Below are 57,671 nucleotides of genomic sequence, written 5' to 3' on the forward strand. Positions count from 1 at the left end.
ACCGGGCCGGTAACTTGCACATGGGTATCGCGCCACGGCGCCAACGGCGGTTTTTTGCCCAGGTATTCATCGCCTACATTGTGCCCACCGACAAACCCGGTGACACCGTCCACCACCACGATCTTGCGATGGTTGCGGAAGTTGACCTGGAAACGATTGAGCCAACCGCTGCGGGTGGCGAATGCCTTGACCTGCACCCCGGCGTCGCGCAGCGATTGCACGTACTGATGGGGTAGGGCATGGCTGCCGATGCGGTCGTACATGACGTAGATGCCCACGCCTTGGGCAGCCTTTTCCTTCAACAGCGCCTGTAACTGGCGACCGAGTTCATCGTCATGAATGATGAAGAACTGGAACAGCACGGCGGTTTTGGCACTGCGAATGGCGTCGAAGATTGCACTGAAAGTGGCCTCGCCGTTGATCAACAAGCGCACTTCATTGTTTGCCAGGCACGGCATGCGGCCCAGCTTGGGCATGGCGCGCAACGACGCGTAGGCACTGGAGTTGCGCGCGGCGAGAGCCTCCTCGACCCATGGGCGCCAGTTCAGCTCGGTGATCGCGGTGTGCATCTCCTGGTTGGCCTGGCGGCGCGCCTGGATATACGCGTCGAAGGTGCTGCGGCCAAAGATCAGGTAGGGGATCAGGGTGAGATAGGGCATGAACATCAGTGACAGGGCCCAGGCGATCGAGCCTTGGGCGGTCCTGACGGTCAGCACCGCGTGGATCGCGGCGAGAGTCCCGAGAAAGTGCAGCGTGGCGATGAAGTAGGCGAGCAGGTGCGGGCCAAAGAAATCCATGGACGACGGTACTCCAGACAATCCAATGCCTAACAGACCATGAACGGCTGCGAATGTCGCTATTTTATTTGCCGTGCAACACTGGCACTTTTGCGGCGTCTAACGCCCACAATTGCCCAGGAGTTACCCGATGAATGCTCGTCTGCTTGGTTTGGCCATGGTTGTTGGTTTGTCGTTGCCGCTGGCAGCGCAGGCGCAGATGCTGGCGCCGGGCTTGTGGGAATTGACCACCAGCAACATGAAAGTCGATAACCAGGACCTGCCGGACCTGTCGCTGATCCTCGGTCAGCTCAAGCAACAGATGACCCCCGAACAGCGCGCCATGCTGGAAAAACAAGGCATCACCATGGCCGGCAAAGGCGTGCAGGTGTGCCTCACCCCGGCACAAGTCGCCTCTGATTCGATCCCCCTGACCGACCCGCAATCGGGCTGCAAACAGGAAGTGACCGACAAGACCGGCAATCAGTGGAAATTCCGTTTCAGTTGCCCGAAAGCCCAGGGCACCGGCGTCGCTACCTTCCAGAGCCAGAAAGAATTCACCACCACCGTCAACGGCACCTTCAATGCCACCGGCGTTCAGCAGAAGGGCAGCCTGGATACCCACGCCCAGTGGCTGGGCACCGATTGCGGCACGGTCAAGCCTCGCGCTTAACGCAGAAAGTACAGCGGTAAACCCTGACAGCTGTCGACCACCTGGCCGTTGTGCCAGGCCAGGTGGCCGGAGACCAGGGTGGTGCTCACGCTGTGGCGAAAGCTGCGTTCGGCGAACGGCGTCCAGCCGCAGCGGGCAAGAATCGGCTCATGCCTGACCGGCTTTCCCTCGGGCTCCGGTTTGATCAGCACCAGGTCGGCCCAATACCCTTCGCGCAGGTAACCCCGGTCGGGGATGGCAAACAGGTCGGCGACACGGTGGCTGGTCTTGGCCACCAGGGTGGTCAGGGGCAGCAGCCCATCGGCCACCAACTCCAACAACGCCGGCAGCGCGTGTTGCACCAGGGGCAGACCCGCGGGCGCTTCACGATACCCCAGCTGTTTTTGCGCCCAGGTATGCGGCGCATGGTCAGTGCCTATTACATCCAGACGATCACTCAGCAAGGCCAGGCGCAGGGCGTCGCGGTCGGCGCGGGTCTTGATCGCCGGGTTGCATTTGATCTGGTGGCCGAGGCGGTGATAGTCGTGGTCATCGAACAGCAGGTGATGCACGCAGACCTCAGCAGTAATGCGTTTTTGTGCCAGGGGTTTGTCTTCGAACAATGCCAACTCGCGGGCGCTGGTCAGGTGCAGTACATGCAGGCGCGTGCCGTGACGCTTGGCCAATTCCACCGCGAAGGAGGATGAGCGATAGCAGGCTTCGGCATCGCGGATCAGCGGGTGGGCGACGGCGGGGATCCTGTCACCAAAGCGCTCACGCATGCGCTGCTCGTTGGCTTGGATGCTCGGCGTGTGTTCGCAGTGGGCCAGCAGAATGGTCGGCACTTCGGCAAACAGCCGTTCCAGGATCCGTGGGTCGTCCACCAGCATATTGCCGGTGGAGGCACCCATGAATACTTTGACCCCGGCCACTTCGCGCGGGTCGAGGGCGGCGACGGTGTCGAGGTTGTCGTTGCTGACCCCGAAGTGAAAGCCGTAGTTGGCCACCGAGTGCAGGGCCGCGCGGCGCTTTTTATCGGCCAGGGCTTCCAGGTTCAGCGTGGCCGGGTTGGTGTTGGGCATGTCCATGACGCTGGTGATGCCGCCGGCTACCGCTGCACGGGACTCGCTGTAGAAGCTGCCCTTGTCCGGCGCGCCGGGGTCGCGAAAGTGCACCTGGTCGTCAATCATGCCCGGCAGCAACCACTGGCCTTGGGCGTCGATGGACACGGGCGCGGCGTTCCCGCCGATGCTGCTGGCGATCTTTTCGATACGGCCATTGGCGACCAGCACGTCGGCGTCGAATTCCTCGCCTTCGTTCACCAGGCGGGCGTTGCGGATCAGCAGGCGGCTCATGGCTCAGAACTCGTTTTGCAGGGCTTTGTAACCGCGCACCAGGTCGACGTTGGTACGTGCCACGTCTTCGGAAAACTCCGAGGCGCTGACACTCACCGGCGGGAATTGCGACAGGTCGGTATTCGGCCCGATGCGGGTGGTGGAGGGCACGTAGAAGGCGGCGGGCAAATCACGGCCGTCGACCACCGAGTTATGGCGTACCACGCAGCCATCGCCGACGGCGCAATTGAACAGCACGCTGTTGAAACCGATGAACACCCGGTCGCCGACGGTGCAGGGGCCGTGGACGATGGAGCGGTGGGCGATGGATGTGAATTCGCCGATGGTCACGGCGGCGCCGGACTTGGAGTGGATGACCACGCCGTCCTGGATGTTGGAATTGGCGCCGATGGTGATCGGGTCCATGGCGCCGCCGGCGTCGACTTCGTCGGCGCGGATCACGGCGTAGGGGCCGACAAACACGTTCTCGCCGATGATGACTTTGCCGCAGATGATCGCGGTCTTGTCGACGTAGGCCGATTCGGCAATCACCGGCAGATCGCCGGAAGGGTTCTTGCGGATCATGCAACTGGCTCCGTAATGATGTGAACGTAGGCGCCGTCGATGGCGTTGTAGAAACAGGTGGGGCGGCCGGTGTGGCAGGCCGGGCCTTGTTGGTCGACGATCAGCAGTACCGCGTCGCCGTCACAATCCAGGCGCGCTTCCACCAACTGTTGCCAGTGACCGGAGCGTTCGCCTTTGCGCCACAGCTGTCGGCGCGAGCGCGACCAATAGCAGACCTGCCCGGTAGCCAGTGTTTCGTTGAGGGCCTGGCGATTCATCCAGGCCAGCATCAGCACTTCGCCGCTGCCGTGTTGCTGGGCGATGGCGGCGATCAGGCCGTCGCTGTTCCACGGCAGGGCGTCGAGCACGGCGGCGAGTGGAAAGCGGCTGCCGACGGCAGCCCCTTCCAGTTCGAGCATGCTCAGGGTCACGGCTTGCTCAACGCTGCGCACAGGGTGTTGAGGTTGTACTCGAACAGCCCGGTGAAGGTGCTCGCCGGCCCTTCTGCGGCCAGGGCGTCGGAGTACAGCGTGCCGCCAATCTGCGCACCGCTTTCATCGGCGATCTGTTTGAGCAGGCGCGAGTCCTTGATGTTTTCCATGAACACGGCCTTGACCTTGTCCTTGCGAATCTGGGTGATCAGCGCGGCGACTTCGGCGGCCGAAGGTTCACGTTCGGTGGACAGGCCTTGCGGCGCCAGGAACTGGATGCCATAGGCCTGGCCCAGGTAACCGAAGGCGTCATGGGAGGTGACGATGCGACGGTTACCCGGTGGCAGCGCGCCGAACTTGGTCTTGGCTTCGGCCAGCAGGCGGTAGATTTCTTTCAGGTAGGCCTGGCTGTTGCGCAGGTAGTCGGCCTTGTTGGCCGGGTCGGCAGCCACCAGCGCCTTGGTGATGTTGTTCACATAGATTTCGGCGTTGGCCAGGTTGTGCCAGGCGTGCGGGTCGGGGATGGTATCGCCGTCTTCCTCCATGGTGTGGGAGATCACACCTTTGCTGGCGGTGACCACCGTGGCCTTGGTTTCGGTGCTGGTCACCAGGCGGTCCAGCCACGGCTCGAAGCCCAGGCCGTTCTTGATGATCAGCTTGGCCTTGAGCAGCGCCTTGGCGTCGTCCGGGGTTGGCTCGTAGGTATGGGCATCGGCGTCGGGGCCGACCATGTTGCTGATCTGGATGTGATCGCCACCGATCTGGTGGGTGATGTCATCGAGAATACTGAAGCTGGTAACCACCTGGAGTTTGTCGGCGGCCTGGGCCATCGACAACGGCAGCAGCAGACTGAACAGCACGAGTAGAGCGCGCATCGGGAAACACCTCATTGGGATGTAAGCAAAGGCGGGCGGCGCAGCAAGCCGTGCACCGGACCGAAGACCACGGACAGCAGGTACCCGCCGCCAGCCACCAGCACAATCGCCGGGCCGCTGGGCAGCGAGAAGTAGAACGACAGCAACAAACCCAACCACACCGACAGGCATCCCAGCACCGCCGATACCGCGATCAACACCGGCAGGCGCCGGCTCCAGAAGCGTGAAGCGATGGCCGGCAACATCATCAAACCCACCACCATCAAGGCGCCGATGGCCTGGAAGCCAATCACCAGGTTCAGGACCACCAGGGTCAGGAACAAGCCGTGGGCCAGGGGGCCAAGGCGGCTGACGGTTTGCAGGAACAGCGGGTCGAGGGTGTCCAGCAGCAGCGGTTTGTAGATCAGCGCCATGGCGATCAGGCTGAACCCGGAGACCCAGAGCATGCCGGTCAGGGTGGTTTCGTCGACGGCCAGGGCAGAGCCGAACAGCAGGTGCAGCAGGTCCAGGCGCTTGCCGGCCAGACCCAGGATCAACACGCCGGCGGCGAGGGATATGGGGTAGATAGCGGCGAGGCTGGCATCTTCGCGCAGGCCGGTGCGGCGCGTGATCCACGCCGACAGGCCGGCCATGCCCAGGCCCGCGCCCAGGCCGCCGATGGTCAGCGCGGGCAGGCTCAAGCCTGCGAACCAGAAGCCCAGGGCGGCGCCGGGCAATATGCCGTGGGCGACGGCGTCACCGATCAGGCTCATGCGGCGCAGGATCAGAAATACGCCGAGCGGAGCGGTGCTGCAGGCGAGCACCAGCCCGCCGATCAGGGCGCGACGCATGAAGACGAAGTCGAGGAAGGGCGTCCACAGATGGGCGGCGAAGTGCATCAGGCCACCTGCATGTGCGGCTGCGGGCGGATCAACTCTTTGCTGGAACCGAACACGCAGCCGCTGCTTTTGATTTGCACTACTTGCTGGGTGTGATGGCGTACGGAGGCGAGGTCATGGCACACCACCACCAACGTTCGGCCTTCGGCGTGCCAGGCGTGGATGTGGTTCCAGCACAGCGCCTGGCCTTCTTCGTCCAGAGCGGCATGGGGCTCGTCAAGCAGTAACACTGGCGACTCGGCAAGGCTCATGCGAGCGAGCAATGCGCGTTGTAGTTGGCCGCCTGACAACGCCATCAGCGGGCGCTGTTCCAGACCACTGAGGCACCAGTCTTCCAGCACTTTTTGCAGGTGCTCGCTTCTTTGCTGCGGGGTGAGGCGCGTGCCCCAGAAGCCGGCGGCGACCAGTTCTTGCAGGCTGATGGGGAACTGGCGGTCAAGGTGCTGTTGCTGGGGCAGGAACGACAGGCCACCTCGGCGTGGAACATCCACGGTCACTTTGCCCGCCAACGGTTTTTGCAGGCCGGCGATGACTTTAAGCAGGCTGCTTTTACCGCAGCCGTTGGGGCCGATCACGCCGGTGAGGCTGCCTTTTTCCAGGGTGAAATCCACGGCGGGAGTGAGCGGTTGGCCGGGGGCGCCCCAGCGTAAAGCGGTGCAGGTGATCATGCAGGGTTTCTCGTCCAGCGGCTTTCAGCCACGGCATCGTGCGCGTGCAGGCTTTCGGCGTGGATCACTTTGAGGTGGAAGGCTTTGACCGCATCCGAGCGTTTCAAGGCGAGGTTAAGGCGGCGGGCGGCGTCTTCGCAGAACATCAGGTTCTGCCCGTTGGCCAGGGCGAAGGCTTGTTCGTCCGCGCGTTTTACGGCGGTTTGTACGGCGGTGCCAAGGGCGGCTTCGGCAGCGTTGATCAGCTCGGTCAGCGCCAGATGCTCGCCTTGCAGGTGCACGTGCAACTGCGCGCTGCTGCGCTGGCTGTGGGGCGTGGCGACGATACCGGTGGCGCTGCCGAGCCAGGTCAGCACGTCTTCATGCTGCAACGGCGTGTTGCCGAAGTCTTGGAGAAATTGCTGCTGAATCAACTGCCTGGCGAGGGCAGCGGAACAGGGGCAGGTTGAAGAATAGGTAACGTCAATTTTTAGTTCCACGTGGAACATCTGGTTTTCCAGGCGCGCCTCGATGCTCACCGGGTAGCCCTTCCAGCCGGCCAATGGGCTGACCAGTGCTGGGCGTTTCAGCAGTAAATTCGTGTGCAGACGCAGGTAGGCGTTCTTAGATAAATCTTCATGACTGTCGAGAAACCGCTGCAGTACATTGCGCAGAAGTGCAGGCGTAACGGGCTGCTGTTCGAGCATCTCCAGTGCCAGGTACAGGCGTGACATATGAATGCCACGGGCGGTGCCATCGTCCAGGCTGACGCCGGCATCGGCGCTGGCGCTCAGGCGTTGGCCATCAATGAGGATCGGCAGGGCGATGCCACACATGCCCACCCAATCGAGTGGTAAGGCTTGGCGTGAAGCCTGCGCGGCAATATCCGGCAGAGTCAGCGCATTCATAAGCAGGTCCATCGTTGGAAATAATTCGACATGTTATAGTATAGCAATAGAGTCGACGATGAATTTTCTGCCCCGGCCTTTTTTCACTCATGTGGAGTACGGACACTCCTTTATTTGCGGTATTTGTCATGCACAGACGTCAGCTCCTCAACCTGCTCCTGGCCAGCCCTTTGTTTGCTTTGCCGTTCGCCGCCCACGCGACCCAGATCCGCAATGCACGCCTGTGGCGCTCGGACGATAAGCTGCGCCTGGTGTTCGACCTTAGCGGCCCAGTGCAATACAAGACCTTCTCCCTGACTGCCCCGGAGCGCCTGATCATCGACCTGAGCGGCGCCGGTCTCAGTGGTGACTTTTCTCAACTTGAGCTGAAGAACAGCGGGATCACCTCGATTCGCTCGGGGCATTTCGGCAAGGCGGATACGCGCATCGTGCTCGACCTGGCCGCGCCGATGCAGCTCAACAGCTTTGTATTGCCGCCTCAGGACGGGCAGGGCCATCGCCTGGTGCTGGACCTCACCAGCGCCACCCGTGCACCGCGTCAAATCGCGGCTGAAGCCGTGCCCCTGGCGGCCCCGGTGGACAAGGCGCACCCCAGGCGCGACATCATTGTGGTGGTCGACCCCGGCCACGGCGGCAAAGACCCCGGTGCTGTCGGGTCCAAGGGCCAGCGCGAAAAAGACGTGGTGTTGTCTATCGCCCAACTGCTGGCCAAGCGCCTGAAACGCGAAAAGGGTTTTGACGTGAAACTGGTGCGTAACGACGACTTCTTTGTGCCGCTGCGCAAGCGTGTGGACATCGCCCGTCAGCACAAGGCCGATATGTTCATCTCGGTGCATGCCGATGCCGCGCCACGGCTCACGGCCTCGGGCGCCTCGGTGTATGCGCTGTCGGAGGGCGGCGCGACCTCGGCCACGGCGCGCTTTATGGCCCAGCGCGAAAACGGCGCGGATTTGCTGGGCGCCACCACGTTGCTCAATCTCAAGGATAAGGACCCGATGCTGGCCGGGGTGATTCTTGATATGTCGATGAACGCCACCATCGCTTCCAGCCTGCAACTGGGCAGCTCGGTGTTGGGGAGCCTGCAAAGCATCACCAGCCTGCATCAGAAGCGTGTGGAACAGGCGGGGTTCGCGGTGCTCAAGTCACCGGACGTACCGTCGATCCTGGTGGAGACCGGGTTTATCTCCAATGCCCAGGACGCCCAGCGCCTGGTGACGGCGCGCCATCAACAAGCGGTTGCGGATGGCTTGTTCGAAGGCCTGAAAAAATACTTCCAGAAGAACCCGCCGATGAACAGCTATATGGCCTGGGTTCAGGAACAGAAGAATGCTCAGGCCTAACAGCCGGTAATTCGGCTGCACGTGAATTTGGCAGTGGCGCCTCCGGAGCTGGAAAACCGGTTGATCGTGGTCCAACCCACCCGCCGCGTGTAGCCGACCCATGCCTCTCCATCCGACGCCAAACCGGTAAAGAACGTCAGTTGCCCGTAGCGGCTGTTGGTTTGTGCCCAATAACGTTTCCCGATCACCTCGAAACCGCGCAGATACGTGGTGGTGCCCACCGTCGCTACGCTGTAGGCATTGCCTAGCGGGTCCACACAGGCCAACAGATTGGCGCTGCGCGTGCACTTGGCCAGCAAGCTTGGCGCTTGGGCGCAGGCAGGCCCTGCGACTGCCAGTAACAGGGCGCACACCAGGTATTTCATAGGGTGTCTCGGGCTGGGAAGTGTTCAAGCATTGCGCCCTTCGTCGTAACGAGCAAGGGGGATTGGCTTATTTGTATTGTTATACTATAACATAAAAGCACAGCCTGACCCGTGAACCGCTCCCCATGACTGAACAAGACCTGCTGGCCCAACCGCCCGCCGACTACATGAATGAAGCCCAGCAGGGCTTTTTCCGCGAACTGCTGCTGACTCAGCGCCATGAACTGCAAGCGCGCATCGAGGGCGAATTCCTGATGCTGCGCGAGCAGGAGCCCAACAGCGACCCGGCCGATGTGGGCAGCGCCGAAGAACAGCGCCAGTGGCAACTGCGCTTGCTGGAGCGGGAAAAGAAGCTGCTCGACAAGATCGACGACGCCCTCGAACTGCTGGCCCGTGGCGAGTACGGCTGGTGCCGCGAAACCGGTGAGCCCATCGGCCTGCAACGCCTGCTGCTGCGTCCCACCGCCACCCTGTGTATCGAAGCCAAAGAACGTCAAGAGCTGCGCGAACGCCATAAACGGGCGATTTGACCGGCCAACCCTGATGAGGATTACCTGATGCCCAATCGTCTCCCCGTTACCGTGTTGTCCGGCTTTCTCGGCGCCGGTAAAAGCACGCTGCTCAACTACGTCCTGCGCAACCGCGAAAACCTGCGCGTGGCGGTGATCGTCAATGACATGAGCGAAATCAACATCGACGGCAGCGAGGTGCAGCGTGACGTCACTCTCAACCGTTCCGAAGAGAAACTGGTGGAGATGAGTAACGGCTGTATCTGCTGCACCTTGCGTGAAGACTTGCTCGAAGAAGTCGGAAAACTCGCCAAGGAAGGTCGCTTCGATTACCTGCTGATCGAGTCCACCGGTATCTCCGAGCCGTTGCCGGTGGCTGAAACCTTCACCTTCCGTGATGAAAACGAACAAAGCCTGGCCGATATCGCGCGCCTGGACACCATGGTCACCGTGGTCGACGGCATGAACTTCCTGCTCGACTACCAGGCCGCCGAAAGCCTCGCCTCACGGGGCGAAACCCTCGGTGAGGAAGACGAACGCTCGATCACCGACCTGTTGATCGAGCAGATCGAATTCGCCGATGTGATCCTGATCAGCAAGATCGACCTGATCAGCAGCCATGAGCGCGAGGAACTGATGGCGATCCTTGAACGCCTCAACGCCCAGGCGGAAATCATCCCGATGGTCATGGGCGAGGTGCCGCTGCACAAGATCCTCAACACCGGCCGCTTCGACTTCGAACGTGCCGCGCAGGCGCCGGGCTGGTTGCAGGAGCTGCGGGGTGAACATGTACCGGAAACCGAAGAGTACGGTATCGCCTCCACGGCCTACCGCGCGCGTCGGCCCTTCCACCCGCAACGCTTCTTCGACTTTATCGACCGGCCTTGGGTCAACGGCAAATTGCTGCGTTCCAAGGGCTTTTTCTGGCTGGCCAGCAAGCACCAGGATGCGGGTAGTTGGTCCCAGGCCGGTGGCTTGATGCGCCACGGGTTTGCCGGACGCTGGTGGCGCTTTGTGCCAAAAAGCCAATGGCCCCAGGACGAAGAAAGCGTCGCCGCCATCATGGGCAACTGGCAGCTCAGTACCGGCGACTGCCGTCAGGAACTGGTGTTTATCGGACAAAACATCGACTTCGCGCGGATGCGTGCCGAGTTGGACGCGTGCTTGCTCACCGATGAAGAACTGGCCCTGGGTGTCGAAGGTTGGCGCCTGCTGGCTGATCCGTTTGGTCCCTGGTATGAAGAGGCCGCCTGATGCTGGCACCGCTTATCCCCTTGCGCCCGGTGGTGCGCCAGACCTGTGGTGAAACCCCGCTGGCGCTGTCCGATATTCTCGAAGACGGCGTGAACCTGGCGCTGTGGCAGCGCCAATTGCCGTTGCATATCGCCGAGTTCGGCGCCTTGCTGGTGGCGCTCAATGAGCCGTTGGCCGAGTCCTTGGTGATCGAACTCAACAGCGAAGACGCCGAGCCGAACCTGTGCGGTCTGGCGTCCAGCTGCCGCGATCTTGAAGGCTACGAAGGTTTTATCGCCGATGTGTCTTGGCTGGTCAGCGCCTTTGCTTGCCTGCTCGGCGCCAAGCGCATCGGTGTGCGCCTGCGGCTGCTGGATAAAGCCATGTGCCCGCGTTTCCACGTCGACCATGTGCCGGTGCGGCTGATCACCACCTATGCCGGCATCGGCAGCCAGTGGTTGCGCGAAGGGGTGATGGACCGGCGCAAGCTCAGCCAACCGGACGCTGAACCCCGTGAGCGCATCGAACAGATCCGGTGCGGTGAAGTGGCCCTGCTCAAAGGCACCAAATGGCATGGCAACGAAGATCACGGCCTGATCCATCGCTCCCCGGCGTTGAAAGCGAATGAGCGCCGATTGATTCTGACGCTGGATTGGCTCGCGTAACCGCGTAGGATCAAACGCTCTACACGGTCCGAACGATGGCACTCATGCTGCAGAACATTCCCACCCATGTGATTGCCGGGCCCTTGGGCGCCGGCAAGACCAGCCTGATCAAGCACCTGCTCTCCCAACGCCCGGCCAACGAGCGCTGGGCGGTGTTGATCAACGAGTTCGGCCAGATCGGCCTGGACGCTGCACTGCTGACCCTGGATGACGACGGCATTGCCCTCGGCGAAGTTGCCGGTGGCTGCCTCTGTTGTGTGAATGGCGCACCGTTCCAGGTAGGCCTGGGCCGGCTGCTGCGTAAGGCCAAGCCGGATCGTTTGTTTATCGAACCCTCGGGCCTGGGCCATCCTGCACAGTTGCTCAAGCAGTTGCGCGAAGCGCCGTGGCAGCAGGTGCTTGCGGTTCAGCCCTGTGTACTGGTGCTGGACGCCCAGGCGCTGGCGGCGGGCAAACCCTTGCCGCCGGCGCAGCAGGAAGCGTTGGCCAGTGCCGGGCTGTTGGTGTTGAACAAGGATGAGGGGTTGGATGCTGCGCAACGCGAGGCCGTCGAACGACAGCTACCCGATCGCGATATTTATTGGACCCAACAGGCGCACGTGCCGCTCGGCAAACTGCCAGGCTTGAATGCGCAGGCTGAAGCGGCTGTGGATAACTTCGCAGTGCCCAAGGGGTTGGCTCAATTTCCGGCTATCTGGAGCGATCCAGCAGTGCCGATCTGCCTGAGCCAGGCCCAGGAGGGCGGTTGGAGTATCGGTTGGCGCTGGCACCCGAGCCAGCAATTCGATTCCGAGCGTCTGCACCTGTGGCTGACAGCGCTTGAGTGGCGCCGCGCCAAACTGGTTATCCACAGCCGTGATGGATGGATCTCGGCCAACGCGGTGGATAACAGCCCGCTTGCCTGGCAACCCAGCGAATGGCGTCGCGACTCACGTATCGAACTGATCTTCAGTGCACCCCAGGACGTAGCCGCATTGCAGGCCGCACTGGCTGCCTGCCGTTACTGACGGTTCTTGGTGGCGTGGTCCTGGCGCCATTGGCTCAGCTCGATCACATTGGCGCTGGGCAGCGCTTCCTTGACCTCGAACGGGTAGGGCGCCAGTTCGATCTGCGCGCTGTGGGCGCCGAATTGTGTGATGGTCCCGCTGTGACGGGTCTCGCCCGTGACGGTGAACTCGAAATTGTAGATACGCGCCAGACGCCGCCGACCGTTGGCATCCTTCACAAAACCGATGCGCTTCAACGCCACGGCGCCGTCGAGCAATTCGATATCGAGCTTGGCGCAATGCTGCTTGACCCGCGCCAACGCCCGCTCTCGCAGGCCGTGGTTGTGCCATACCCAGGCGGCGCCGGTCGCCAGCAGCATCAACACGAAGATGTTTCCCAGGGTCAGCATGCGAAAAACTCCAACAAAGTGAGAGCAGCTTAACTGTGTCGTCGGTCTGTCGTACAGGCTGCGTTTAGTCGCATACTGCGCGGCCAGAATTTCAATGGCTTTACGGAAATCTCCTGCATGAAACGCACACCTCATCTGCTTGCGATCCAGTCTCATGTGGTCTTTGGCCACGCCGGAAACAGCGCCGCCGTGTTCCCCATGCAGCGGGTCGGGGTGAACGTCTGGCCGCTGAACACGGTGCAGTTCTCCAACCATACCCAGTATGGTCAGTGGGCGGGCGAAGTGTTGGCGCCGCAGCAGATTCCTGCTCTGGTGGAAGGCATTGCCGCCATCGGCGAGCTGGGCAACTGCGATGCGATCCTGTCTGGCTACCTGGGCAGTGCGGATCAGGGCCGCGCGATTCTTACCGGTGTGGCGCGCATCAAGGCCATCAACCCCAAGGCCCTGTACCTGTGCGACCCGGTGATGGGTCACCCGGAAAAAGGCTGCATCGTGCCGCAGGACGTCAGCGATTTCCTGCTGGATGAAGCGGCGGCCATGGCCGATTTCCTGTGCCCCAACCAACTGGAGCTGGACAGCTTTGCCGGGCGCAAGCCGCAATCGCTGTTCGACTGCCTGGGCATGGCCAAGGCATTGCTGGCCCGTGGCCCGAAGGCGGTGCTGGTCAAGCACCTGGATTACCCGGGCAAGTTGCCGGATGGTTTCGAGATGCTGCTGGTAACCGCCGAGGGCAGCTGGCACCTGCGTCGGCCGCTGCTGGCGTTCCCGCGCCAGCCGGTGGGCGTGGGCGACCTGACGTCGGGGTTGTTCCTGGCGCGGGTGCTGTTGGGCGACAGCCTGTTGGCGGCTTTTGAGTTCACGGCCGCGGCGGTGCACGAAGTGCTGCTGGAAACCCAGGCCTGCGCCAGTTATGAACTGGAACTGGTCCGCGCCCAGGACCGCATCGCTCATCCTCGCGTACGTTTCGAGGCGACGCCGATCAGCCTGTAAGTACACAGAACCCAATGTGGGAGGGGGGGCAAACCTCCCACATTTTTTGGTTGGAATTACAGCGCGTCAGCCTTGATTTCCTGGTAGCGCTTCTCAAGCTCCTGGCGGATCTGTCGGCGCTGCTGGGCTTGCACGAACCGGCGCTTGTCTTCGCTGTTGTGCGGTTGCAGCGGCGGTACGGCAGCGGGTTTGCGCTGGTCGTCCACGGCCACCATGGTGAAGAAGCAGCTGTTGGTATGACGTACCGAGCGCTCGCGGATGTTCTCGGTCACCACCTTGATGCCCACTTCCATCGACGTATTGCCGGTGTAGTTGACCGAGGCAAGGAATGTCACCAGCTCGCCGACATGGATCGGTTCGCGAAAAATCACCTGATCCACCGACAGCGTCACCACATAGCGACCGGCATAACGGCTCGCACAGGCGTAGGCCACTTCGTCGAGGTACTTGAGCAAGGTGCCGCCGTGGACATTGCCTGAGAAGTTGGCCATGTCAGGGGTCATCAATACCGTCATCGACAGCTGGGCGTTTCCGGGTTCCATAGCACACTCACGGGTTGTAGGCATTGGTTGGGGGGCACCTCTGCGGGTGCTGGGATCTTTGCAGCGCCATCCCTTACGGGACGCCGGTGGGCGGCTTGCCGTCACGCGTTCACCGATCTGTTTCCATATATTGCACCGGCTTTCCGGCGGAAGTCGCGGTGTTAACCTTCAAAAGCCCATCTCAGGGCATTTCTTACGATCAAGGCAGACTTTTCCTTCCGCATTTTGCGATTTTTCAAAGGCGCGTGCGGAAGTGGGAAAAGCGCCAGTACCCTCAAGGAGCCCCTCGCCATGCACGCCATCAGCTTTATCCAGGACTTGGCCGTGATCATGCTGGTGGCAGGGGTGGTCACCGTCCTGTTTCACCGCCTCAAGCAACCCGTAGTGCTGGGGTACATCGTCGCCGGCTTCATCATTGGCCCGCACACCCCGCCGTTCGGACTGATCCACGACGAAGACACCATCAAGACCCTCGCCGAGCTGGGGGTGATCTTCCTGATGTTCTGCCTGGGCCTGGAGTTCAGCCTGCGCAAGCTGTTCAAGGTGGGGGCCACGGCGTTTATCGCGGCCTTCCTGGAAATCATCCTGATGATCTGGATCGGCTACGAGATTGGCCGCTGGTTCGACTGGAACACCATGGACTCGCTGTTCCTCGGCGCGATCCTGGCGATTTCCTCCACCACCATCATCGTGAAGGCACTCAATGACCTGAAGATGAAAAACCAGCGCTTCGCCCAACTTATTTTTGGCGTGCTGATTGTGGAAGACATCCTCGGCATCGGCATCATCGCCTTGCTCTCGAGCATCGCCGTCAGCGGCACGGTGAGTTCCGGCGAGGTGTTCTCCACGGTCGGCAAGCTCTCGCTGTTCATGATCGTCGCGTTGGTCATCGGTATTTTGCTGGTGCCGCGCCTGCTGGCCTACGTGGCCAAGTTCGAGAGCAACGAAATGCTGCTGATCACCGTACTGGGCCTGTGTTTCGGTTTCTGCCTGCTGGTGGTCAAACTGGAGTACAGCATGGTGCTGGGGGCGTTTCTGATCGGCGCGATCATGGCCGAATCCCGGCAATTGGTTAAGATCGAGCGCCTGATCGAGCCGGTTCGCGACATGTTCAGCGCGATCTTCTTCGTGGCGATCGGCTTGATGATCGACCCGCAGATCCTCCTGCAATACGCCTGGCCGATCGCGGTGATCACCGTGGCCGTGGTGCTGGGCAAGATGCTGTCCTGCGGCCTGGGAGCCTTTATCGCCGGCAATGACGGCCGTACCTCACTGCGCGTAGGCATGGGGCTGTCACAAATTGGCGAGTTTTCCTTCATTATCGCCGCGCTGGGCATGACCTTGCAGGTGACCAGCGACTTCCTGTATCCGGTGGCGGTGGCCGTTTCGGCGATCACTACGCTGCTCACGCCGTACCTGATTCGCGGCGCCGACCCTTTGTCATTGAAGATCGCCGCCGTGATGCCCAAGCGCCTGAGCCGGGTGTTCGGCATGTACGGCGAATGGTTGCGCAGTATTCAGCCGCAAGGCGAGGGCGCAATGCTGGCGTCGATGATCCGCAAGATCATCCTGCAGGTGGGCGTTAACCTGGCGCTGGTGATCGCGATTTTCTTCGCCGGAAGCTTTTTCGCGGTGCGCATTGGTGGGTATCTGGAAGGTTGGATCAGTGATCCAAGCTGGCAGAAGGCGTTGATCTGGGGTGGGGCATTGCTGTTGTCGCTGCCGTTCCTGATTGCGGCGTACCGCAAGCTCAAGGCGCTGTCGATGTTGCTGGCGGAGATGAGCGTGAAGCCGGAAATGGCCGGGCGACATACCCAGCGTGTGCGACGGGTGATTGCGGAGCTGATCCCGATTTTGTCGCTGCTGGTGATCTTTGTGCTATTGGCAGCCTTGTCGGCCAGTATTCTGCCGACCAACAAGTTGCTGGTGCTGATTGCCGTGGTCACGGCGGCGGTGGCGGCCGTGCTCTGGCGATGGTTCATCCGTGTACATACGCGGATGCAGGTCGCCTTGCTGGAGACGCTGGATAACCATAAGGATACGCCGGAGCACTAGTGGGGGCCGCTACGCGGCCCGGCGCGGGACAAGCCCGCTCACCACCGCAAGCCCGTTCGCCACGGGGGTCAGGTCTCAGCTTTCCAGCCAGACGTCCCGCGCCCAGTGCCACACCGATTCCCAGGTCTCTTCGGTGATGAGTTCTTCTTCGCCGGACCACAGCACCACGGTGCCGTCTTCTTCGACGCAGTAGTAATCGTCACCGTCCTGGCAGATCGGGATCATGCTGCGGTCAACACCGGCATCCCAGGCGTTGGCAGCCACGTCCGGCAGGTAGGTGTGGGATTGCGGGTCGGTGACGGTCACCGGCTCCAGGCTGCCGTACACCACATCGCTGACGGTCAGCAGGAATTCACGAAAGACAAACGGGATGTCGATGAACAGCTGTTCCTCGATTTCCACCAGTTGATCTTCGTCAGGCAACTCCAGAGGAACCGGAACCGGTTCATTGGCTTCACGCAATTGTTCGATGATTTCTTCCACGGCCGGGATCCTCTTGCTGATGGCGCGGTTTATAGGGGCGTTTTATACAGTAGCTCGCCATAAGTGCAACCGTGAAATAGAAAACCCCGGACAGGTCCGGGGTTTTTTACAGCTTGCTCAAGCGCGTGGGTATCAGCCGTTCTGGCGGATACCGGCGACCAGCCATGGCTGGTTGTCGCCTTGGGCACGTTCCATGTTCCAGCTTTCGCTGAACACTTCACCCTGGTCGAAACGCGAAGTCTTCGACACGCCACTGAAGGTCAACGTTGCGATGGTCTTGTCGGCGCGATCATCCACACCTTCCAGTTGCACGTGCAGGTCGTCGATATAGGTCGACTGGAAGCCGTCGCCCAGGTCGGCGCGTTCGCGCTTGAGGAACTCCAGCAGTTGTGGGGTCACGAACTCGGAGATCTTGTCCATTTCGTTGGCGTCCCAGTGCTGCTGCAGGGACTGGAAGTGGCTGCGGGCCGCTTCGACGAAACGCTCTTCGTTGAACCACGCCGGTGCGTTGATCACCGGGCGGGCTGCGGCAGGCGCTGCCGAACCACCGAAGATCGAACCCATGGCTGGCTTCTGCTCGAACACTTCACGCTGCATCGGCGCGCCGGCCGGAGCCATGTGCTCCTGCTGCTTGCGGCGACGGGCGGCGATGAAACGGAAGACCAGGAAGGCGATGACCGCCATGATCAGGATGTCGAAGATCTGCATGCCCTGGAAGCCGCCACCCATGAACATGGAAGCGAGCAGGCCACCGGCCGCGATACCGGCCAGAGGGCCCAACCAGCGCGAAGCACCGCCGGCCTTGGCAGCGGCGCCGGCAGCACCGGCTGCGCCTGCGGTAGCGGCAGCACCGCCGGCACCGGCGGATGGAGCCATTTGGCTGGTCTGGTGAGTCGGCGCCGCGCCCGAGCTTTTGCCGCCACCGAAGCGTTTGGCGTTGGCGTCGAGGCTCATCGTCAGGCCGATGCACAACGCCATGGCGATGCTAAGAAAACGTTTCATAAAGGGAATTCCCATTTGTGGATTGCACGCGCGCCATGTTGCACAGGTGTAGTGACAGTGGCTAGCGACATAATGTTTCGGGCTTTTGCGTAAGACCGAATCAGAATGGTCTGTAGGACGTATTACAGATATTGGCCCGCGCTCGTTAAAAACAAGGGCGGGCCAATAACCTTCATGTTGGCAAATGTTTCAGACAGCTTCGAGCTTCGCGTAGCCCATCATCAGCCATTTGCTGCCTTCGGCGAAGTTCACCTGTACCCGAGCCTGGGCACCGGCGCCTTCGAAGTTGAGGATCACGCCTTCGCCGAAGATCGCATGCCTGACCTGCTGGCCCAGGCTGAATGGGGTTTCCGGAATCTCGGAACCGGCGAACATGCTGCCGGAGTTCTGCTGCTGGCCCCCGCCGAACGGACGGCTGACGCTGTTGGACAGGCGCACTTCCTGGATCAGTCCCTTCGGCACTTCACGTACGAAGCGCGACACCTTGTTGTAGGTCTCGCTGCCGTACAGGCGTCGGGTCTCGGCGTAGGTCATCACTAGGTTCTGCATGGCGCGGGTGATGCCCACATAGGCCAGGCGGCGTTCCTCTTCAAGGCGGCCGGGCTCTTCCAGGCTCATCTTGTGGGGGAACAGGCCTTCTTCCATGCCCACCAGGAACACATACGGAAACTCCAGGCCCTTGGCGCTGTGCAAGGTCATCAACTGGATGCTGTCTTCATGCTCATCGGCCTGGGTGTCGCCGGCTTCCAGGGACGCATGGCCGAGGAAGGCGGCGAGCGGGGTCAGCTCTTCGTCTTCCTCGGTGTTTTCGAATGCGCGGGCGGCGCTGACCAGTTCCTCGAGGTTTTCTACCCGGGCCTGGCCTTTCTCGCCTTTTTCCGCTTCGTGATAGGCAATCAGCCCGGATTGCTCGATCACCGTCTGAGTCATCAAGTGCAGGGGCATTTCCGAACACTTGGCCGCGAGGTTCTCGATCAACTCGACAAACACCCCCAGCGCCCCGGCAGCACGCCCCGTCAGGCCTTTATTGGCGATGAGCAGGCGCATGGACTCCCACATCGACACATCGGCATGGCGCGCGTGGTCGCGAATCGCCTCGACGGTTTTCTCGCCGATGCCACGGGCCGGGATATTGATCACCCGCTCCAGTGCCGCGTCGTTGCCACGGCCTTCGAGCAAACGCAGGTAAGCCATGGCGTTCTTGATTTCTGCACGCTCGAAGAAGCGCTGGCCGCCATAAATGCGGTACGGGATGCGCTCGCGCAGCAAGGCTTCTTCCAGCACCCGCGATTGGGCGTTGGAACGGTACAGAATCGCGATATCGCTACGGGCAAGGCCGGTTTTCAGCGCGCTTTCGATGGTTTCCACTACGTAGCGCGCTTCATCGTGCTCGTTGAACGCGGCATACAGGTTGATCGCCTCGCCTTCGCCGCCGTCGGTCCACAGCTCTTTGCCCAGGCGCCCCGTGTTGTTGGCGATCAAGGCGTTGGCGGCCTTGAGGATGCCGGCGGTGGAGCGGTAGTTCTGCTCCAGGCGGATGGTGACCGCGTCCGGGAAATCCTCGGAATACTGGTAGATGTTCTCGATTTTCGCGCCACGCCAGCCGTAGATCGACTGGTCGTCGTCGCCCACCACCATCAGGCTGTCGCCGCCCTTGGCCAGCAGACGCAACCAGGCGTACTGCACGGCGTTGGTGTCCTGGAACTCGTCCACCAGAATGTGACGGAAGCGTTTCTGGTAATGGGCCAGCAAACCCGGATTGTCGCGCCACAGGTCGAGGGCGCGCAGCAGCAGCTCGGAGAAGTCGATGACGCCGGCGCGTGCGCAGGCGGCCTCGTAGGCTTCATAAATGCTGCGCATGGTGGCCAGGAACAAATCGCCGCTGGCCTGGATGTGCTGCGGGCGCAGGCCTTCGTCTTTCTGGCCGTTGATAAACCACTGGGCCTGGCGTGCCGGCCAGCGCTGTTCGTCGAGACCCAGCTCGCGGATCACGCGCTTGACCAGGCGTTGCTGGTCATCGCTGTCGAGGATCTGGAAGGTCTGGGCCAGGCCCGCTTCCTGCCAGTGTGCCCGCAACAGGCGGTGCGCCAGGCCGTGGAAGGTGCCCACCCACATACCGGCCGGGCTGATGCCCATCAACTGCTCGATGCGGTGGCGCATCTCGGCAGCGGCCTTGTTGGTGAAAGTCACCGACAGGATCGAATGCGGGGACGCGTTCTCGACCTGGATCAACCAGGCGATACGGTGCACCAGCACTCGGGTTTTACCGGAGCCAGCACCGGCCAGGACCAACTGACGGCCAACGGGGGCCGCTACGGCCTGGCGTTGGGCATCGTTGAGGGAGTTCAGCAAAAGAGAGAGATCATCGCGCATCGACGCATTCTATGGGCCTGAGGGGGCTCGGGCAAATCCCAATGCCGGGTGGTCGACGCAAAACGTCTCGCGTGGTCCCGGCCGGGCAAACATTCTGGCAGGGCTGATGACCGGTAAGTCATGGGCCACAGCCCGCGCCGGGCCTCGCTCAAAGGGTCTGGCCCCGAGGTTTGCGGCTGTTCACAGGGTGACTTTTATGATCTGGAGCAGTTTGGCCCAAGCGCTTGCTTGTGTATGCTCCGTCGACGTTTCGGGCTCACCATTATAAGAACACTGCCTATGACTCTCAGCACCGACCTGCTCGGCCCCTCGGCGGCGCCCGCGCAGGTTATCCGCAAACATTACGCTACCGAGATGGCGGTCGAGCGCACACGCCTGCTCTATCAGGGCTCGTTGCTGCCCACCTTATTAATGCTCGTCAACGGCCTGGTCTGCGCCTGGCTGCTGTGGAACCCCAGGCAATACCTGCTCGACAGCGTCTGGCTGGTGTGGCTGCTGGCCCTGGTGGCGATGCGTGTGATCCAGGTGGCGGCCTTTGATTCGGCCATGCCCAGCCGCCAGGCCCAACCGATCTGGCGGCGTATGTTCATGCTCGGCTCGGCGGTCAGTGGCCTGACCCTGGCCACCGCAGCCATTGCCCTGGTGCCGGTGGACAGCTTTCTGCAGCAGGCCTGGGTGTTCGGCCTGATCGGGGCGGCGACGCTGTCAGCCAGCGTTGCCTACGCCGTGAGCTTTCCGGCGTTCCTGTCCTTTGCCTTGCCGTGCCTGGTGCCGGCCATAACCTATCTGTTCTGGAATGGCGCCCCGCAGCAACAGGGCTGGGGTGTGCTCGGCCTGATCCTGCTGGCCTCCCTGAGCGTGGTGGCGTGGCAGGTCAACCGCCTGATCCAGCGTGGGCTGTTGCGGCGCTTCCAGAACCAGGCATTGATCGAGCATCTGCAGCAGGCACAGCAGCGCAGCGAGCAACTGAATCAGGATCTTGTGCGCGAAGTCGAGCAGCGGCGTCAGGTCGAGCAGGAGTTGCGTGAGGCGCAAATCGGCCTGCAGGACCGCGTGGCGCAACGCAGCCAGGAACTGGACGCCGCCAGCCTGGCCCTGAATAAAAGCGAGGCGCGCCTGGCCATGGCCCTGCAAGCCAGTGAGCTGGGCCTGTGGGACTGGAACCTGCAAACCGATGAGGTTCACCACACCCAGCTCAAAGAGCTGTTCGGCCTCGAGCCCGAGTACGTCACGGCCATGCTCGGCCACCTCAAGCCGCGCCTGCACCCCGACGACCTGCCGCTGCTCAAGCGGGCGCTGGTGGAGCACCTTAAAGGGCGCACTGAGGATTACCAGGTGGAATACCGCGTGCGCCATGGCGATGGCCACTGGGTGTGGATCGAAGACCGCGGTCGCGCCGTGGAGCGTGCACCCAGCGGGCGAGTGATTCGAATGCTCGGCACCCGCCGCGACATCAGCGCCGGCAAAGCCCTGGAAGAGCAGCAGCGGTTGGCCTCGACCGTATTCGAGGCAGCCAGCGAAGGCATCGTCATCCTTGACCCGGACTACGCGCTGATCGCGGTCAACCAGGCTTTCAGCCGTGTCACCGGGTTTGAAATCGACGATATGCTCGGTCGCAATGTCGTCGAGCTGCCCAGCAGCCGCGATGCCCGGCGCCACTTCCCGGTCATCCGCCAAGCCTTGCTCAGCCATGGCACCTGGCAGGGTGAGCTGGTGGAAACACGCAAGAACGGCGAGTTGTACCCGCAGTGGCTGCAACTGAACGTAGTGCGCGATGTTCGGGGAAAGGTCAGCCATATCGTGGGCTTCTTCGCCGATCTGTCAGCGCGGCGCGAATCCGAGGAGCGCATGCGCTACCTCACCCACTACGATGAGTTGACCGGCCTGGCCAACCGCTCGCTGTTCCGCGAACGGCTGCGCGAGGCCCATCAGCGTGTACGCCAGGGCGGGCGCAGCCTGGCGTTGCTGCATATCAACCTCGACCGCTTCAAGTTGCTCAATGACAGCCTGGGCCATGAAGTGGCCGACCAGTTGCTGCAAAAGATGGCCCGTCGGTTGATCAATGCCTTGCCCGAGGCCGACACCATTGCGCGTTTGTCCGGCGATGAGTTCGCCGTGCTGTTCGACGCCTACGGCAACCTGTCGAGCCTGGCACGGGTGGCCACGCGGCTGCTGGCCAAGCTGCGGGTACCGGTGACGGTAGAAGGGCATGAGTTGGTGGTGAGTGCGTCGATGGGCATCAGCCTGTTGCCGGATAACGCGCGGGAAATTTCTGCGCTGGTCAGTCAATCGAACATGGCCATGCAGCACGCCAAGCACCTGGGCGGCAATAACTTCCAGTTCTACACCGACAGCCTGCAAGCCAGCACCCTGGAGCGTTTGCAGCTGGAAAACCATCTGCGCAAAGCCATCGATGAGCGTCAGCTCACGGTGTTCTACCAGCCGAAACTGTGCCTGGCCACGGGCAAGCTTGACGCTGCCGAAGCGCTGATCCGCTGGGAGCATCCGCAGTGGGGCATGGTGCCGCCAGGCGACTTTATCGGCCTGGCCGAAGAAACGGGCCTGATCGTACCGCTGGGCGAATTCGTGCTGCGCCAGGCGTGCTGGCAGGCCTGTGAGTGGCAGCGCCAGGGGCTGCCACCGATCCGCGTGTCGGTGAATCTCTCGGTGCACCAGTTGCGCCAGGGCAAGCTGGTCAGCCTGGTGCGCCAGGTATTGGAAGAGACCGGCCTGGACCCGCAATACCTCGAACTGGAACTGACCGAGAGCCAGTTGCTCGACAGTGTTGAACACATCATTGCGACCTTCCAGCAACTGCGCGACCTGGGCGTGAAGCTGGCGATCGACGACTTTGGCACCGGCTATTCATCCCTCAGTTACCTCAAGCGCATCCCTGTGGATTACGTAAAGATCGACCAGACCTTTATCCGCGGCCTCGGCCAGGGACGGGAAGACGCCGCCATTACCCGAGCGATCATTGCGATGGCTCACGGTCTGGCGCTCAAGGTGGTGGCCGAAGGCGTGGAAGATCAGCAGCAGCTGGATTTCCTGCGTACAGAACGATGCGATGAGGTGCAGGGCTACCTGATCAGTCGGCCGATGGAGGCCGAAGGGCTGGCAGATTTGTTACGCAACAATGCAGATTTTCCCTGAAGACAGTCCGCACGCCCCTATGGCTACAAGGCAGCTGCCCGCTGATTCAAAGGGCATCAGGGCGATTTAGTGATGCATCGGGCGGGCAAAACGGCAATTCTTGTAGTATAACTACAAGCTTGCTACATCCCTGGCCCTGCCAATAACAAGAGTCCTGCCCTTTGAACCTGTTGCAACATATCGCCCAGTCGCGCCACCTGTTACGCAAATCGGAACTCAAGGTTGCCGATCACGTGCTGCTTGACCCTGCGGCCGTGATGCACAGTTCCATGGCCGACCTGGCCCACAGCGTGGGCATCAGCGAGCCGACCATCGTGCGCTTCTGCCGCGCCATCGGTTGCTCCGGGTTCCAGGACTTGAAGCTCAAGCTGGCCCAGAGCCTGGCCGCCGGCGCGAGCTTCGGCCAGTTTGCGATCCACGAAGACGATTCCGTCGCCGACTACAGCCTGAAAATCTTCGACACCACCTTGCACACGCTCATGGAGGTGCGCGAGAAGCTTGACCCGGTAGAGCTGCAAAAGGCCGTGACCGCCATGTCCCAGGCCCAGCGCGTCGAGTTCTACGGGTTCGGTGCTTCCGGCGCCGTGGCTGCCGATGCCCAGCACAAGTTCTTCCGCCTGCTGCTCACCGCCGCGGCCTATAGCGACCCGCACATGCAGGCGATGTCGGCGGTGACCTTGAAGCCGACCGACGTGGCGATCTGCATTTCCCAGTCGGGCCGCTCCAAAGACCTGCTGATCACCGCCAACCTGGTGCGTGAAAGCGGCGCGACATTGATTACCTTGTGCCCGAGCCAGACGCCGTTGGCGGAGCTGTCCACGGTCAACCTGGCGATCGATGTGCACGAAGACACCGAGATCTACACCCCGCTGACGTCGCGTATCGCGCACCTGGTGGTGATCGACGTGCTGGCGATGGGCGTGGCCATGGCGCGGGGCCCGAGCCTGGTCAACCACCTCAAGAGCGTGAAGCGCAGCTTGCGCAGCCTGCGGTTGTCGCCCAAGTCCGTCAAAGCCCTCGACGACTGATCCAAGGTTGCAGGGGTTCCAAATGTGGGAGGGGGCTTGCTCCCGATAGCGGTGGGTCAGTCACCAGATACATTGACTGTCTCACTGCCATCGGGGGCAAGCCCCCTCCCACATTTGCATCTTCTGTGTGCCCACAATCTTCATCAGGCTGTCATCGCCCCGTCATCCCCCAAGGCCATCCTGAACTCCCGTACTCGCATTGGGAGACTCCAAATGGCCCGGCCCTACGAAGACAGCAACAGCTCCGTCAAGACCCGTCGTCAACAGGAAGACCAGCGCCGCATGGCGTTCCGTCGCGCAATCGAAGACCGCTGCGACCAGCGCCAGCTGCAGCAGAGCATCAGTGACTACCCGGAACTCCACTGGCAGGCACCCGCGGCTGCCCAGCGAAACGTTCAGCCAACGCGCTGATCTGCACCCGTTCGCTGCGGATAAAGCCCAGGAACGCATGGGCCACGGGTGACAGGCGCTTGGCCTTGGCCTGCACCAGGCACCAGCTGCGGTACAGCGGCAGTTCTTCCACCGGCAGCTCCTTGAGCCCGCCGGTGGCCAGTTCCATGTTGACCGCATGGCGCGTCAGCAAGGCCACGCCCAGGCCGGCGCATACGCATTCACGTTGCGCCTCGGCGGAGGCCACTTCCACCGTCTGGGTGAAGTGCACGCGTTTCTCCTTGAAATACTCCTCGCAGGCCAGTCGCGTGCCGGAGCCTGGTTCGCGCAGCAACAGCGTGTAGGGTTCCAGGTCCTGCAAACGCAACGGCCCTTGCAGGCTCAAAGGATGATCGGGTGGCGCCACGGCCACGATCGGATTGTTGAGGAACGGCAGGAATTCCAGGCCCATGTCCTGGGGCACCATGGACATGATCACCAGGTCATCACGGTTGTCGGAGAGGCGGCGGATCACCTGGGCGCGGTTGACTACGGTCAGGTGCAGTTGCACCTCGGGATGCTGGCGTTTGAACGCGGCAAACAGGTGCGGCACGAAGTACTTGGCGCTGGATTCAATCGCGAGCTTCAGCTGGCCTTGCAACGAGCCTTGCATGTCCGACAGCTGCATATCGAGGTTTTCCAGGCGCCCGAAAATATCCCGGCTGGCCCGTTGCAGGGCTTCGGCCGCCTCGGTCATGTAGAGCTTTTTGCCGACATAATCGAACAGCGGCTGGCCGACCAGCTCTTCGAGCTGGCGAATTTGCAGGCTCACGGCCGGTTGGGTGAGAGACATTTCCTCGGCCGCGCGGCTGTAAGAGCGCAAATCGCACACTTCATTGAAGATCTGCAATTGACGCAATGTCATACGCATCAGTGACTTACGCATTAATCAAATCCTCTCGCCCCAGGTCGACCGGCCAACTATAAGTCTTTACTTATGAGCGACCCAATAATTATTGATTTTTGTTAATCCCTCCACGGGCTTAGTGTGTGGCTGCGACTGGCTTGAAACATTTAGTCACGCGCCGACCCGGCTCCAGCGGGTCGAAGAACGCAGCAATCGGCTCAAGGGAATTTCCAAGTGATAAAAAAGATCCTGATCGCCAACCGTGGTGAAATTGCCGTACGAATCGTGCGTGCCTGCGCCGAGATGGGCATTCGCTCGGTCGCGGTTTACTCGGACGCCGACCGCCACGCGTTGCACGTCAAGCGTGCCGACGAAGCCCACAGCATTGGTGCCGAGCCGCTGGCCGGCTACCTGAACCCGCGCAAGCTGGTGAACCTGGCGGTGGAAACCGGTTGCGATGCGCTGCACCCCGGCTACGGCTTCCTGTCGGAAAACGCCGAGCTGGCAGACATCTGCGCCGAACGTGGAATCAAATTCATCGGCCCTTCGGCTGAAGTGATTCGCCGCATGGGCGACAAGACCGAAGCCCGCCGCAGCATGATCAAGGCCGGTGTGCCGGTCACGCCCGGCACCGAAGGCAACGTCGCCGACATCACCGAGGCCCTCACCGAAGGCGACCGCATTGGTTACCCGGTGATGCTCAAGGCCACCTCCGGTGGTGGCGGTCGCGGTATCCGCCGTTGCAACAGCCGTGAAGAACTCGAACAAGCCTTCCCCCGCGTGATCTCCGAAGCCACCAAGGCGTTTGGTTCGGCGGAAGTGTTCCTGGAAAAATGCATCGTCAATCCCAAGCACATCGAGGCGCAGATCCTCGGTGACAGCTTCGGCAACGTGGTGCATCTGTTCGAGCGCGACTGTTCGATCCAGCGCCGTAACCAGAAGCTCATCGAAATTGCCCCGAGCCCGCAGCTCACTCCGGAACAGCGCGCCTACATCGGCGACCTGTCGGTGCGCGCGGCCAAGGCCGTGGGCTACGAGAACGCCGGCACCGTGGAGTTCCTGCTCGCCGAGGGCGAGGTGTACTTCATGGAGATGAACACCCGGGTGCAGGTGGAACACACCATCACCGAAGAAATCACCGGGATCGACATTGTCCGCGAGCAGATCCGCATCGCCTCGGGCCTGCCGTTGTCGGTGAAACAGGAAGACATCCAGCACCGTGGCTTTGCGTTGCAGTTCCGCATCAACGCCGAAGACCCGAAGAACAACTTCCTTCCAAGCTTCGGCAAGATCACCCGTTACTACGCGCCCGGCGGCCCCGGCGTGCGTACCGACACGGCGATCTACACCGGCTACACCATCCCGCCGTTCTACGACTCCATGTGCCTGAAGCTGGTGGTCTGGGCGTTGACCTGGGAAGAAGCCATGGACCGCGGCCTGCGTGCCCTGGACGACATGCGCCTGCAAGGCGTGAAGACCACGGCCGCCTACTACCAGGAAATCCTGCGTAACCCGGAATTCCGCAGCGGCCAGTTCAACACCAGTTTTGTGGAAAGCCACCCTGAGCTGACCAACTACTCGATCAAGCGCAAACCCGAAGAGCTGGCCCTGGCCATCGCCGCCGCCATCGCCGCCCACGCAGGCCTGTGAGGAACATTCCAATGACTAAAAAAATCTTCGTAACCGACACCATCCTGCGCGACGCCCACCAATCGTTGCTGGCGACCCGCATGCGCACCGACGACATGCTGCCGATCTGCGACAAGCTCGATAAAGTCGGCTACTGGTCCCTGGAAGTCTGGGGCGGCGCGACCTTCGACGCCTGCGTACGCTTCCTCAAGGAAGATCCGTGGGAGCGCCTGCGCAAACTGCGCGCCGCGTTGCCTAACACGCGCCTGCAAATGCTCCTGCGCGGCCAGAACCTGCTGGGCTACCGCCATTACAGCGACGATGTGGTCAAGGCCTTCGTGGCCAAGGCTGCCGTCAACGGTATCGACGTATTCCGCATCTTCGACGCCATGAACGACGTGCGTAACCTGCGCGTGGCCATCGAAGCGGTAAAAGCCGCCGGCAAACACGCCCAGGGCACCATCGCCTACACCACCAGCCCGGTGCACACCGTCGAGGCCTTCGTGGCCCAGGCCAAGCAGCTGGAGTCCATGGGGTGCGACTCGATCGCGATCAAGGACATGGCCGGCCTGCTGACCCCATACGCCACCGGTGAACTGGTCAAGGCACTGAAAGCCGAGCAGAGCCTGCCGATTTTTATCCACTCCCATGACACCGCCGGTTTGGCTGCGATGTGCCAACTCAAGGCGATCGAAAACGGTGCCGACCATATCGACACTGCGATCTCCAGCTTCGCCTGGGGCACCAGCCACCCGGGCACCGAGTCTATGGTCGCCGCCCTTAAAGGCAGCGAATTCGATACCGGTCTCGACCTGGAGCTGCTGCAAGAGATCGGCCTGTACTTCTATGCCGTGCGCAAGAAGTACCACCAGTTCGAAAGCGAATTCACCGCCGTCGACACCCGTGTGCAAGTCAACCAGGTGCCGGGCGGGATGATTTCCAACCTGGCCAACCAGTTGAAAGAGCAGGGCGCTCTGAACCGCATGAGCGAAGTGCTGGCTGAAATTCCACGGGTGCGTGAAGACCTCGGCTTCCCGCCGCTGGTGACTCCGACTTCGCAGATCGTCGGCACCCAGGCGTTCTTCAACGTGCTGGCCGGTGAGCGCTACAAGACCATCACCAACGAAGTGAAGCTGTACCTGCAAGGCGGCTATGGCAAGGCGCCGGGCACGGTGAACGAGAAGTTGCGTCGCCAGGCCATCGGCAGCGAAGAAGTGATCGATGTGCGCCCGGCCGATCTGCTCAAGCCGGAGATGACCAAGCTGCGCGGCGAAATCGGCGCACTGGCCAAGTCCGAAGAAGACGTGCTGACCTACGCCATGTTCCCGGACATCGGGCGCAAGTTCCTCGAGGAACGCGACGCCGGCACCCTGACGCCTGAGGTGCTGCTGCCTATCCCTGAAGCCGGTGGCGTGGCCCGTGCCGGTGGCGAAGGCGTGCCGACCGAGTTCGTCATCGACGTGCACGGCGAAAGCTACCGCGTGGACATCACCGGTGTCGGTGTGAAAGCCGAAGGCAAGCGCCATTTCTACCTGTCCATCGATGGCATGCCGGAAGAAGTGGTGTTCGAACCGCTCAACGAATTCGTCGGCGGCGGCAGCAGCAAGCGCAAGCAGGCCAGCGAGCCGGGACATGTCAGCACGGCGATGCCGGGCAATATCGTCGATGTGCTGGTCAAGGAAGGCGACGTGGTCAAGGCCGGCCAGGCCGTGCTGATCACCGAAGCGATGAAGATGGAAACCGAAGTGCAGGCTGCGATTGCCGGCAAGGTGACCGCCGTTCACGTGGCCAAAGGCGACCGGGTGAACCCTGGCGAAATCCTGATTGAAATCGAAGGCTGATCCAGCCTTCGACACTACCGTTTAATCCTCGGGGGGGCAGGTGCTCCCCTTTTTTTTGCCGATTTTTTAATGGTCAGCGGAGGGTGCGGCGCTCTGCTTGCGCTTGAAGCCGACAAAAATACCCTCAGGTTTGTAGAGCAGTTCAGGTTCCAGGGTGGTCAGGTTGCTGGTAACGGCGCTGAATGTTCCCTTGATGGATGCCGCATCCGCGATACGTAGCTGGCGCGTGAGCAGTGCTTCACTTTCCGGCTGTACATCAAGTTTCAGGGTGGCGTTATCCAGCGTTAACGTATTGCCGACTTTCAGCGTGGAGTGGGCTTGGTCCGCGCCCACTTTGAACGCCATGGTCGATCCTGGTTTGAGGTGCAGATCCTTCCTGATCCGGGTCCGTGGTGTATTTTCAGGATCGAGCAGCAGAGTACCCCCGACATTAAGGGAGTCGACGGTGCCGCCGGAATAGCTGCCGCCCGCATCAATATCCAGGGTCCCCTTGATAACGCTGCGGTTGGTCAAGGCAGCATCGCCGTACACCGTGCCGTGCCGATTGTCGTGCAGTGCACCGGTCAGTTCCCAGGCGCCCTTGCCGACCCACAGGTGTTGCATTCGGGTCGCACCTTCGAACGTGCCGCCTTTGGCGTCATCGAGAACCACTTGGTTGGTACCGCTGCCGCCATCGACTTCGCCTTTGAAGCGGCTGCCATTTTTGACAACCAACAGGTCGTCACCGCCGCCCATGTCCAGGGCGACTCCATTGCCACCTGCAATCAGGCCATGGTTGATCACCTCATCGGCTTTTTCTCCCTTCAGGGCCACACCCGTGCCGGATTGGGCCGTGATGCTTCCTCGATTCTCCAGCCAGACAGAGGTAAGCCCGGAGCTGCTCAGGCCATGATCCGGTGAATTGATGTGCACGTCCGGGCTGTTGACGATGTCGACGGCTTTGATGATGTGTGACTTATCAAGGTTGGACGGGGTTTGGGTGAGGTGGGCGATCTCGTCGAGATTCATCCCGTCGCGTCGCGGGGAGTTAGGCGTGGTGATGACTTTGACAATATTGGTGTCGAGCTGACCATTTGAGGCCTGGCGGGCGGGGTGCCCGAACGAACGCGGAGTGGTTGGCGGCGCGGTGTGGGGCTCGGGTGCTGCGGCGGGCGGAGTGGCAGCCTCGGCCAAGGCGTTGGCGCTTTGTGCGAAGAGTGCACCAAGGGGAGGGAAAAACGAGAGTGTCGATATCATGATTTCCGGCCTCTTTTGTATAGGAGACCGGAGTGTAGCCAGCAGAAAGTGGTGCTTAATGTCAGCCTTCAATACCCGCGTGAGTGTGAAGGTTCTTCCGTTTCTGTATTAAAACGCGCTTTGCCATTGGCCCATTAGTCCATGGTTGCGGCTGTTGTCGCCCACTTCGGCGGTGTACGCGATGCCCAGGGTCTGGTGCTCCGAAAGACGCATGTCCAGCCCCGTGCGCAAGGCCAGATTATCTCGGTCCAGCGAGGTACCGCCGATGCTGAACGCGCTGTTGAAGTCCTCGCGGGTTTCCCTGGCAAAGGATTGGCGTACGCGGCTGTTGGTGTCGCCATACAAGTGTTTCCAATGGACGCTCAGGTGCGGCTTGAGGGTGATCCGGTCGGCCACTGCGATGTCGCGGCTCAAGCGCAGGCCGAAGGTGCTGCTGAGGTTTTGCTGGGTTTGGGTGCCCACGTTCAACGCGCTATGGCCACCTTTCTCGGAGAAGCGGTCACGGTGATACCGCTGGAAGCCGATTCCGGCAAACGGTTCGGCATGCAAGCCGTCGGTGACGAACCGATGGCCCAGTTCGGCGAATGCGTTCTGGCTCTGGGCCTTGTACTTGCCCGTGAGGCGTTCGCGGTAATCGATGAAGTCGAAGTCCACATTGCGCGTGTTCTGCCCGGAATGGCTGCTGTACAGCGCGCCCAGGCGTAAAGCCCATGGACCGTCCTGGCGCACCGCATAGGCGCCCAGGTGCCAGTTGTCCACTTCACCGTTGAAATGCCGGGCACTCAGGTCGCTGCCAGACTTGCCGCCCACCACGCCGACCCGCCAGGCGTCATCGATTGCTCCATCTGCACCCAGCAACAGGCCCTGGCTGCTTTGTTTCAAGCCGGCGCTGCCGTGTTGGGCATCGAGGGCACCGCTGCTGGCCAGGCCTTGGACCCAGACACGCCCGTCCTCACTGGTGTGGTTATCCAATTGGCGTATGGCTGTCAGCAGGCTGGCGTGCAAGCGTTTCATGCTGTTTTGCGTGGCCGTGCCCAGGTTGGCGTTCTGGCTGCCGGCCAATTGCTCCAGCAGCGTACCCAAGCGACCTGGCTCCAGGCTGCTCAAGTACCGCCCGTAGTTTTCAAGCTGGTACTTTTCCCAGTCCCTCAACTCCTCCGATGCCAGCGCGGCATCCACTGCCGAGTCCAGCACGCGGGCAACGCTCAGGCCGTTACGACTGTTGGCTCGGTCGATGAAATAGAAGTCTTCGGGGGTGGGAGTGGCGGGGTCGACATGAGTTTTCTGGTGATGTTTCGCAATCTGTTCGAACCACTCGCTGTCGGGTTCCATGTCGTCGCGGGCCTGTGCGTACTGAGCGCAGGTGGTCCCCAGTGCGAGGGTGATGGCGAGTACGAGTTGTTTCTGAATGAGTGGCATGTAAACCCACCTCCTGATGTATGAGGCGGGGAATTTAGCGGGGCACCCAGGGGATAACTGTCAGGCCAAGCACCGCGTGTTTGCGGGAGATGTCTCTAGTCCGATGCGATAAAAATTCAGTTCGATTGGCGCAGTAGGCCTGAGGGCGATAGTGACTTCAATGGCCTCACTCTCGCCTCGCATACCCCTTGCCATAGTGCCGCTCCATGCGTGCCTGGATCAGTTCCAGGCCGAGGGACATCACCCAGTAAATGATCGCAGCGGTGGTGAGCATTTCGATGTAGCGATAACTGGAGCGTCCGTAGGATTGCGCCAGGAACATCACTTCCCACACGCCCATCACCGAGATCAGCGACGAGTCCTTGAGCATGGAGATGAACTGGTTGGTCGCCGGCGGGATGATAGTGCGCATGGCCTGGGGCAGGGTGACGTGCCAGAAGATCGCACGGTCGCGCATGCCCAGGGCCAATGCGGCTTCCCGTTGTCCATGAGGGACGCCCAGGATGCCGGCGCGGAAGATCTCGCTCAGGTACGCGCCGTAGTTCAGCGACAGCGCGATGATCCCCGCGACGATGGCGCCCGGTACCAGGCCCAGCTGTGGCAGGCCCAGATAGATCAGCAGGATCTGGATCAGCAACGGCGTGCCACGGAAAAACGACGCGTAGAAGCTGGCGATACCAAAGGCCACTGCACTTTTGGACAAGCGCCCGAGCGCGGTGATAAAGCCCAGCACCGACGAGGCGGCAATCGAACACAGGCACAGGAACAGCGTCAGCGCTGCGCCTTGCAGGAAGCCATTGGGTGCCAGGTGCAGGCCAACCAGGTTGGGCAGCTTGTCGAGAATGATCGAGAACTTCAGGTCAAAGCTCAGGAAGAAACTGGCAAACAGGGCGCACAGCGCCGCCCAGGTCAGGTAAAGCCGCGTGCGAAAGCCCAGCAGGGCGCGCGCAGGTTGTGGGGGAACACTCATTGGCTGATATCGGCACCGATCCATTTTTGCGACAGTTTGCTCAGGGTACCGTCCTGTTTCAACTGGGCAAACACCTCACGCACCTTGGCGTCCCACTGGGCGTCGCCTTTTTCGATGGCCACCGAGTTGGGTTCGGCGTACAGCGCTGCGCCGGCGAGTTTGAAGCGTTTGTCCTGGTCCAGGCGCGGTTGCGCAGTGACCAGGTTGGTCAGGATCGCATCCAGGCGTACTCCGGCACCCAGGCCGAGGTCCTGGAAGGCCACGTTATCGGTGTCGTACGGGGCGATCTGCACGTTCTCGAACGGGTATTGCAACTGGGTGTCCTCGGCGCCTTCGATCACCAGGTTCTTGTTCAGGTAACTCTCGTAGCTGGAGGCGCTGGTGAGGCCGACTTTCTTGCCGCTCAGGTCCTTGGCGCCGTGGATGCTGTCATCCTTGGCATTGACCACGATCACGGCAGGGGAGGCGTAATACTCCACCGGGAAGTCGAAGACTTCGGCGCGGGCCTTGCTCGGGGTCATGGAGCAAATGCAGATGTCATAGCGCCCGCTCCAGCGGCCGGCGGCGATCACGTCCCACGAAGGCGTTTCCAGGCGCAGTTTCACACCGAGTTTTTGCGCGACAGCCTTGGCCACATCGACATCGAAGCCGTCGAGCTGGTTTTGCTCGTTGAGGAACGAGAACGGCGGGTAGCTTTCCATCAGCACGCCCACCAGTTCCTTTTTCTTCTCAACCCGATCAAGGGTCGCGCCGCCAAAGGCTTGGGTGGAGGCAGCCAGTATCGTCAGGCCCAGGGCCAATAGCGGTTTAAGTTTCAAAATGGGTACCTGAATAAAAAAGAGTTGTTATGAACCGAATTGAACGTATTAAATAGTTATAAGAACGACTCTCATAGTGAGTTATTTTCATAAGCTTATGAGTAAAAAGCATATGGCCGCAGGGAACACAGTAATTCTGGATGGCGGCATGGGCCGTGAACTGCAACGCCGCGGTGCGCCGTTCCGGCAGCCGGAGTGGTCGGCGCTGGCGTTGAGCGAAGCGCCGCAGGCGGTGGAGGCCGTGCATGCGGCCTATATCGACAGTGGTGCCAATGTGATCACCAGCAACAGCTATGCGGTGGTGCCGTTCCATATCGGCGAGGCGCGCTTTGCTGCCGAAGGCCAGGCCCTGGCGGCGCTGGCGGGTGAATTGGCCAGACGGGCGGTGCAGGCTTCGGGCAAGGCCGTGCGTGTGGCCGGCTCGTTGCCGCCGCTGTTTGGTTCGTATCGCCCCGATCTGTTCGAGCCGCAGCGCGTGTCTGAGCTGTTGACGCCACTGGTGCAGGGCCTGGCACCCCATGTCGACCTGTGGCTGGCGGAGACCCAGAGCTCAATCGTCGAAGCGCGGGCTATTCATGCGGGCCTGCCGAAGGATGGCAAGCCGTTCTGGCTGTCTTTCACCTTGAAAGACGAAGACACCGACGAAGTACCGCGCCTGCGTTCCGGCGAACCGGTTGCGGACGCGGCCGAAGCGGCAGCGCAATTGGGCGTCCAAGTGCTGCTGTTCAATTGCAGCCAGCCGGAAGTGATCGGCGCGGCGATCGATGCCGCACGCCAAACCTTCGAACGGTTGGGCGTGGCGATTCAGATCGGTGCCTATGCCAATGCCTTCCCGCCCCAGCCCAAGGAAGCCACGGCCAACGACGGCCTGGACCCCTTGCGCGAGGATCTCGACCCACCGGGCTACCTGCAGTGGGCGGCGGACTGGAAAAAGCGCGGTGCCAGCCACTTGGGCGGGTGCTGCGGGATCGGGCCGGAGCATATTGCGGTGCTGGCCCGGAAGCTGGGGTAAGCCTTAAAGCGCCTGGCGGCGACACTCCGCCAGGCCCTTCAACTGCCCGGAACCTGCCTGGTTCGCCTCCGACAACCACGCCTCAAACCCCGCACCCACCGTCGGCCATTCCGAATCCAAAATCGAATACCACGCCGTATCGCGGTTCTGCCCCTTCACCACCATATGCTGGCGGAACACCCCCTCAAAACTGAACCCCAACCGCTCCGCCGCATATTTGGAGCGGGCGTTGCCGTTGTTGCACTTCCACTCCAGGCGGCGGTAGCCCTGTTCGAACGCGTATTTGGCCAAGAGGTACACCGCCTCGGTGCTTTTGGGTGAGCGCTGCATCGGCGCGCCGAAGGTGACATGGCCGATTTCGATACGGCCCTGGGCCGGGACGATGGACATCAGGCTGAGGATGCCCTGCACCTGGCCGGACGCACGGTCGACCACGCTGAAGAAATACGGGTCGCTGTTCGCCGCATGGTTGTTCAACCACGCATCAAACGCGGCGCGATCGGCAAACGGGCCGTAAGGCAGGTAATCCCACAACTTGGGGTCGGCGCCGGGGCCTTCGAGGGCTTGCCACAGCTGGTCGGCGTGGCGGGCCGGGTCGAGTTTTTCCAGGCGGATAAAGCGCCCTTCAAGCAGTTGCGCGGTAGGCGCCGGGACGCCCTTCCAGTCGGCGAGGGAAGTGGACATGCTGCGCTCCTTAAAGACCTTTGCGAAATTGAATGAAGCCAGGGCGTTCGGCGATGCGCTCGTAGAGCTGGATCGCGGTGGTGTTGGTCTCGTGGGTCAGCCAGTGCACCTTGCAACAGCCGTCGGCCTTGGCAGTGGCGTAGACGAACTCGATCAGTTTACGGCCGACACCGGTGCCGCGCTGGGCCGGGTCCACCAGCAGGTCCTGCAGGTAGCAGGAGTTCTCGATGCTCCAGTTGGAACGATGGTAGATGAAGTTGACCATGCCCACCGCCTTGCCATCCTGCCAGGCCAGCGCGGAGTGGGTCGGCTCATGGGCATCGATCAGGCGCTGCCAGGTGCTGTGGCTGACGGCGTCCGGCAGTTCGGTGTTGTAGAACGTCAAGTACGCCTGCCACAGCGGCAGCCAGGCGGCGTGGTCGGTTGCGGTGACCGGGCGGATCTCGATCTGGCTCATTCTGAAACTCCTTGGGGAATAAAGCGCGCGAGGGTCTGGTCGCGTATATCGGCGCTGGCGGCCAGGCCGTCGCGCACGCCGGCGATGTCCGCCGCGCTGCGGTTCTGGCTGAGTTTGCGTTTGCCGATCAGGCGCTCGATCGGCAGGCTGAAGCCGACGATGGCCTTGAGCATGCCGTCAATGTAATCAGCCGGGGCGTCGCTGACTTTCCAGGGCTGGGCGCGGTTGCCCTCGTGGCGGTCGGTGAGGGCGCTGACCACGCCGAGCAGGCGCTCGGCATCGGTAAACACCTGGGCCTTGCCATAGGCATGCACCGCGATGTAATTCCAGGTGGGCACCACTTTGCCGTGCTCAGCTTTGGCCGGGTAAAACCCCGGGCTGACATAGGCCTCGGCACCGGCGAAGATCACCAGGGCTTCGCTGCCGTCTTGCAGGTCTTGCCACTGCCGATTGGCCTTGGCCAGGTGCCCGTACAGCGTGCCGTTGGGACCTTCGTCGGGATTGAGCAGCAGCGGCAGGTGGCTGGCCTGCAGGCCTTGCTCGCCAAAGGTGACCAACTGCGCCAGGCGTGTGTGCTGGATCAGTTGCTGTATTTCGGGCAAGTCGTCGAGGGCAAAGGCGCGTGGTGTGTACATGAATATTTTCCTTGGCGAATGCCTGCATCCTAGGCAGGCTAATGGTTCGTTGTAAGAGCCATCTTCGGCCAATTTCATAGGTCCAATATGATGTCGCCCATTTCGCCGCCGCTGTCCTTCAACCCTGCCGGTATCGAGCTGGATCGGCGCCAAGGCCTGACGCGCCAGCTTTATGCAGCCCTGCGTCAGCGCGTGCTGGATGGGCGCCTGGCCAGCGGTACGCGCCTGCCCGCCAGCCGTGACCTGGCCGCTGCGCTGGTGATTTCCCGCAACAGCGTCGTGCGCGCCTACGATCAGTTGTACGCCGAGGGGTTTATCGAAGGCCGTGTGGGTGACGGCACCTATGTCGCCCAATTGCCCACGGCCAAAAAACTATCCACAAAAGTATCCACAGGCTTATCAACAAGCTTATCCCCAGCCTTATCCACAAAATGTACGGAATTGCCGCAACACCTCGATGGCGAAGTTATCCACAGGCCGGCCTTGGGGCGGGTGCAAAATAACCATTTGCCACAGCCGCCGGCGGGTCCGCCCAAGGCATTTCGCGTGGGCGTGCCAGCGTTCGATCTGTTCCCGTTCGAGGTCTGGGCCAAGCTCAACGGGGCGTTCTGGCGCAAGCCGGACCTTGCGCAGCTGTGCTATGGCGACCCGGCGGGTGACAGCCGCCTGCGCGGCCTGATTGCCGCTTACCTGCGCAGCTCACGGGGCATGCAATGTACGGCTGAGCAAATAGTGATCACCAGCGGTGCACAACAGGCAATCAGCCTTTGTGCACAGTTGCTGGTGGAGCCAGGTGACGGGGTGGCGGTGGAAAACCCGGGCTATCGGGCCGCCGGGCACGCGTTCGCACTGGCCGGTGCCCACCTGCAGGGCGTGCCGGTGGACAGCGACGGCATCGATTGCCAGGTCCTGAACACATTGGGTGATTGCTGCCTGGCCTATGTCACGCCCTCTCACCAATACCCGCTGGGCGTGGTAATGAGCCTGGCGCGGCGCCTGGAGTTGCTGGCCTGGGCCGAGCGCACCGGCGGTTGGATCGTGGAGGACGACTATGACGGCGAATACCGCTACAGCGGCGCACCCCTGGCGCCCCTGGCCGCGCTCGACCGCAGCGGCCGCGTGCTGTACGTCGGCACCTTCGGCAAGGTCGCATTCCCGGCCTTGCGCCTGGGCTATCTGGTGTTGCCGCCAGGCCTGGTCGATGCCTTCTCACGGCGCCGTGCGGTGGATATGCGCCACTCGGAAGTCAGTACCCAGGCGGTGATGGCCGAGTTTATGGCGGCCGGGCACTTCCAGCGGCATATCCGCCGGATGCGGCGCGCGGCATTGAGCCGGCGCAATGCCTTGCTCGCCGGGTGGCCGCGCGGTCTGCCGGGGGTGGGCGAGTTGCCTGTCATTGCCGCAGGGCTGCACATGACCGTGCGCGTGGACAGCCTGGCCCGCGAGCAACAGCTGCTTGAGCAGGCCCGTGCCGTGGGCGTCGAAGTCAATGGTTTAAGCAGTTACTGGCTGGCGCACTCCACCACTCCGGCAGACCAGCGCGCCGGCCTGGTGCTGGGTTTTGCCGCCGTACCCGAGGCGGCCGTTGCCGAGGCCCTGGCAACGTTGCGCAGGGCCTGGCAGCACGATTGACGGTCAGGCCTGGAAAAACAACGAACGGGCCAGGATCGGGCTGATTTCACTGCGATAAATCGCGATCTGGTCACGGTCGCTCAAGCCCGTGCGGTGTACAGCGCCCCCCAGCTTCTGCTGGTCGCGGGTCTTGAGGTGGCCAGCGGTGTAGTGTTCCTGCGCAGCTTGGGGAGACTCATAGTGAAAGTGCGCATACCAGAGCACCGCATGGGTCTGGTGATCACGCACCTCGTATTCGTCCAGGTAGTTTTTGCCGGGGCCTTTGAGCCGCCGTCGCGTGACCACTTTGGCGATTTTCACCAGGCCCTGGCTATGCAGCCACTCCACCCGTGCCGCCGTGGGCGGTTGTTGTTTGGTCATGCTGATGCGGGTGCTTGTGCCCAGTTCGTATAACCGCTGTGCGGCGTCATTGAGCCGGCGGTTGAGGGCAGCGGCTGGAGGGCGGTCGCTTTCCGTGAGGTTGAGCCGGGTGAGCGCGTCTTCGATCGTGGCCACCGCGCGTTCCAGGCGTGCAGCGTACTGATGGAACATCTCCTCGATTTCTACCGGAATACGTCCGGCTTTCTTTGAATGCCCCAAGGTGCGCAGGCTCGCAGCGGGCTCTTCATCCAGCAGACTCTGCGCGGCGTTGATGCTGCTGCCCAGATCGATGGCCAATGGCTCGTGAGGGCTTGAGGGCGTGATCTCCCGCTCGACCCAGACCCCAGGGGTTTTTTCGTGAAAGGTCGCGATGATCTTGCCCGTCACCGGTGCCTTGACGTCCACCAGGCCGCTTTCGGCTTCACGGGGCTCGCCCACCACCACCCCGTTGAAGCGCGTCTTGATGACTTTGCGCTTGGGTGTCGGGGGGGCTTTTGATGGGCCAGGCTTGGGCTCCAGGGCTTTTCGTTGCCTGATCAACAGCGCCAGCTCATGCACCGCCTGTTGGTTGAATTCATCGAGGCGTTGGCGCAGATGTTCCAGGGGTTCTCGCTGCACCTGTTCCGGGTGTTCGGCGTGCAGGTCCAGCAGGCGTTGGTCGACAATCGCAAACTGATCGACCAGGCTGTTGAGCACTTCAATACGCTCGTGCAGGTCGCCGATGCTGGTTTCCACCAGGGTCTCGATCCACGTTTGCACATGGAGATCGGCAGCATCCACGATCTCATTGAGTTGTGCACGGGCGTCGGTGAAGGCCTCCCCGCGGCCTTCGCCAATACACAGGTAACGGCTAAGGGTGAGTTGCATGGCCTTGAGGTCGTGAAGCTTGAAGTCGGGCAGGGCCTGCATGCTGGTCTGGATGACTTTGGCACCCTCTATGCCCAGGCTTTCCAACTGACGATAGCGCGATTGCGCATACTCCATGCGGTTGATCATATCCAGGTTCAGCTTCGCCATCGTCTGCGCAATCTCGTTGCGCTGCTTGATGTCCTGGGCGGTGACGGCTTCCATGTCTTCCACCGACACCAGCAACTTGTCGCGAAAAACCGGCAAGCGTTCCGCGATGGCCGAGCGGGTCAGCAGCAGTTGTTTGTTCAGGTAGTCGATCATCGCGCTCTGGTAGTTGGGTACCGAATCGATGACATTCAGCGAGCGCAACTGGCGAATGGGTACGTCATAGTCGGCCAGGCGGCTGTCGACCTTGTCGAGGAACGTCTGGCGCTGGCGATCGGAGGAGGGACCGGGCACCGGGTCTATCGCGGCGTGGGCCTGGGCGACTTCAGCCTGCCCGCGCCGTTCGTCAGCATCGAATTGGTTGAGTTTCTGCCGGAGGTCGGTGATCCGCGAAGGCACTTTGCCGCGAGCCGATTGCCGGCGATTCCTGAAACCGGCACCGCGCAGGCGCAGGCGAGTGTCGACAAACCATTGGCCGGCCAGGTTGCTCACCAGCAGCGGACCGACGTGAGTGGGGCGGCCCGGATCGACGATCATGACATTGTCGTTTTCATCCACCGTCACCTCGAACCAGCGGGCGCCCACCGGCGCGTACCATTTATCGCCAAGCGCATAGAGATGCAGGTGCGGCCCTGTTTCCTTGACGGCTTCCCCCAGCCCGTCGGGCCTGGCCACTTTGAAGCGATCCAGTGTAGCCCCCAGGCTTGTCGGAGAGCGTTGAAGCGCGCCGCTGTTGTACAGCGGGCCTTGATGGCGAGTGGGCAGTTCGGCGTCGGGCAAGTCGGGTCGGCGCATCACGGGGATCCGGCGCTCCGGCGGCAGTCTGGTTTCAGGCGCCTGGGTCGGGGTGGCTTCATGTTTCGGCAGCGTTGCCTTGGGCGTCTTTCGCACCGGCGGATGGCGCAGGGCGACGTGCAGCACCAGGGCCATGCCCAGGTTGAGCAGCAGATCTACCTGGGCTGTCCAGGACACCTGCCCGTCAGGCTCCGGCTCTGCCTGGGCGGTCGCCTGCAGGTCGTCCATGATTTGCCAGATCCAGGCCGCGATGCCCACGGTGCGGCCCATGAATGGCAATGCCGCGCTGAAAATCAGCCAGCCGGCTTCTCGATAGCTTGCCCAGCGTTTCTGGGCGTTGGACACCGATTGCCGCGTCGCCAATTCAACCATCGCGTTGGCGTTGTCCCTGAACAGCGTCGCCAGGCTGTCGTTGCCCACCACTTCATCGCTCAAGGCCAGGGGGCCGCTCATTTGCACCACCACTTGCGGTTCCACCAACCCGCGCACCACGGTCCACGGCGAAGGTAATGCGGCAGGGAAGACATACTGCTCGTAGTTGAAGCGCACATCTTCGGCCAGCCAGGCCAGTACCGAGTCGCGCAGGGTGCGGTGATGCTTGATGGCGTACAACAGGTTTTGCCGTGACGGGTACTGGATCAGCACCGGTTCCAGCAGTGGGCGGTACAACAGGCAAGGGCCTTGGGTGTGGTCGCGGGGGCCGATCACAAACATATTCGCCACCCCATCCTGCGCCTGGCTGGTGCACAGGGTGGGAATGAACGCCAGGCGCCGGATGACGATCTCCTGCCCCTCGACCTGCCGTTCATGGGCGTGTGCCTGCACCGCGGCAGCGATATAGCGATAACCGCGATCATCGATACCGTGCAGGCCCTGGATCTTCCACTGCAAGGCCAGCAGTGGCAGTTGCACCCGCAAGTGCGAGGTGTAGAGGGTTTGCCGAAGCCTCGATTGAACGGGGTCGTCGAGCAGGGTGTGTTTGATCAGCGTCGGGTAGCGTTCACCGATGTCGAGGGCTTCGATCACGTCCTTGAGGTAGTTGTACGTCAGCCATTGCGGACCCTCGCCGCCGTTGTAGTGCACGCTGGGCGTACCGGTGGGCAGCCCGGTGAGGTTTTCCAGGGCCAGGTCGATCAGGTTGCGCCGGGTGATGTCACTGGTTCCGGGCAGCACGAAGGTACCCCAGACCACCGGGCTTTCGATGCTGATCTCTATCTTGTCCAGGTTCAGGCTAGCGCCATTTGCACGGGCCTTGATCCGGTTTTGCAGTTGCTGCCTGGCGTAGTCGCGGATCGGCGGGATGCCGTCCTGGAAAGACTGCCCGTGGTTGTGGGTATGCAGTTCGGCCAGTTCGATCACGTAACGGCTGTAGGTCGATACGTCCAGGTCCGAGGCCTTGGCAAGCCAGTCGGGGAGTTGCTCATGGATCTGGCGGATGCTCGACAGTGAGTGATCGCTCAAGTCTTCAATCACCGGCAGGATGCGCGCGACGGCCTGGCCGGTGACGGCAGTCGTGGCGGGGGCTTCAAGTTCGGCGGAGCCAATTGATCCGATGGCCTGCAATTGCAGGGCGATCAGGTTGCACGCCAGGCTGTCGAAAAAATCCCCGGTGGGTTCGTACAATCGCCATTGCACGGTTACCTCCCCGTCAGCATGAGCCAGTGCCGCGGGCAAGGCTTCGCCGAGCTTTTGCAGTGACTCGAATTTCTCGTAACCGTTGATCAGCGAATACGTCAGGACCCGCTGGCGTTGCTCATGTACGCCGATCAGCACCGCGATATCCGACAGGCCGACGTGAGTGGAGCGGTTGTTTTTCAGGCTATCTATATCGATCAGGTAAGCGCGTGTCTGGAACGTATCGAAGTTCCGACGCTTGGCTCGCTCCGGAAAGTGGAACAACGTCCTGGCCATGGCGCAATCGTGTTCATCCCAGCCGTCCTGCGCGGTGACGTTCCAGACTTTGCGCAGGGAATGGGAGAGTGTTTGCCAGCGTGGGCCCGCCAGGCCGTTGGAAGCGTTCCAGTAATCAAGTTGCTGCTCCTGGAAGGCGGTAAAGATCAGCGCCGCCAGCTCATTGATCAGCCGCGCAATGGCATCGATCTGCACCGGCAGGTGCACGGCGGGCTTGGCCTCGGGCTCCAGGGTGAGGAAGTGTTCGCCGTCGATATAGATCACCGGCTCGGGCGCCAGAGCCTGGTTGGCCAGCACCGAGGTCAGCGATTGCACGGTGGCGGGTGCGGATTGGATGACATCGCCAACGATGCGCCAGTGCGGCGTGATGACCATGGCCAGGTCAGGGTCGATAGCGAGTGTCGGGTATTGCTCCATGAGGGACGAACGCAACAGGTTGGCGGCAACGTCGCGGATGGACGGGCCGACGCTCAATTGCATCAGCAGCTCATAGCTGCTGGGCGGGCGATTGTTGCTAAGGGGTGAGTCGTTGGGCATCTGCAGCTCCTTGGCCTGGGTCGGCATGAAGAGCTGCAAGGTAATTGGCGCTGCGGCCGGGCGGTCGGTAGATAAGTCATCATGGCCGGGAAGCGCACTTCCCGGCCACGTTTGCTCAGGTCCCGGACTTGATTCTGGACCAGGCGCGAGTCCTGGCGCGTTCGGCGTCACGTCCCAGGGGTTTCAGGGTATAGAGCGTGGCCATCGCGGCTTCGGTGGGGTACAGGTTGGGGTTGTTGCGGATCGCGGGGTCCACCTGCTCGGTCGCGTCCTTGTTCGGGTTGGGGTAGCCGACGAAATCACTGATGGGCGCAATGACGTGCGGTTGCAGCAGGTAGTTGATGAAGGTGTAGGCGTCCTGCGGGTTCTTCGCGCCTTTTGGAATGGCCAGCATGTCGAACCAGATCGGTGCGCCTTCCTTGGGCAGGCGCATGTCGACGATCACGCCGTTCCTGGCATCCTTGGCGCGGTTGGCGGCCTGGGAGAAGCTGCCGGAGTAGCCGACGGCGACGCAGATATCGCCGTTGGCGATATCGGCCATGTATTTGGAGGAGTGGAAGTAAGTGATGTACGGGCGGATTCTCATCAGCAGCGCTTCGGCTTTTTCATAGTCCTTGGGGTTGCTGCTGTTGGGGGCCAGGCCCAGGTGCTGCAAGGCCAGCGGCAGGATCTCCGAGGGTGAGTCCAGCAGCGCCACGCCGCATTGCTTGAGCTTGCTGATGTTCTCTTCCTTGAAGATCAGGTCCCAGCTGTCCACCGGTGCATTGGCGCCGAGTGCGGCCTTGACTTTGTCGGGGTTGAAGCCGATCAGGATGGTGCCGTACATGTAGGGCACGGCGAATTTATTGCCCGGGTCGTTGGCCTCGATCAGCTTCATCAACTTGGGATCGAGGTGGTTCCAGTTCGGCAACTGGCTGCGGTCCAGGGCCTGAAACACCCCGGCCTCGATCTGTTTGGCCAGGAACACGTTGGACGGCACCACCACGTCATAGCCGGAATTGCCGGTGAGCAGCTTGGCTTCCAGGGCCTCGTTGGTGTCGAAGATGTCGTAGACCAACTTGATCGACGGGTTTTGGGCCTTGAAGTCTTCCAGGGCCTTGGGGGTGATGTAGTCGAACCAGTTGTAGACCCGCAGGGTTTTTTCTTCAGCGTGGGCGGCGCTGCTTAACACGGCGGCGCAGAGTACAAGCGACTTGAGCATATTCATCAGGCAGTCCCCTCAAAACCTTCGAGCACGTTGACGGCATTGATGCCGATTTCTTCCACCGCGTAACCGCCTTCCATCACGAACAGCGTCGGCCGGCCCAGGCGGGCAATGCGCGCGCCCATCGCCAGATAATCCGGGCTGTCGAGTTTGAACTGCGAGATGGGATCGTCCTTGAACGTGTCCACACCGAGCGACACGACGATGATGTCGGCGCTGTAACGCTCGATCTCCTTGCAGGCTTCTTCCAGCGCTGCGTTCCAGCGTGCCCAGCCGGAACCGGCCGGTAGCGGATAGTTGAAGTTGAAGCCTTCCCCGGCGCCTTCTCCCGACTCGTCGGCATAGCCGAGGAAAAACGGAAATTCCGCCTCCGGGTGGCCATGAATCGAGGCGAACAGAACGTCGCTGCGAGCATAGAAAATCGATTGGGTGCCATTGCCGTGGTGGTAGTCAACATCGAGGATCGCGACTTTTTTATAGCCCTGATCGAGAAAGGCCTGGGCGGCGATGGCTGCATTGTTGAGGTAGCAGTAACCGCCCATCAGGTCGCTGGCGGCGTGGTGTCCCGGTGGGCGACACAGGGCAAACGCCGACGGCGCACCGGCCTGGATCGCCTGTTGCGCGGTCAGTGCCACCTGGGCTGCGCTGTAGGCCGCCTGCCAGGTACCGGCGGTGATGGGCGCGCCGCCGTCGAAGCTGTAGTAACCCAGTTGGCCATGCAGGCTGGTGGGCAATACCCGGCGCAAGGTACGGGCGGGCCAGGTGTAGGGCAGCAGGTCGCCTTCCTGGCCGAAGACGGTCCAGCGTTCCCAGGCGCCTTTGAAGAAGTCCAGATAGGCCGGGGAGTGAACGCGTGCCAAGGGGGTCAGGCCGAAATCATGAGGTGCGTGCACGGGCCCCAGTTGGCGGTCTTTCACCCGTTGCAACACGTGGTCGGCGCGGGAGGGCATTTCGAAACAGGGCATCAATTGCCCGTCCATCAATTCGCAACGGCCATGGTGCAGATGGTGATCGTCCGAGTAGATCGTCAGCATGTTGTTGTTCTCGAAGGCTCAGGAAGGTGCCTTGCAGTGTTGCCTCGTCGAGGCGGCAAGAGAACGGCAGGAGCGGCCAAAACGGGATAAATATGGCCAACGACGCTGTCCGTTATTCGCCCGCCGGGGCTTATGGGCGGAACTGACTCGGCGCGACGCCGCTCCAGCGCACGAAGGCATGCCGGAAGCTCGCGGTTTCACTGAAGCCCAGTTGCTCGGCAATGCGGTGGATGGGCATCGCATCGTCGGCCAGCCACTGCTTGGCCTGCTCGAAGCGCAGCTCATCGAGCAGTTCCTGATAGCTGCTGCCCAGATCATGCAGGTGACGGCGCAAGGTGCGGGGCGAGCAGTTCAACTGTTCGGCGAGCCTGTCCAGCCCCGGCGCGGCGTGCAGTTGCGTGGCAAGCAGGTGACGTACGCGGCTCAGCCATGCCTGGCGCCCGGTGAACTCGGTGTTTTGCTTGCGGCAGCGCTCAGCCATGGCGCGATGGGTGATGGCGTCGGCCAAGGGCAACGGTTGGTCGAGCCACTGACGGTCGAAAGCAAAGGCATTGGTAGCCGCCTGGAACTGCAGCGGGCAGGCGAAGCGTTCGCCATAGCGAGCCCTGTAGGCGGGCGCGGGGTAGTCGAAACGAGCCCCCAGCAACGGTAACGGGCGGCCGAGCAAGTCGTCGCAGATCGCCTTCAGCGACGCCAGGCACAGCTCGATATTGAACGCGGCCAGCGCCGGATCCTCCCGATAATCGCAGGCGCTGAACCAGACCTGCTGGCCATCGTCCTCAAGGCTCAGCTCGAAAAGTGTTCCCAGCAGCGCCGGATAGCGCAGTGCCAAGCGCAAAGCGTCACCGAAGGTGGCACTGGTCAACAGCGCATAGCCCAGCATGCCGTAGGCCGACACGTGCATGCGTTGCCCCAGTTCCAGGCCGATGTCTTGGCGCAGGGCTACCGCATTGGCGCAGACCTGCATCTCCTGGCGAGTGGTGATCCGTGTATCGGGCTGGTGCAGGTCCGCCACCGCAATGCCGCTGCCGGCCAGCAGCACCTCATGGCTTATGCCTTCGGTGCTGAAGGTCTCGAGCACCAGCGAAACAGCGTTCAAGGTGGTCAGGTGTGAGTGCAGCATAGGGGGCGGATCCCAGCAGTTATTGCTTGGATGGAGCAATTCCCATGCCGCAGGCACCCGTTGATCAGAGGCCGAAGAATAGCCGGCGTGCCTGTTCCAAGTTGATTTCGCTACGGTAGTAGTCAAGCAGTTCCTGCGAGTCCAAGCCGTACGGGGTATCGGTCGCCAGGCCCAGGTTGCGCTGAGCAGGCGTTTTCAAGCGGGCTTTGATGAACGTCTTGGCCTGCGTCCAGGACGTCGAATAGTGAAATTGGGCATACCAGAGTACGTCATGGGTAACGCGGTCTGTGATGGTGTACTCATCCAGGTAGTTCGGTCTGGCGCTCTCGAGCCGTTGTCGATTCTTGGTTTTCTTCAGGGTGATTTCACGGCGCTGCTGGAGCCATTCCACGCCGGCAATGGTGGGTGGCCGCTCCTTGATCATGCGGCGTACGTGCTGGGTGGCGTCTTGGTAGAGTTCGGCCGCGGCCTCCTTGAGTTTTCGACGGAGGATGGCTGCAGAACGCTGCTGCTGAGTGCTGAGTTGCGGTCGTGACAAGGCTTGTTCAATGGCCTGGCCGGTTTCTTCCAGCAGCAGGGCGTGCTGGTGATACAGGTACTCGGTACCGATGGCGGTCCGCGCCGGCTTTTTCGCCTGCTCGTCGGCACGCTCCTTGAACGCCGTCAGGCCGTCGAGAAAGGCCTGGGCCTTATCAAGGACTGATTGGATTTGCGGTGTCGCAGGATGCGATGGCGGTGGCGTGGTAACGCGCTGGACCCACAATCCCTGATCTTTTTTGTGGTAGGTCGCGATGATTTGTTGAGTGATGGGCGACTTGATATCCACCAGGTCGGTTTCAAGCCCGACGGAGGTCACTCGCGGTTCGCCAATCAAGACACCGTTGTAGCGGGTATTGATGAATTTTTTCTGCGCCCTGGGCGGTGTGGGGGGCGGTGTGGGTCGGCTTCTGAGGGCGTCGCGGTCGACATGCAACAGCGTCAGTTGCCGCTGCGCATCCTGGGAGTAGGCGCGCATTTTCTGGCGCAGGGATTCCAACTGTTCGGGAACGACGACGTCGGCGAAGTCTTGTGGCAGGTCCTCCAGACGCTCATTGATGACCGCGAATTGTTCGATCAGGCTGCCCAGCGCTTCGATACGTTCATCCAGACGTGCTTCGCTGCGTTCAAACAAGGTATCGCGCAGGGCCTGGACTGCAATGTCAGCGGTATCGACGATCTTGTCCAATGCTGTCCAGGCCTCAGGCGCGCTATCAACAGAGGTCTCATCCAGGCACAGGTTGCGCGACATGGTCACCTGCAAGGCCTTGAGGTCGTCACTGCTATAGGACGGCATTCGCTTTTTCCGCTCCTGGATCTGATGCAAACCCTCGGAGGACAGTTGCCGCAGTTGTTCGAAGCGTGAGTGCACGTAATCCAGGCGTTCGATCATGTCCTGGTTCAGCTCGGTGAGTTGTCGCGCATCTTCGATATGCCGTTCCTGAGGCGCGCGGGCCTGGCGCTCGATCTGGTCCAGTACTTTGCGAAAGGCTGGAGTGAATGTGCTCTGGACCTCCTTGATACCCACTTCGGATAATTCCAGTTGTGCATTCAAATAGGCGATGGCCCTGGGCTGATAGTCTGGGATGGGATCAAACACGTGCAGTTGCTTGAGTTGTTGCAGGGCCGTTTCATAGTCCGAACGCTGGGTGGCGAGTTTTTGCAGATAGTGCTGGCGTTGGTCGTCGGCCGAGGTATCGGGCGCTTCGGTCATTTCCGTGCGGGTTCGTTGCAGGTCAAGCGATAACGTTTTTTTGGAGTTCTCAAACGCTTGCAGTTTTTCGCGCAACTGCTTGGCGGTTTCCATGGCCTGCAGGCTGGTGCGTCTGATCGCTCGTTTGGGACCACCGCCACGCAGGCGCAGGCGACTGTCGATAAACCATTGGCCTAGAGCATTATGGATCAGGGCCGGGCCGATACGTCCGGGTTTAGTTGGATCAATGATGAACACTGGCTCGTCCGGTTGCGCCGATACCTCGAACCAGCGTGGGCCGACGGGTACGTAGTATTTCTGGCCTGAACGGTAGAGGTGTTGGTGAGTACCTGTCTTGGTGATGGGGCCACTCAACGTCGCGGGTTTTTCGGCCTTGAAGCTCTCCAGCAGGGTGCGTAGTTGTTCGGTGCGGCGATTGACCGCGCCACTGATGTTCAGCGGGGAAATAGTGTCGGCAGGCAGGTTGGATGATGCGTTGTCGGCCAACTGCTTGATGACGATCGCCTTAGCGACGGTTTTTTCAGCCGGCGGTTCTGGCTCACGCTGGGCGGCGAGCGCTTTGCCGGTGTGCTGATGCCGTGTGGCGATGTGCAGGGTGATCGCCAGGCCCAGATTGAGCAGGACGTCAGTGATGGCTGCCCATTGCGCGGGTTTGTCCTGTTGCTTCTCGGCATCGACGAACTGTTGCAGTTGATCGAGAACCTGCCAGATCCACAAGGCGGTGCCCAGGGTCGGGCTGAGGAAGGGCAGCACTGCATTGAGCAGGTTCCAGCCAGCCTGCTTGAGGGTTGCCCAGCGGCTTTCGGCGTTGGAGACTGACTGGCGATCGGCCAGGGTCACTAATGCCTGGGCGTTGGCAGTGAACAGCGTGGCGAGCAGGTCATCTTTCAGCACGGCGTTGCCCAACACCATCGGGCCGCTCAGGGTCCACAGTTTGTCAGGCTCCACCAGATAGTCCGCAACAGCCCAGGGAGAAGGCAGGTCCCCAGGGAATACGTAGTTGGCGTAGTCTTCGCGCACAGCGTCGGGCAGCCAGGCCAGTACCGAGTTGCGCAATTCGGTCGACTGCGTCACGGCGTAGATCAGGTTGGCAGGCGAGGCGTATTGAACCAGCGGCGGGTTGAACAATGGGCGGTAGAGCAGGCAGGGACCGGCAGCAGGATCTGACGGGCCGATGACATACATGTTGGCCACCTCGTCGTAGGTCCCTCCACTGCGCCGTTTAGGGGCAAAGGCCAATTGGCGCATGACAATAGCCTGGCCATCCACGTTGTGCTCATGGGTGTCGAGTTCCATCAGCGCGGCGATGTAACGGTATCCCAGTTCATTAATCCCGTCCTGCTGACGAAGCTTGCCCTGTAGCGCCATCAGCGGCAGTTGGATGCGCATGTGTTGGGTGTAGAGCGCTTTGCGGCGGGCGGACTCCTGGCGCAGGTCCAGCAATTTAGTGTTGATCAGCTCGGGGTAGGTCTTGCCGATATTAACCTGCCGGATAACGTTCTCCACGTAGTCGACGGTCATCCATTCGGGCAGTGCCACTCCGTTATCCAGCTCAATCGTTTTGTTGCCCAGGGGTAGCGCAATCAGGTTCTGCAGGGCCAGCTCCACGAGAGTGAAGGTGGTTGTGTTGTAGACGCCAGGAACAATGAAGGAGCCCCAGGTTTCCAGGCTCTTGACGCGCACGAGGATTTTTTCAAAAGACAGGTGCCCGGCCGTTGGGTGGTCCAAGAGAATCTGATCCTTGATTTGGTCAAGGGCATACTTCTCGATGCCGGGGATGTCCTCAAGGTAGGACGCGCCGGCATGCGCACTGTTGAGCGCCGCGAGATCCTTGAGCAGGCGTGCGTAGCGGTTGAGGTCACTGGTGGAGGCGCTGCTCAGCCAGTCGGGCAAGGCGTCGCGATACCATTCAAGTCCGGGCCCTTTTTGTGCGGGCGCAGCATCCGGTCCCGGGGTTGAATTCAAAGCGTTGTTGACCTTGCTCGGACTGTCTTCGCGCAGTTCTGAAAAATCCATGGCGCCGACAGCGTCAACCTGCTGAGCGATGTAGGCGCAGGCCAGATGATCAAAAAAATTGCCTTCGGGCTCGAACAAGCGCCAGTTGAGTGAAGGGCGATTTGCCTGTGGCCCGAGATGGTCCGGCAGTGATTTGCCCAATTGCTCCAGAGAGTCGAATTTCTCGTAGCCCTTGAGCAGTGAGTAGCTGAGGATGATCGTGCGTTGCTCATGCCGGCCCGACAGTAACGCGATCTGCAGTGCTTTAAATCCCTTGCTCTGCGTGCCGTCCGCCTGTTCGATTTCGATCATGCAGGCTTTGCTCGCATAGGGATCATCGATTTGTCGAGCGGCACGCTCGGGCAGGTGAAACAGTCTGCGCGCCATGGCGCAGTCGGTTTCATCCCATGCTTCAACTTCCTGGACGTTCCAGCCATTACGCAGGGTGTTGGACAGTTCCTGCCAGCGCGGGCCTTTGGCGTTGCTTTCGTTCCAGAAGTTGACCAGGTGCTCCTGGAAAGCGCAGAGCATGACCGGGGCTCTGATGTTGAGGATTTTCGCAACTTCGGTTGCGCGCACGGGCAAATGCACAGGCGGATCGGTGAGCGGTTGTCGTGTAAGAAAGTGCTCTCCCTCAATGCACAGCGTCGGTATCGCCAGTACCGCCTGGCGGGCCAGCAGGTCACTGAGTGCGTGATACTCGGGCGGCCCGGCCACGATCTGGTCGTCGAGGAGGTCCCAGGTCGGCACTCCCATCAAGGTGCTGCCCGGGTCGATGTTCAGGGTTGGGTATTGCTCATTCAGTGCCTGGCGCAATAATTCGGTGGCGGCCTCCCTGAAGGACGGCCCCGCGTAGAATTGAGCGATCAGCTCCAGTGTCGGGTCATTGTTCTTGAGTTGTTTCTGGACGGTGGAGGTTGAAGAGGTCATGAGGGGGTCCTGTCGTGCCGGTTGATGGAAACAACCCGAGGCAGAGGCTCGGGTTTTCCATGCTAGGCACCGACAGGTGGGTGGTGAGAGTGACTATGTATCGAATATCAACTCAGCTCTGCACACAGGTCCAGTTCGACCAGGCGGCGAATCTCGGCATTGGGCAGGCCCGCACCGATCAAGGCATTGAGCTTGCCGAACGCGGCTTCGCGGGTCATGCCACCACCGGACAGCACACCCACGCCGCGCAACCGGCTGCCGGCTTCGTACACATCCAGCTCCACGCCGCCTTCATGGCATTGGGTGATTGCCACGACCACGATGCCGTTTTCTTCGGCGCGCTTGAGGCTGGCGAGAAACGCAGGGTTGTCGCTGGGCCCGGTGCCGCTGCCGAAGCATTCCAGCACCAGCGCCTGGATGCCGCTGTCGACCAATGCATCCAGTTGCGCTGCGCCGATGCCCGGTACCAGCGGCAACACGCCGACATTGGCCAGGGCCTTGGACTGGCGGTAATCCAGGGCTGCGGGAAGTGCTTCGGCCTTGGCCGCACCGCCGTTGCGCTGCAATGCGGCAAACGGATGACGACCAAAGCTGCGGATCTTCGCGCAGCGGGTCGGGGCCATCAGCGCGCCGTGGAAGAACAGGTGCACGCCGGGTGCCAGGCCTTCGCCCAACGCCAGCAGGGCACCGCTGACGTTTTCCCAGGCATCGCTGTCGGGTACGCCGGCAGGCAACATCGAGCCTGTGAACACCACCGGTGCCGGCAAGCCCAGCAATTGGAAGCTCATGGCTGCCGCGCTGTAGGCCAGGGTGTCGGTGCCATGCAGGATCAGCACCGCGTCGCAGCCCTCGTCAACGGCCTCGACCACGGCGGTGCGCAGACGCTGCCAGTAGGCGGGTGTCATGTTGGCGCTGTCGATCAGCGGGGACATTTCCCGGAAGCGCCAGGCGGGTACTGAAACGTTGGTGAGCTGTTCGCGCATGCGCGCTTCAAAACCGGATGCGGGGGCCAGGCCGTTGGCGCTGGCTTGCATGCCGATGGTGCCACCGGTGTAGAGCACCATGATGTTGTTAGCTGCTTGCATCAAAGAATCTCCTGAACGAAAAACGCCGCCGGGCCCAGAGCATGCCCAAGGCCGGGCGGCGTGTCATCTGTCTACGCTCAGCGTTGCACTTGAGCGTTCAGTTCTGCCGATGCGGCAACGTCCGGTTTTGCCGGATTGGCCGGCCAGGCCTTGCGGTCCAGGTCCAGGTCAGGGAACTGGCTGGAGTCGAACACCGGGGTCTTGATGCCTGCCGCGCGCTGGTTGTCGTAGTCGTTCAGGATGCGCATGGCAATCTTGAACAGGAACGCCAGGGCGAACAGGTTGACGAACGCCAGCATGGTCATGGTGATGTCGGCGAAGGCGAATACGGTGCTCAGGTTCTCGATCGAACCCCAGAAAATCAGCACCAGCACCAGCGCGCGATAGCCCATCAGCACCTTGCGGTTGTTGCCCACCAGAAAGCGCAGGTTGCTCTCGCCGAGGTAGTAGTTGTACATGATCGAGGTAAACACGAACAACGCCAGGGCCACCGAGATAAACATGCGGCCCCAGTCGCCCACTACAGCCGCCAGGGAGTTCTGGGTCAGGGCAATGCCGTCGCCTTCGAAGCCTGGGGTGTAGAAGCCGGAGAGCAGGATCAGCAACGCGGTGCAGGTGCAGATCACGAAGGTGTCGAGGAACACGCTGAACGCCTGGACCACACCTTGGGCGATCGGGTGTTCTACCGAAGCGACTGCCGCTACGTTAGGCGCGCTGCCCAGGCCGGCTTCGTTGGCGAACACGCCGCGTTTCACACCCATGATGATCGCGCTGCCCACCAGGCCGCCGAAGGCTTGGTCGAGGCCGAAGGCGCTTTTGACGATGGTCGCGAGCATGGCCGGTACGTGGTCGAATTGCAGCACGATCACGTACAGGGTCACGGCGATGTAGACCAGGGTCTTGACCGGTACCAGCAGGTCGGCGATCGAGGCGATGCGCTTGATCCCGCCGATGAACACCAGACCCAGCAATACCGCCAGGGCCAGGCCGGTGTAGGTGGTGTCCAGGCCAAACGCGTTGTTCAGCGAGTGGGTCACAGCGTGGGCTTGCAGGCCGTTGAAGGCAAAGCCGAAGGTCACCAGCAGCAGGAACGCCATGACCATCCCCAGCCAGCGCTTGTGCAGGCCGTGCTGGATGTAATAGGCCGGGCCGCCACGGTAGGTGCCTTCCGCGTCAGTGCGCTTGTACAACTGCCCGAGGGAGCACTCGATAAAGCTCGAAGACATGCCCACGAGCGCGGTGACCCACATCCAGAACACGGCACCCGGGCCGCCCAGGGTCACGGCAATGCCGACACCCGCGATGTTACCGGCACCGACACGCCCGGCCAGGCTGAGCATCAGCGCCTGGAACGAGCTGAGTTGGTCGGAGCTGTTTTTCAGGCTGTCGCGAAACACCGAAAACATGTGGAAAAAGTGACGCAATTGAACGAAACGCGAGCGGATCGTGAAATAACCGCCGAGCCCGACAATGAGCACGATCAGTACTTTCCCTGAGAGGAAGTCGTTGATGACCTCGAGCATGGAGTGTTCCTCGCTGATTTTTCTAATGGCAAACGCAGGACGGTCCTACCCCTCGCATAGCACCAGGCAGTGCGCGACGGTTCGACCCCAATCCTTTTGCGGGTGTTGTTATTCATGCGCTATCGCGTGTATCCGGGCTCGTTACCGACGGCCGCAGACGCGAAGAGGGGCGGCACTATACCTAGGCGAACGTGATCCGTCTGCTCGGGCTGATTAAAGGTTTCAGCCAAGCTGTTACAGGCAAGGAGGGTTTGCAGGGCGATATTGGATTTTTATGGGCGTCATTTCACAACCTTGAGGCAAAAAAAAGGGCCTGAAGAACGAGCCTTCAGGCCCTCAAAAGGTGAGAGGTGTCTAGTCCCTCAACCTGGTGAGCGGTGCAACAAACGCTTAGGCCTTCAACGGGACCAGGCGTGGGGCAATCATGTTTTCGGGGCGCAGGATGTCGTCGAGCATGGCGTCGTCGAGCAAGCCTTCTTCGCGCACCAGTTCCAGCACGCCGCGGCCGCTTTCGAGGGCGATACGCGCAATGCGGGTGGCGTTTTCATAGCCGATGTACGGGTTCAGCGCGGTGACCAGGCCGATGGAGTGTTCCACCAGCTCGCGGCAACGGGCTTCGTTGGCGGTGATGCCGACGATGCAGTGCTCGCGCAGCATGTCCATGGCGCGTTGCAGCAGGCGGATCGAGTCGAAGATCTTGAAGGCGATCAGCGGCTCCATCACGTTCAGTTGCAGCTGGCCGCCTTCGGCCGCCATGGTCAGGGCCAGGTCGTTGCCGATGACTTGGAACGCGACTTGGTTGACCGCTTCCGGGATCACCGGGTTGACCTTGCCGGGCATGATCGAGCTGCCTGGCTGGCGCGCCGGCAGGTTGATCTCGTTGATGCCGGTGCGTGGGCCGCTGGACAGCAGACGCAGGTCGTTGCAGATCTTCGACAGTTTCACGGCGGTACGCTTGAGCATGCCGGAGAACAGCACGAAGGCGCCCATGTCGGAGGTGGCTTCGATCAGGTCGGCAGCCGGGACCACTGGCTGGCCGCTGATAACGGCCAGGCGTTGTACGGCCAGGGCCTGGTAGCGCGGGTCGGCGTTGATGCCGGTACCGATGGCGGTGCCGCCCAGGTTCACTTCGGTGAGCAGCTCTGGCGCCAGGGTTTTCAGGCGGGCCAGGTCTTCACCGAGGGTGGTGGCGAAGGCGCGGAATTCCTGGCCGAGGGTCATAGGCACGGCGTCCTGCAATTGGGTGCGGCCCATTTTCAGCACGTGGCTGAATTCGACGCCCTTGGCGGCGAACGCCTGGATCAGGCTGTCGAGGCTGGCCAGCAGCGCGTCGTGGCCCAACAGCAGACCCAGGCGGATCGCGGTCGGGTAGGCGTCGTTGGTCGACTGCGCCATGTTCACGTCGTTGTTGGGGTGCAGGTACTGGTATTCGCCCTTGTTGTGGCCCATGGCCTCTAACGCGATGTTGGCGATGACTTCGTTGGCATTCATGTTGGTTGAAGTGCCGGCGCCGCCTTGAATCATGTCCACCACGAATTCTTCGTGGAAATCGCCGCGGATCAGGCGGGCACAGGCTTCGCTGATGGCCGCGTGCTTGGCTTCGCTGAGCTGGCCCAACTCGCGGTTGGCGTCAGCCGCCGCTTGCTTGACCATTGCCAGGCCGACCACCAATTTCGGGTAATGCGAAATCGGAACGCCCGAGAGGCGGAAGTTATTCACCGCTCGCAGGGTCTGGATGCCGTAATACGCTTGGGCAGGTACTTCGAGTACGCCAAGCAGGTCTTTTTCTGTGCGGAATGATGCAGCGGAGGACATGACGGAAATCATCTCGATATGGACCCGGAACAGGCCGGAACGCTGCGAATGCTAGGCCTGTAGGAAATTTTGGGCCAATGCTGTTAAACACTGGCCTATGCATAAACGGCATAATGTGAGTGTGACCCGGCTATCATGGCGGGCGTGTGTGCCAAAATGGTGCGTATCCGTGGGAGGCAGTGATGAACCTTGAGAGCAAATGGCTGGAAGACTTCAGTGCCCTGGCGGCGACTCGCAGTTTTTCCCAGGCGGCGGAACGGCGTTTTGTCACCCAGCCGGCGTTCAGCCGACGTATCCGCAGCCTTGAGGCCGCATTGGGCCTGACCCTGGTCAATCGCTCGCGCACGCCGGTTGAGTTGACGGCGGCGGGGCAGCTGTTCCTGGTCACCGCGCGTACCGTGGTCGAGCAGCTCGGCGAAGTGCTGCGCCATTTGCATCACCTGGAAGGCGGGCAGGGCGAAGTCATGCAAGTGGCCGCGGCCCACTCCCTGGCGTTGGGTTTCTTTCCGCGCTGGATCGCGCAACTGCGCAACGACGGCCTGAACATCGCCACGCGGCTGGTGGCCACCAACGTCGGCGATGCGGTGCATGCCCTGCGCGAAGGCGGCTGCGACCTGATGCTGGCGTTCTACGACCCCGATGCGGCGATGCAAATGGACGCCGAAATCTTCCCTTCACTGCACCTGGGCAACACCGAAATGCTTCCGGTATGCGCGGCCGACGCCGACGGCAAACCACTGTTCGACCTCGAAGGCGAGGGCAGTGTGCCGTTGCTGGCCTACAGCGCCGGGGCGTTCCTCGGCCGTTCGGTGCACCTGTTGCTGCGCCAGCGCGCGCTGCGCTTTACCACGGTGTACGAAACCGCCATGGCCGACAGCCTCAAAAGCATGGCCCTGGAAGGCCTGGGCATCGCCTGGGTGCCGCAGCTGAGCGTGCGTGCCGAACTGGCCCGAGGCGAACTGGTGGTGTGCGGCGGGCCGCAATGGCATGTGCCGCTGGAGATTCGGCTGTATCGCTGCGCGTTGGTGCGCAAGGCGAATGTGCGGTTGTTGTGGCGCAAGTTGGAAGGTGGCGCGGCGCAGAATACCTGAGCCCCTCTCGGGCCGAATGCAGGGCAAATGTGGGAGGGGGCTTGTGGTGATTTGGCTGACTTGAAAGTCAATAAAACCGCCACTTTGCCCCGCTAGACAGATGGTCATCCCAGGGGCTGTTTATCTGGATTATTACGGTATACTGCGCGGCCTTCGGCCGGTCCAACCGGCCAAATTTCGTACAACAAGCCACGCCGGATTTCCCGCGTGGCTTGTTGTTTTTTGACGCGCCTGCGGGCGCCCAGAGAGAAGAGGCACGACGATGAGTGCATTGGTTGGCGTGATCATGGGCTCCAAGTCCGATTGGTCCACCCTTAGCCACACCGCCGATATGCTGGAAAAACTCGGCATTCCGTATGAAGTGAAAGTGGTCTCTGCCCACCGCACCCCGGATTTGCTGTTCCAGTATGCCGATGAAGCAGAATCCCGTGGCATCGAGGTGATCATCGCCGGTGCCGGCGGCGCAGCGCACCTGCCGGGCATGTGTGCGGCCAAGACCCACCTGCCGGTGCTTGGCGTACCCGTGCAGTCGGCAATGCTCTCGGGCGTGGATTCGCTGTTGTCCATCGTGCAGATGCCGGCCGGTATCCCGGTGGCCACCCTGGCGATCGGCAAGGCCGGTGCGATCAACGCCGCCCTGCTGTCCGCCAGTATCCTGGGCGCCAAGCACCCGCAGTTCCACGCGGTGCTGAAGAAATTCCGCGCCGAGCAGACAGACAGCGTGCTGGACAATCCAGACCCACGTATCGCCTGAGGGTGTTGACGATGAAAATCGGTGTGATCGGTGGCGGCCAACTGGGCCGTATGCTGGCCTTGGCGGGTACCCCGCTGGGGATGAACTTCGCTTTCCTGGACCCTGCGCCGGACGCCTGTGCGGCAGCCTTGGGTGAACACCTGCGCGCTGACTACAGCGACCCGGACCACCTGCGCCAACTGGCCGACGAAGTCGATTTGGTGACGTTCGAGTTTGAAAGCGTACCGGCCGAAACCGTGGCCTTCCTGTCGCAGTTCGTACCGGTGTACCCGAGCGCCGAAGCCTTGCGCATTGCCCGTGACCGCTGGTTCGAGAAAAGCATGTTCAAGGACCTGGGCATTCCGACCCCAGCCTTTGCCGATATCCAGTCCCAGGCGGACCTGGACGCTGCCGTCGCCAGCATCGGCCTGCCGGCCGTGCTGAAAACCCGCACCCTGGGCTACGACGGCAAGGGCCAGAAAGTCCTGCGCACCGCCGCCGATGTGGTCGGCACCTTCGCCGAACTGGGCAGCGTGGCCTGCCTGCTGGAAGGCTTCGTGCCGTTCACCGGCGAAGTCTCGTTGATCGCCGTACGTGCCCGGGATGGCGAGACGCGCTTCTACCCGTTGGTGCACAACACCCACGACAGCGGCATCCTCAAGCTGTCCGTGGCCAGCACCGATCACCCATTGCAGGCCCTGGCCGAAGACTATTCCAGCCGCGTACTCAAGCAGCTGGATTACGTCGGTGTGATGGCGTTCGAGTTCTTTGAAGTCGACGGCGGCCTCAAGGCCAACGAAATCGCCCCGCGTGTGCATAACTCCGGGCACTGGACCACCGAAGGCGCCGAGTGCAGCCAGTTCGAAAACCACCTGCGCGCTGTCGCGGGCTTGCCATTGGGCTCCACGGCCAAGGTCGGTGAGAGCGCGATGCTCAACTTTATCGGCGTGGTACCGCCGGTGG

The 57,671-nt window shown here is 61.6% G+C and carries 48 protein-coding genes (2 of these 48 only partly in view); 18 read left to right on the plus strand and 30 right to left on the minus strand.

What is annotated here, in order from left to right:
• On the minus strand, positions 1-797 hold the 5' portion of the coding sequence (gene cls, locus BM416_RS11590) for a cardiolipin synthase (protein WP_092488153.1). Its footprint begins 643 nt before the window's first position; 797 of the gene's 1,440 nt are visible here — the first part of the coding sequence; its start codon is at positions 795-797; its stop codon lies off the left edge, out of view.
• A gap of 130 nt (positions 798-927) precedes the next feature.
• Here cls and BM416_RS11595 point away from each other — a divergent pair, with 130 nt between their 5' ends.
• Entirely contained in the window at positions 928-1,449 is a 522-nt protein-coding gene (locus BM416_RS11595) for a DUF3617 domain-containing protein (RefSeq protein WP_027608200.1), read from the plus strand.
• Here the strand turns inward: BM416_RS11595 and BM416_RS11600 are convergent.
• From BM416_RS11600 to folE2, 7 genes are read right to left on the minus strand one after another with little or no spacing between them, the layout of a single operon-like run.
• Entirely contained in the window at positions 1,446-2,783 is a 1,338-nt protein-coding gene (locus tag BM416_RS11600; protein ID WP_092488154.1) for a dihydroorotase, read from the minus strand. The genes BM416_RS11595 and BM416_RS11600 overlap by 4 nt on opposite strands.
• Before the next feature lie 3 nt (positions 2,784-2,786).
• Positions 2,787-3,347, minus strand: coding sequence for a gamma carbonic anhydrase family protein (locus tag BM416_RS11605; RefSeq protein ID WP_027608202.1), 561 nt, complete (start codon positions 3,345-3,347; stop codon positions 2,787-2,789).
• Positions 3,344-3,757 carry a phosphoribosyl-AMP cyclohydrolase gene (gene hisI / locus BM416_RS11610; protein ID WP_175539057.1) on the minus strand — a complete coding sequence of 138 codons (414 nt, stop codon included), beginning with the start codon at positions 3,755-3,757 and terminating at the stop codon, positions 3,344-3,346. The genes BM416_RS11605 and hisI overlap by 4 nt, the downstream gene beginning before the upstream one ends.
• A complete protein-coding gene (locus BM416_RS11615; RefSeq protein ID WP_092488155.1) occupies positions 3,754-4,632 on the minus strand; it encodes a metal ABC transporter substrate-binding protein in 879 nt (292 codons plus the stop codon). The genes hisI and BM416_RS11615 overlap by 4 nt, the downstream gene beginning before the upstream one ends.
• 11 nt (positions 4,633-4,643) lie before the next feature.
• Positions 4,644-5,510 (minus strand): metal ABC transporter permease, encoded by an 867-nt coding sequence (locus BM416_RS11620; protein WP_092488156.1) that lies wholly within the window; start codon positions 5,508-5,510, stop codon positions 4,644-4,646.
• Complete coding sequence (locus BM416_RS11625) at positions 5,510-6,178, minus strand: metal ABC transporter ATP-binding protein (protein WP_092488157.1); 669 nt, start codon at positions 6,176-6,178, stop codon at positions 5,510-5,512. Before BM416_RS11625 ends, BM416_RS11620 begins: the two co-directional genes overlap by 1 nt.
• A complete protein-coding gene (gene folE2, locus BM416_RS11630; protein WP_092488158.1) occupies positions 6,175-7,065 on the minus strand; it encodes a GTP cyclohydrolase FolE2 in 891 nt (296 codons plus the stop codon). Before folE2 ends, BM416_RS11625 begins: the two co-directional genes overlap by 4 nt.
• Positions 7,066-7,193: 128 nt before the next feature.
• Between folE2 and BM416_RS11635 the strand changes: the two genes are divergently transcribed.
• Positions 7,194-8,405 (plus strand): N-acetylmuramoyl-L-alanine amidase, encoded by a 1,212-nt coding sequence (locus BM416_RS11635; protein ID WP_092488159.1) that lies wholly within the window; start codon positions 7,194-7,196, stop codon positions 8,403-8,405.
• Here BM416_RS11635 and BM416_RS11640 read toward each other — a convergent pair.
• Positions 8,402-8,770, minus strand: a complete 369-nt coding sequence (locus BM416_RS11640; RefSeq protein ID WP_092488160.1) for a glutamine synthetase — start codon at positions 8,768-8,770, stop codon at positions 8,402-8,404. The genes BM416_RS11635 and BM416_RS11640 overlap by 4 nt on opposite strands.
• Positions 8,771-8,895: 125 nt before the next feature.
• On the opposite strand from BM416_RS11640, the gene dksA reads away from it, so the two are divergent.
• From dksA to BM416_RS11660, 4 genes are read left to right on the plus strand one after another with little or no spacing between them, the layout of a single operon-like run.
• Positions 8,896-9,300 carry an RNA polymerase-binding protein DksA gene (gene dksA / locus BM416_RS11645; RefSeq protein WP_092488161.1) on the plus strand — a complete coding sequence of 135 codons (405 nt, stop codon included), beginning with the start codon at positions 8,896-8,898 and terminating at the stop codon, positions 9,298-9,300.
• 27 nt (positions 9,301-9,327) lie between these two features.
• Positions 9,328-10,533, plus strand: a complete 1,206-nt coding sequence (zigA, locus tag BM416_RS11650) for a zinc metallochaperone GTPase ZigA (RefSeq protein ID WP_065926775.1) — start codon at positions 9,328-9,330, stop codon at positions 10,531-10,533.
• A complete protein-coding gene (locus BM416_RS11655; RefSeq protein ID WP_092488162.1) occupies positions 10,533-11,177 on the plus strand; it encodes a DUF1826 domain-containing protein in 645 nt (214 codons plus the stop codon). Before zigA ends, BM416_RS11655 begins: the two co-directional genes overlap by 1 nt.
• Before the next feature lie 44 nt (positions 11,178-11,221).
• Positions 11,222-12,184: a CobW family GTP-binding protein gene (locus BM416_RS11660; protein ID WP_092488163.1), complete on the plus strand. Its 963-nt coding sequence runs from the start codon at positions 11,222-11,224 to the stop codon at positions 12,182-12,184.
• Here the strand turns inward: BM416_RS11660 and BM416_RS11665 are convergent.
• Positions 12,178-12,573, minus strand: coding sequence for a DUF3301 domain-containing protein (locus BM416_RS11665; protein WP_065926772.1), 396 nt, complete (start codon positions 12,571-12,573; stop codon positions 12,178-12,180). The genes BM416_RS11660 and BM416_RS11665 overlap by 7 nt on opposite strands.
• 117 nt (positions 12,574-12,690) lie before the next feature.
• On the opposite strand from BM416_RS11665, the gene pdxY reads away from it, so the two are divergent.
• Complete coding sequence (gene pdxY, locus BM416_RS11670; protein WP_065926771.1) at positions 12,691-13,563, plus strand: pyridoxal kinase PdxY; 873 nt, start codon at positions 12,691-12,693, stop codon at positions 13,561-13,563.
• Positions 13,564-13,619: 56 nt separating this feature from the next.
• Here pdxY and BM416_RS11675 read toward each other — a convergent pair whose 3' ends face one another.
• Positions 13,620-14,105: an acyl-CoA thioesterase gene (locus tag BM416_RS11675; protein WP_003177014.1), complete on the minus strand. Its 486-nt coding sequence runs from the start codon at positions 14,103-14,105 to the stop codon at positions 13,620-13,622.
• A gap of 291 nt (positions 14,106-14,396) precedes the next feature.
• Here BM416_RS11675 and BM416_RS11680 point away from each other — a divergent pair, with 291 nt between their 5' ends.
• A complete protein-coding gene (locus tag BM416_RS11680) occupies positions 14,397-16,160 on the plus strand; it encodes a cation:proton antiporter (RefSeq protein WP_027608216.1) in 1,764 nt (587 codons plus the stop codon).
• Positions 16,161-16,235: 75 nt separating this feature from the next.
• Here BM416_RS11680 and BM416_RS11685 read toward each other — a convergent pair whose 3' ends face one another.
• The 3 genes from BM416_RS11685 to uvrD all read right to left on the minus strand — a co-directional run bounded on the left by BM416_RS11685 (position 16,236) and on the right by uvrD (position 20,018).
• The gene (locus BM416_RS11685) at positions 16,236-16,643 is read right to left on the minus strand and encodes an SMI1/KNR4 family protein (RefSeq protein ID WP_092488164.1); all 408 of its coding nucleotides are present in this window, start codon (positions 16,641-16,643) and stop codon (positions 16,236-16,238) included.
• Positions 16,644-16,775: 132 nt separating this feature from the next.
• A complete protein-coding gene (locus BM416_RS11690; protein WP_092488165.1) occupies positions 16,776-17,645 on the minus strand; it encodes a Tim44 domain-containing protein in 870 nt (289 codons plus the stop codon).
• Between the two features lie 189 nt (positions 17,646-17,834).
• Positions 17,835-20,018 carry a DNA helicase II gene (gene uvrD, locus BM416_RS11695; RefSeq protein ID WP_092488166.1) on the minus strand — a complete coding sequence of 728 codons (2,184 nt, stop codon included), beginning with the start codon at positions 20,016-20,018 and terminating at the stop codon, positions 17,835-17,837.
• 279 nt (positions 20,019-20,297) lie between these two features.
• Here uvrD and BM416_RS11700 point away from each other — a divergent pair, with 279 nt between their 5' ends.
• The 3 genes from BM416_RS11700 (at position 20,298) to BM416_RS30830 (ending at position 24,610) form a co-directional block, all read left to right on the plus strand.
• Entirely contained in the window at positions 20,298-23,171 is a 2,874-nt protein-coding gene (locus tag BM416_RS11700) for an EAL domain-containing protein (RefSeq protein WP_092488167.1), read from the plus strand.
• Between the two features lie 161 nt (positions 23,172-23,332).
• Positions 23,333-24,199, plus strand: coding sequence for a transcriptional regulator HexR (hexR, locus tag BM416_RS11705; RefSeq protein ID WP_010168370.1), 867 nt, complete (start codon positions 23,333-23,335; stop codon positions 24,197-24,199).
• A 213-nt stretch (positions 24,200-24,412) separates the two neighbouring features.
• Positions 24,413-24,610 (plus strand): PA3496 family putative envelope integrity protein, encoded by a 198-nt coding sequence (locus BM416_RS30830; protein ID WP_074848013.1) that lies wholly within the window; start codon positions 24,413-24,415, stop codon positions 24,608-24,610.
• On the opposite strand, the gene BM416_RS11715 is transcribed toward BM416_RS30830, so the two are convergent.
• Positions 24,540-25,514, minus strand: a complete 975-nt coding sequence (locus BM416_RS11715) for a LysR family transcriptional regulator (RefSeq protein ID WP_027608220.1) — start codon at positions 25,512-25,514, stop codon at positions 24,540-24,542. The genes BM416_RS30830 and BM416_RS11715 overlap by 71 nt on opposite strands.
• 195 nt (positions 25,515-25,709) lie before the next feature.
• On the opposite strand from BM416_RS11715, the gene BM416_RS11720 reads away from it, so the two are divergent.
• Together BM416_RS11720 and oadA are read left to right on the plus strand one after the other, a co-directional pair.
• A complete protein-coding gene (locus tag BM416_RS11720; protein WP_027608221.1) occupies positions 25,710-27,125 on the plus strand; it encodes an acetyl-CoA carboxylase biotin carboxylase subunit in 1,416 nt (471 codons plus the stop codon).
• An 11-nt stretch (positions 27,126-27,136) separates the two neighbouring features.
• Entirely contained in the window at positions 27,137-28,945 is a 1,809-nt protein-coding gene (oadA, locus tag BM416_RS11725; RefSeq protein WP_027608222.1) for a sodium-extruding oxaloacetate decarboxylase subunit alpha, read from the plus strand.
• A 66-nt stretch (positions 28,946-29,011) separates the two neighbouring features.
• Here the strand turns inward: oadA and BM416_RS11730 are convergent, their stop codons facing one another.
• The 4 genes from BM416_RS11730 to BM416_RS11745 form a co-directional block, all read right to left on the minus strand.
• The gene (locus BM416_RS11730; protein ID WP_139237742.1) at positions 29,012-30,181 is read right to left on the minus strand and encodes a hypothetical protein; all 1,170 of its coding nucleotides are present in this window, start codon (positions 30,179-30,181) and stop codon (positions 29,012-29,014) included.
• Between the two features lie 108 nt (positions 30,182-30,289).
• The gene (locus BM416_RS11735) at positions 30,290-31,600 is read right to left on the minus strand and encodes an autotransporter outer membrane beta-barrel domain-containing protein (RefSeq protein WP_092488169.1); all 1,311 of its coding nucleotides are present in this window, start codon (positions 31,598-31,600) and stop codon (positions 30,290-30,292) included.
• A gap of 166 nt (positions 31,601-31,766) precedes the next feature.
• On the minus strand, positions 31,767-32,570 hold the full coding sequence (locus BM416_RS11740) for an amino acid ABC transporter permease (RefSeq protein WP_256577496.1): 804 nt from the start codon (positions 32,568-32,570) through the stop codon (positions 31,767-31,769).
• Entirely contained in the window at positions 32,567-33,388 is an 822-nt protein-coding gene (locus tag BM416_RS11745; RefSeq protein ID WP_092488170.1) for an ABC transporter substrate-binding protein, read from the minus strand. Before BM416_RS11745 ends, BM416_RS11740 begins: the two co-directional genes overlap by 4 nt.
• A gap of 112 nt (positions 33,389-33,500) precedes the next feature.
• Here BM416_RS11745 and BM416_RS11750 point away from each other — a divergent pair, with 112 nt between their 5' ends.
• Positions 33,501-34,400 carry a homocysteine S-methyltransferase family protein gene (locus tag BM416_RS11750; protein WP_092488171.1) on the plus strand — a complete coding sequence of 300 codons (900 nt, stop codon included), beginning with the start codon at positions 33,501-33,503 and terminating at the stop codon, positions 34,398-34,400.
• Positions 34,401-34,403: 3 nt separating this feature from the next.
• Here the strand turns inward: BM416_RS11750 and BM416_RS11755 are convergent, their stop codons facing one another.
• From BM416_RS11755 to BM416_RS11765, 3 genes are read right to left on the minus strand one after another with little or no spacing between them, the layout of a single operon-like run.
• On the minus strand, positions 34,404-35,084 hold the full coding sequence (locus BM416_RS11755) for a GNAT family N-acetyltransferase (protein WP_092488172.1): 681 nt from the start codon (positions 35,082-35,084) through the stop codon (positions 34,404-34,406).
• A gap of 10 nt (positions 35,085-35,094) precedes the next feature.
• Positions 35,095-35,541, minus strand: a complete 447-nt coding sequence (locus tag BM416_RS11760; RefSeq protein ID WP_092488173.1) for a GNAT family N-acetyltransferase — start codon at positions 35,539-35,541, stop codon at positions 35,095-35,097.
• Positions 35,538-36,176: an FMN-binding negative transcriptional regulator gene (locus BM416_RS11765; RefSeq protein ID WP_092488174.1), complete on the minus strand. Its 639-nt coding sequence runs from the start codon at positions 36,174-36,176 to the stop codon at positions 35,538-35,540. The genes BM416_RS11760 and BM416_RS11765 overlap by 4 nt, the downstream gene beginning before the upstream one ends.
• Positions 36,177-36,266: 90 nt before the next feature.
• Between BM416_RS11765 and BM416_RS11770 the strand changes: the two genes are divergently transcribed.
• On the plus strand, positions 36,267-37,808 hold the full coding sequence (locus tag BM416_RS11770) for a MocR-like pyridoxine biosynthesis transcription factor PdxR (protein ID WP_092488240.1): 1,542 nt from the start codon (positions 36,267-36,269) through the stop codon (positions 37,806-37,808).
• Between the two features lie 3 nt (positions 37,809-37,811).
• Here BM416_RS11770 and BM416_RS11775 read toward each other — a convergent pair whose 3' ends face one another.
• From BM416_RS11775 to aspA, 8 genes are all read right to left on the minus strand, one after another.
• Entirely contained in the window at positions 37,812-42,425 is a 4,614-nt protein-coding gene (locus tag BM416_RS11775; RefSeq protein ID WP_092488241.1) for a dermonecrotic toxin domain-containing protein, read from the minus strand.
• Between the two features lie 115 nt (positions 42,426-42,540).
• Positions 42,541-43,632 (minus strand): polyamine ABC transporter substrate-binding protein, encoded by a 1,092-nt coding sequence (locus tag BM416_RS11780; protein ID WP_092488175.1) that lies wholly within the window; start codon positions 43,630-43,632, stop codon positions 42,541-42,543.
• Positions 43,632-44,663, minus strand: coding sequence for a histone deacetylase family protein (locus BM416_RS11785; RefSeq protein WP_092488176.1), 1,032 nt, complete (start codon positions 44,661-44,663; stop codon positions 43,632-43,634). Before BM416_RS11785 ends, BM416_RS11780 begins: the two co-directional genes overlap by 1 nt.
• A gap of 130 nt (positions 44,664-44,793) precedes the next feature.
• Positions 44,794-45,786 carry an AraC family transcriptional regulator gene (locus BM416_RS11790; protein ID WP_092488177.1) on the minus strand — a complete coding sequence of 331 codons (993 nt, stop codon included), beginning with the start codon at positions 45,784-45,786 and terminating at the stop codon, positions 44,794-44,796.
• A 64-nt stretch (positions 45,787-45,850) separates the two neighbouring features.
• Positions 45,851-50,461 carry a coiled-coil domain-containing protein gene (locus BM416_RS11795; RefSeq protein WP_092488178.1) on the minus strand — a complete coding sequence of 1,537 codons (4,611 nt, stop codon included), beginning with the start codon at positions 50,459-50,461 and terminating at the stop codon, positions 45,851-45,853.
• A gap of 107 nt (positions 50,462-50,568) precedes the next feature.
• On the minus strand, positions 50,569-51,546 hold the full coding sequence (locus BM416_RS11800; RefSeq protein ID WP_092488179.1) for an asparaginase: 978 nt from the start codon (positions 51,544-51,546) through the stop codon (positions 50,569-50,571).
• A gap of 77 nt (positions 51,547-51,623) precedes the next feature.
• Positions 51,624-53,069 (minus strand): alanine/glycine:cation symporter family protein, encoded by a 1,446-nt coding sequence (locus BM416_RS11805; protein WP_065937955.1) that lies wholly within the window; start codon positions 53,067-53,069, stop codon positions 51,624-51,626.
• A 390-nt stretch (positions 53,070-53,459) separates the two neighbouring features.
• The gene (gene aspA, locus BM416_RS11810) at positions 53,460-54,884 is read right to left on the minus strand and encodes an aspartate ammonia-lyase (protein ID WP_025854459.1); all 1,425 of its coding nucleotides are present in this window, start codon (positions 54,882-54,884) and stop codon (positions 53,460-53,462) included.
• Positions 54,885-55,066: 182 nt separating this feature from the next.
• Between aspA and BM416_RS11815 the strand changes: the two genes are divergently transcribed.
• The 3 genes from BM416_RS11815 to BM416_RS11825 all read left to right on the plus strand — a co-directional run.
• Positions 55,067-55,975, plus strand: coding sequence for a LysR substrate-binding domain-containing protein (locus BM416_RS11815; RefSeq protein WP_092488180.1), 909 nt, complete (start codon positions 55,067-55,069; stop codon positions 55,973-55,975).
• A gap of 262 nt (positions 55,976-56,237) precedes the next feature.
• Positions 56,238-56,729 carry a 5-(carboxyamino)imidazole ribonucleotide mutase gene (gene purE / locus BM416_RS11820; protein WP_003176980.1) on the plus strand — a complete coding sequence of 164 codons (492 nt, stop codon included), beginning with the start codon at positions 56,238-56,240 and terminating at the stop codon, positions 56,727-56,729.
• An 11-nt stretch (positions 56,730-56,740) separates the two neighbouring features.
• A protein-coding gene (locus BM416_RS11825; RefSeq protein ID WP_027608240.1) for a 5-(carboxyamino)imidazole ribonucleotide synthase crosses the window boundary here: on the plus strand, positions 56,741-57,671 show its 5' portion. Its footprint extends 155 nt past the window's final position; 931 of the gene's 1,086 nt are visible here — the first part of the coding sequence; its start codon is at positions 56,741-56,743; its stop codon lies beyond the right edge, outside the window.

The organism is Pseudomonas sp. NFACC42-2 (assembly GCF_900116055.1).
Taxonomy (GTDB): domain Bacteria; phylum Pseudomonadota; class Gammaproteobacteria; order Pseudomonadales; family Pseudomonadaceae; genus Aquipseudomonas; species Aquipseudomonas marginalis.

Bases quoted from the DNA above. Each gene is read 5' to 3' on its own strand.
- BM416_RS11595 (WP_027608200.1), top strand. From the start codon at position 928: ATGAATGCTCGTCTGCTTGGTTTGGCCATGGTTGTTGGTTTGTCGTTG.
- BM416_RS11600 (WP_092488154.1), bottom strand. From the start codon at position 2,783: ATGAGCCGCCTGCTGATCCGCAACGCCCGCCTGGTGAACGAAGGCGAG.
- BM416_RS11605 (WP_027608202.1), bottom strand. From the start codon at position 3,347: ATGATCCGCAAGAACCCTTCCGGCGATCTGCCGGTGATTGCCGAATCG.
- BM416_RS11615 (WP_092488155.1), bottom strand. From the start codon at position 4,632: ATGCGCGCTCTACTCGTGCTGTTCAGTCTGCTGCTGCCGTTGTCGATG.
- BM416_RS11620 (WP_092488156.1), bottom strand. From the start codon at position 5,510: ATGCACTTCGCCGCCCATCTGTGGACGCCCTTCCTCGACTTCGTCTTC.
- BM416_RS11625 (WP_092488157.1), bottom strand. From the start codon at position 6,178: ATGATCACCTGCACCGCTTTACGCTGGGGCGCCCCCGGCCAACCGCTC.
- folE2 (WP_092488158.1), bottom strand. From the start codon at position 7,065: ATGAATGCGCTGACTCTGCCGGATATTGCCGCGCAGGCTTCACGCCAA.
- BM416_RS11635 (WP_092488159.1), top strand. From the start codon at position 7,194: ATGCACAGACGTCAGCTCCTCAACCTGCTCCTGGCCAGCCCTTTGTTT.
- BM416_RS11640 (WP_092488160.1), bottom strand. From the start codon at position 8,770: ATGAAATACCTGGTGTGCGCCCTGTTACTGGCAGTCGCAGGGCCTGCC.
- dksA (WP_092488161.1), top strand. From the start codon at position 8,896: ATGACTGAACAAGACCTGCTGGCCCAACCGCCCGCCGACTACATGAAT.
- zigA (WP_065926775.1), top strand. From the start codon at position 9,328: ATGCCCAATCGTCTCCCCGTTACCGTGTTGTCCGGCTTTCTCGGCGCC.
- BM416_RS11655 (WP_092488162.1), top strand. From the start codon at position 10,533: ATGCTGGCACCGCTTATCCCCTTGCGCCCGGTGGTGCGCCAGACCTGT.
- BM416_RS11660 (WP_092488163.1), top strand. From the start codon at position 11,222: ATGCTGCAGAACATTCCCACCCATGTGATTGCCGGGCCCTTGGGCGCC.
- BM416_RS11665 (WP_065926772.1), bottom strand. From the start codon at position 12,573: ATGCTGACCCTGGGAAACATCTTCGTGTTGATGCTGCTGGCGACCGGC.
- pdxY (WP_065926771.1), top strand. From the start codon at position 12,691: ATGAAACGCACACCTCATCTGCTTGCGATCCAGTCTCATGTGGTCTTT.
- BM416_RS11675 (WP_003177014.1), bottom strand. From the start codon at position 14,105: ATGGAACCCGGAAACGCCCAGCTGTCGATGACGGTATTGATGACCCCT.
- BM416_RS11680 (WP_027608216.1), top strand. From the start codon at position 14,397: ATGCACGCCATCAGCTTTATCCAGGACTTGGCCGTGATCATGCTGGTG.
- BM416_RS11690 (WP_092488165.1), bottom strand. From the start codon at position 17,645: ATGAAACGTTTTCTTAGCATCGCCATGGCGTTGTGCATCGGCCTGACG.
- uvrD (WP_092488166.1), bottom strand. From the start codon at position 20,018: ATGCGCGATGATCTCTCTCTTTTGCTGAACTCCCTCAACGATGCCCAA.
- BM416_RS11700 (WP_092488167.1), top strand. From the start codon at position 20,298: ATGACTCTCAGCACCGACCTGCTCGGCCCCTCGGCGGCGCCCGCGCAG.
- BM416_RS30830 (WP_074848013.1), top strand. From the start codon at position 24,413: ATGGCCCGGCCCTACGAAGACAGCAACAGCTCCGTCAAGACCCGTCGT.
- BM416_RS11715 (WP_027608220.1), bottom strand. From the start codon at position 25,514: ATGCGTAAGTCACTGATGCGTATGACATTGCGTCAATTGCAGATCTTC.
- oadA (WP_027608222.1), top strand. From the start codon at position 27,137: ATGACTAAAAAAATCTTCGTAACCGACACCATCCTGCGCGACGCCCAC.
- BM416_RS11730 (WP_139237742.1), bottom strand. From the start codon at position 30,181: ATGATATCGACACTCTCGTTTTTCCCTCCCCTTGGTGCACTCTTCGCA.
- BM416_RS11735 (WP_092488169.1), bottom strand. From the start codon at position 31,600: ATGCCACTCATTCAGAAACAACTCGTACTCGCCATCACCCTCGCACTG.
- BM416_RS11740 (WP_256577496.1), bottom strand. From the start codon at position 32,570: ATGAGTGTTCCCCCACAACCTGCGCGCGCCCTGCTGGGCTTTCGCACG.
- BM416_RS11750 (WP_092488171.1), top strand. From the start codon at position 33,501: ATGGCCGCAGGGAACACAGTAATTCTGGATGGCGGCATGGGCCGTGAA.
- BM416_RS11755 (WP_092488172.1), bottom strand. From the start codon at position 35,084: ATGTCCACTTCCCTCGCCGACTGGAAGGGCGTCCCGGCGCCTACCGCG.
- BM416_RS11760 (WP_092488173.1), bottom strand. From the start codon at position 35,541: ATGAGCCAGATCGAGATCCGCCCGGTCACCGCAACCGACCACGCCGCC.
- BM416_RS11765 (WP_092488174.1), bottom strand. From the start codon at position 36,176: ATGTACACACCACGCGCCTTTGCCCTCGACGACTTGCCCGAAATACAG.
- BM416_RS11770 (WP_092488240.1), top strand. From the start codon at position 36,267: ATGTCGCCCATTTCGCCGCCGCTGTCCTTCAACCCTGCCGGTATCGAG.
- BM416_RS11775 (WP_092488241.1), bottom strand. From the start codon at position 42,425: ATGCCCAACGACTCACCCCTTAGCAACAATCGCCCGCCCAGCAGCTAT.
- BM416_RS11780 (WP_092488175.1), bottom strand. From the start codon at position 43,632: ATGAATATGCTCAAGTCGCTTGTACTCTGCGCCGCCGTGTTAAGCAGC.
- BM416_RS11785 (WP_092488176.1), bottom strand. From the start codon at position 44,663: ATGCTGACGATCTACTCGGACGATCACCATCTGCACCATGGCCGTTGC.
- BM416_RS11790 (WP_092488177.1), bottom strand. From the start codon at position 45,786: ATGCTGCACTCACACCTGACCACCTTGAACGCTGTTTCGCTGGTGCTC.
- BM416_RS11795 (WP_092488178.1), bottom strand. From the start codon at position 50,461: ATGACCTCTTCAACCTCCACCGTCCAGAAACAACTCAAGAACAATGAC.
- BM416_RS11800 (WP_092488179.1), bottom strand. From the start codon at position 51,546: ATGCAAGCAGCTAACAACATCATGGTGCTCTACACCGGTGGCACCATC.
- BM416_RS11805 (WP_065937955.1), bottom strand. From the start codon at position 53,069: ATGCTCGAGGTCATCAACGACTTCCTCTCAGGGAAAGTACTGATCGTG.
- aspA (WP_025854459.1), bottom strand. From the start codon at position 54,884: ATGTCCTCCGCTGCATCATTCCGCACAGAAAAAGACCTGCTTGGCGTA.
- BM416_RS11815 (WP_092488180.1), top strand. From the start codon at position 55,067: ATGAACCTTGAGAGCAAATGGCTGGAAGACTTCAGTGCCCTGGCGGCG.
- purE (WP_003176980.1), top strand. From the start codon at position 56,238: ATGAGTGCATTGGTTGGCGTGATCATGGGCTCCAAGTCCGATTGGTCC.